At 71.8% G+C, this 56,304-nt stretch carries 51 protein-coding genes, 1 tRNA gene and 1 riboswitch (2 of these 53 cut by a window edge); of the genes, 14 read left to right on the forward strand and 38 right to left on the reverse strand.

The window, feature by feature from the left end; all coding sequences use genetic code 11:
- The 10 genes from E0F75_RS29230 to clpS all read right to left on the reverse strand — a co-directional run.
- Window positions 1–752, reverse strand: the 5' portion of a protein-coding gene (locus tag E0F75_RS29230; protein ID WP_229313953.1) for a PLP-dependent cysteine synthase family protein. 199 nt of this gene lie to the left of the window's left edge; the window shows 752 of its 951 coding nt (coding positions 1–752); its start codon is at window positions 750–752; its stop codon lies off the left edge, out of view.
- 5 nt (window positions 753–757) lie between these two features.
- Window positions 758–1,036: a MoaD/ThiS family protein gene (locus E0F75_RS29235; RefSeq protein ID WP_229313954.1), complete on the reverse strand. Its 279-nt coding sequence runs from the start codon at window positions 1,034–1,036 to the stop codon at window positions 758–760.
- Between the two features lie 92 nt (window positions 1,037–1,128).
- Window positions 1,129–1,245, reverse strand: a complete 117-nt coding sequence (locus tag E0F75_RS40770; RefSeq protein WP_315986240.1) for a putative leader peptide — start codon at window positions 1,243–1,245, stop codon at window positions 1,129–1,131.
- Window positions 1,246–1,289: 44 nt separating this feature from the next.
- Window positions 1,290–2,075, reverse strand: coding sequence for an ABC transporter ATP-binding protein (locus E0F75_RS29240; RefSeq protein WP_229313955.1), 786 nt, complete (start codon window positions 2,073–2,075; stop codon window positions 1,290–1,292).
- Entirely contained in the window at window positions 2,072–3,205 is a 1,134-nt protein-coding gene (locus E0F75_RS29245) for an iron ABC transporter permease (RefSeq protein ID WP_229313956.1), read from the reverse strand. The genes E0F75_RS29240 and E0F75_RS29245 overlap by 4 nt, the downstream gene beginning before the upstream one ends.
- Complete coding sequence (locus tag E0F75_RS29250) at window positions 3,202–4,191, reverse strand: ABC transporter substrate-binding protein (RefSeq protein WP_229313957.1); 990 nt, start codon at window positions 4,189–4,191, stop codon at window positions 3,202–3,204. The genes E0F75_RS29245 and E0F75_RS29250 overlap by 4 nt, the downstream gene beginning before the upstream one ends.
- Window positions 4,192–4,232: 41 nt before the next feature.
- A riboswitch (cobalamin riboswitch) is annotated at window positions 4,233–4,366 on the reverse strand.
- The gene (locus E0F75_RS29255; protein WP_229313958.1) at window positions 4,360–4,788 is read right to left on the reverse strand and encodes a Mov34/MPN/PAD-1 family protein; all 429 of its coding nucleotides are present in this window, start codon (window positions 4,786–4,788) and stop codon (window positions 4,360–4,362) included. (Overlaps the previous riboswitch by 7 nt.)
- A 123-nt stretch (window positions 4,789–4,911) precedes the next feature.
- The gene (locus E0F75_RS29260; protein ID WP_229313959.1) at window positions 4,912–6,339 is read right to left on the reverse strand and encodes an amino acid permease; all 1,428 of its coding nucleotides are present in this window, start codon (window positions 6,337–6,339) and stop codon (window positions 4,912–4,914) included.
- A 336-nt stretch (window positions 6,340–6,675) separates the two neighbouring features.
- Window positions 6,676–7,257, reverse strand: a complete 582-nt coding sequence (locus E0F75_RS29265) for a DUF2017 domain-containing protein (protein ID WP_229313960.1) — start codon at window positions 7,255–7,257, stop codon at window positions 6,676–6,678.
- Window positions 7,257–7,562, reverse strand: a complete 306-nt coding sequence (gene clpS, locus E0F75_RS29270) for an ATP-dependent Clp protease adapter ClpS (protein WP_229313961.1) — start codon at window positions 7,560–7,562, stop codon at window positions 7,257–7,259. Before clpS ends, E0F75_RS29265 begins: the two co-directional genes overlap by 1 nt.
- A 111-nt stretch (window positions 7,563–7,673) precedes the next feature.
- Here clpS and E0F75_RS29275 point away from each other — a divergent pair, with 111 nt between their 5' ends.
- Window positions 7,674–9,002, forward strand: a complete 1,329-nt coding sequence (locus E0F75_RS29275; RefSeq protein WP_229313962.1) for a nicotinate phosphoribosyltransferase — start codon at window positions 7,674–7,676, stop codon at window positions 9,000–9,002.
- A 106-nt stretch (window positions 9,003–9,108) separates the two neighbouring features.
- Window positions 9,109–9,708 carry a nicotinamidase gene (locus E0F75_RS29280; protein ID WP_229313963.1) on the forward strand — a complete coding sequence of 200 codons (600 nt, stop codon included), beginning with the start codon at window positions 9,109–9,111 and terminating at the stop codon, window positions 9,706–9,708.
- 73 nt (window positions 9,709–9,781) lie between these two features.
- Here E0F75_RS29280 and E0F75_RS29285 read toward each other — a convergent pair whose 3' ends face one another.
- Both E0F75_RS29285 and E0F75_RS29290 read right to left on the reverse strand, forming a co-directional pair.
- Complete coding sequence (locus E0F75_RS29285; protein ID WP_229313964.1) at window positions 9,782–10,093, reverse strand: hypothetical protein; 312 nt, start codon at window positions 10,091–10,093, stop codon at window positions 9,782–9,784.
- 133 nt (window positions 10,094–10,226) lie between these two features.
- The gene (locus E0F75_RS29290; RefSeq protein ID WP_229313965.1) at window positions 10,227–12,665 is read right to left on the reverse strand and encodes an immune inhibitor A domain-containing protein; all 2,439 of its coding nucleotides are present in this window, start codon (window positions 12,663–12,665) and stop codon (window positions 10,227–10,229) included.
- 333 nt (window positions 12,666–12,998) lie between these two features.
- Here E0F75_RS29290 and E0F75_RS29295 point away from each other — a divergent pair, with 333 nt between their 5' ends.
- Window positions 12,999–13,277 (forward strand): hypothetical protein, encoded by a 279-nt coding sequence (locus E0F75_RS29295; RefSeq protein ID WP_229313966.1) that lies wholly within the window; start codon window positions 12,999–13,001, stop codon window positions 13,275–13,277.
- Between the two features lie 56 nt (window positions 13,278–13,333).
- Here the strand turns inward: E0F75_RS29295 and E0F75_RS29300 are convergent, their stop codons facing one another.
- Both E0F75_RS29300 and E0F75_RS29305 read right to left on the reverse strand, forming a co-directional pair.
- Window positions 13,334–14,119 carry an RDD family protein gene (locus E0F75_RS29300; protein ID WP_229313967.1) on the reverse strand — a complete coding sequence of 262 codons (786 nt, stop codon included), beginning with the start codon at window positions 14,117–14,119 and terminating at the stop codon, window positions 13,334–13,336.
- Between the two features lie 110 nt (window positions 14,120–14,229).
- Window positions 14,230–15,888 (reverse strand): RDD family protein, encoded by a 1,659-nt coding sequence (locus tag E0F75_RS29305; protein WP_229313968.1) that lies wholly within the window; start codon window positions 15,886–15,888, stop codon window positions 14,230–14,232.
- Window positions 15,889–16,200: 312 nt separating this feature from the next.
- Here E0F75_RS29305 and E0F75_RS29310 point away from each other — a divergent pair, with 312 nt between their 5' ends.
- Window positions 16,201–16,692: an SsgA family sporulation/cell division regulator gene (locus tag E0F75_RS29310; protein ID WP_229313969.1), complete on the forward strand. Its 492-nt coding sequence runs from the start codon at window positions 16,201–16,203 to the stop codon at window positions 16,690–16,692.
- 35 nt (window positions 16,693–16,727) lie between these two features.
- Here the strand turns inward: E0F75_RS29310 and E0F75_RS29315 are convergent, their stop codons facing one another.
- On the reverse strand, window positions 16,728–18,095 hold the full coding sequence (locus E0F75_RS29315; RefSeq protein ID WP_229313970.1) for an FAD-binding oxidoreductase: 1,368 nt from the start codon (window positions 18,093–18,095) through the stop codon (window positions 16,728–16,730).
- Window positions 18,096–18,193: 98 nt separating this feature from the next.
- Here E0F75_RS29315 and E0F75_RS29320 point away from each other — a divergent pair, with 98 nt between their 5' ends.
- The gene (locus E0F75_RS29320; protein ID WP_229313971.1) at window positions 18,194–19,684 is read left to right on the forward strand and encodes a lipopolysaccharide assembly protein LapB; all 1,491 of its coding nucleotides are present in this window, start codon (window positions 18,194–18,196) and stop codon (window positions 19,682–19,684) included.
- 661 nt (window positions 19,685–20,345) lie between these two features.
- On the opposite strand, the gene hppD is transcribed toward E0F75_RS29320, so the two are convergent.
- Complete coding sequence (hppD, locus tag E0F75_RS29325) at window positions 20,346–21,491, reverse strand: 4-hydroxyphenylpyruvate dioxygenase (RefSeq protein WP_229313972.1); 1,146 nt, start codon at window positions 21,489–21,491, stop codon at window positions 20,346–20,348.
- 121 nt (window positions 21,492–21,612) lie between these two features.
- Between hppD and E0F75_RS29330 the strand changes: the two genes are divergently transcribed.
- The 4 genes from E0F75_RS29330 (at window position 21,613) to E0F75_RS29345 (ending at window position 24,366) form a co-directional block, all read left to right on the forward strand.
- Window positions 21,613–22,080, forward strand: coding sequence for an Lrp/AsnC family transcriptional regulator (locus tag E0F75_RS29330; RefSeq protein WP_041662431.1), 468 nt, complete (start codon window positions 21,613–21,615; stop codon window positions 22,078–22,080).
- A gap of 85 nt (window positions 22,081–22,165) precedes the next feature.
- Window positions 22,166–22,747, forward strand: coding sequence for a transcriptional regulator (locus tag E0F75_RS29335; protein WP_229313973.1), 582 nt, complete (start codon window positions 22,166–22,168; stop codon window positions 22,745–22,747).
- Window positions 22,748–22,765: 18 nt separating this feature from the next.
- Complete coding sequence (locus E0F75_RS29340) at window positions 22,766–22,951, forward strand: hypothetical protein (RefSeq protein WP_229313974.1); 186 nt, start codon at window positions 22,766–22,768, stop codon at window positions 22,949–22,951.
- Window positions 22,948–24,366: an MFS transporter gene (locus E0F75_RS29345; protein WP_229313975.1), complete on the forward strand. Its 1,419-nt coding sequence runs from the start codon at window positions 22,948–22,950 to the stop codon at window positions 24,364–24,366. The genes E0F75_RS29340 and E0F75_RS29345 overlap by 4 nt, the downstream gene beginning before the upstream one ends.
- Here E0F75_RS29345 and E0F75_RS29350 read toward each other — a convergent pair.
- Entirely contained in the window at window positions 24,299–25,093 is a 795-nt protein-coding gene (locus E0F75_RS29350; protein WP_229313976.1) for a S16 family serine protease, read from the reverse strand. The two genes, E0F75_RS29345 and E0F75_RS29350, sit on opposite strands and share 68 nt — an antisense overlap.
- A gap of 9 nt (window positions 25,094–25,102) precedes the next feature.
- Complete coding sequence (locus tag E0F75_RS29355; protein WP_229313977.1) at window positions 25,103–26,371, reverse strand: alpha/beta fold hydrolase; 1,269 nt, start codon at window positions 26,369–26,371, stop codon at window positions 25,103–25,105.
- A gap of 85 nt (window positions 26,372–26,456) precedes the next feature.
- On the opposite strand from E0F75_RS29355, the gene E0F75_RS29360 reads away from it, so the two are divergent.
- On the forward strand, window positions 26,457–27,500 hold the full coding sequence (locus E0F75_RS29360) for a helix-turn-helix transcriptional regulator (RefSeq protein WP_229313978.1): 1,044 nt from the start codon (window positions 26,457–26,459) through the stop codon (window positions 27,498–27,500).
- 79 nt (window positions 27,501–27,579) lie between these two features.
- Here E0F75_RS29360 and E0F75_RS29365 read toward each other — a convergent pair whose 3' ends face one another.
- From E0F75_RS29365 to E0F75_RS29385, 5 genes are all read right to left on the reverse strand, one after another.
- Window positions 27,580–28,221 (reverse strand): IclR family transcriptional regulator, encoded by a 642-nt coding sequence (locus E0F75_RS29365; protein WP_015033894.1) that lies wholly within the window; start codon window positions 28,219–28,221, stop codon window positions 27,580–27,582.
- Window positions 28,222–28,662: 441 nt separating this feature from the next.
- Window positions 28,663–30,456 carry a DEAD/DEAH box helicase gene (locus E0F75_RS29370; protein WP_229314037.1) on the reverse strand — a complete coding sequence of 598 codons (1,794 nt, stop codon included), beginning with the start codon at window positions 30,454–30,456 and terminating at the stop codon, window positions 28,663–28,665.
- Between the two features lie 106 nt (window positions 30,457–30,562).
- Entirely contained in the window at window positions 30,563–30,946 is a 384-nt protein-coding gene (locus E0F75_RS29375; protein WP_229313979.1) for a type II toxin-antitoxin system death-on-curing family toxin, read from the reverse strand.
- On the reverse strand, window positions 30,947–31,144 hold the full coding sequence (locus tag E0F75_RS29380; protein ID WP_374115454.1) for an Arc family DNA-binding protein: 198 nt from the start codon (window positions 31,142–31,144) through the stop codon (window positions 30,947–30,949).
- Window positions 31,145–31,195: 51 nt separating this feature from the next.
- Complete coding sequence (locus E0F75_RS29385) at window positions 31,196–32,719, reverse strand: MFS transporter (protein ID WP_229313981.1); 1,524 nt, start codon at window positions 32,717–32,719, stop codon at window positions 31,196–31,198.
- A 259-nt stretch (window positions 32,720–32,978) separates the two neighbouring features.
- On the opposite strand from E0F75_RS29385, the gene E0F75_RS29390 reads away from it, so the two are divergent.
- The 4 genes from E0F75_RS29390 (at window position 32,979) to E0F75_RS29405 (ending at window position 38,803) form a co-directional block, all read left to right on the forward strand.
- Window positions 32,979–33,053 (forward strand) — tRNA-Cys (locus E0F75_RS29390).
- Between the two features lie 438 nt (window positions 33,054–33,491).
- A complete protein-coding gene (locus E0F75_RS29395) occupies window positions 33,492–34,397 on the forward strand; it encodes a serine/threonine protein kinase (RefSeq protein WP_229313982.1) in 906 nt (301 codons plus the stop codon).
- Between the two features lie 59 nt (window positions 34,398–34,456).
- Window positions 34,457–36,658, forward strand: a complete 2,202-nt coding sequence (locus tag E0F75_RS29400; protein WP_229313983.1) for a PQQ-binding-like beta-propeller repeat protein — start codon at window positions 34,457–34,459, stop codon at window positions 36,656–36,658.
- A 48-nt stretch (window positions 36,659–36,706) separates the two neighbouring features.
- The gene (locus E0F75_RS29405; protein ID WP_229313984.1) at window positions 36,707–38,803 is read left to right on the forward strand and encodes a PQQ-binding-like beta-propeller repeat protein; all 2,097 of its coding nucleotides are present in this window, start codon (window positions 36,707–36,709) and stop codon (window positions 38,801–38,803) included.
- Window positions 38,804–38,809: 6 nt separating this feature from the next.
- Here the strand turns inward: E0F75_RS29405 and E0F75_RS29410 are convergent, their stop codons facing one another.
- The 15 genes from E0F75_RS29410 to E0F75_RS29480 all read right to left on the reverse strand — a co-directional run.
- Window positions 38,810–39,460, reverse strand: a complete 651-nt coding sequence (locus tag E0F75_RS29410; protein ID WP_229313985.1) for a hypothetical protein — start codon at window positions 39,458–39,460, stop codon at window positions 38,810–38,812.
- Window positions 39,457–41,799: a DUF6571 family protein gene (locus E0F75_RS29415; protein ID WP_229313986.1), complete on the reverse strand. Its 2,343-nt coding sequence runs from the start codon at window positions 41,797–41,799 to the stop codon at window positions 39,457–39,459. Before E0F75_RS29415 ends, E0F75_RS29410 begins: the two co-directional genes overlap by 4 nt.
- Window positions 41,800–41,840: 41 nt before the next feature.
- A complete protein-coding gene (locus E0F75_RS29420) occupies window positions 41,841–42,257 on the reverse strand; it encodes a hypothetical protein (protein ID WP_229313987.1) in 417 nt (138 codons plus the stop codon).
- Between the two features lie 51 nt (window positions 42,258–42,308).
- Window positions 42,309–43,496, reverse strand: coding sequence for a type VII secretion-associated serine protease mycosin (gene mycP / locus E0F75_RS29425; RefSeq protein WP_374115455.1), 1,188 nt, complete (start codon window positions 43,494–43,496; stop codon window positions 42,309–42,311).
- A 77-nt stretch (window positions 43,497–43,573) separates the two neighbouring features.
- Window positions 43,574–45,109 carry a hypothetical protein gene (locus tag E0F75_RS29430; protein WP_229313989.1) on the reverse strand — a complete coding sequence of 512 codons (1,536 nt, stop codon included), beginning with the start codon at window positions 45,107–45,109 and terminating at the stop codon, window positions 43,574–43,576.
- Between the two features lie 45 nt (window positions 45,110–45,154).
- On the reverse strand, window positions 45,155–45,631 hold the full coding sequence (locus tag E0F75_RS29435) for a hypothetical protein (RefSeq protein ID WP_229313990.1): 477 nt from the start codon (window positions 45,629–45,631) through the stop codon (window positions 45,155–45,157).
- 119 nt (window positions 45,632–45,750) lie between these two features.
- Window positions 45,751–48,075, reverse strand: coding sequence for a xanthine dehydrogenase family protein molybdopterin-binding subunit (locus E0F75_RS29440; protein ID WP_374115452.1), 2,325 nt, complete (start codon window positions 48,073–48,075; stop codon window positions 45,751–45,753).
- Window positions 48,072–49,595, reverse strand: coding sequence for a (2Fe-2S)-binding protein (locus tag E0F75_RS29445; protein ID WP_229313991.1), 1,524 nt, complete (start codon window positions 49,593–49,595; stop codon window positions 48,072–48,074). Before E0F75_RS29445 ends, E0F75_RS29440 begins: the two co-directional genes overlap by 4 nt.
- A complete protein-coding gene (locus E0F75_RS29450; protein WP_030324484.1) occupies window positions 49,592–50,467 on the reverse strand; it encodes a xanthine dehydrogenase family protein subunit M in 876 nt (291 codons plus the stop codon). Before E0F75_RS29450 ends, E0F75_RS29445 begins: the two co-directional genes overlap by 4 nt.
- A 225-nt stretch (window positions 50,468–50,692) precedes the next feature.
- The gene (locus E0F75_RS29455; RefSeq protein WP_229314039.1) at window positions 50,693–52,381 is read right to left on the reverse strand and encodes a beta-N-acetylhexosaminidase; all 1,689 of its coding nucleotides are present in this window, start codon (window positions 52,379–52,381) and stop codon (window positions 50,693–50,695) included.
- Between the two features lie 28 nt (window positions 52,382–52,409).
- On the reverse strand, window positions 52,410–53,258 hold the full coding sequence (locus E0F75_RS29460; protein ID WP_229313992.1) for a carbohydrate ABC transporter permease: 849 nt from the start codon (window positions 53,256–53,258) through the stop codon (window positions 52,410–52,412).
- Complete coding sequence (locus E0F75_RS29465) at window positions 53,255–54,217, reverse strand: carbohydrate ABC transporter permease (protein WP_229313993.1); 963 nt, start codon at window positions 54,215–54,217, stop codon at window positions 53,255–53,257. Before E0F75_RS29465 ends, E0F75_RS29460 begins: the two co-directional genes overlap by 4 nt.
- A 5-nt stretch (window positions 54,218–54,222) precedes the next feature.
- The gene (locus E0F75_RS29470) at window positions 54,223–55,566 is read right to left on the reverse strand and encodes an extracellular solute-binding protein (RefSeq protein WP_229313994.1); all 1,344 of its coding nucleotides are present in this window, start codon (window positions 55,564–55,566) and stop codon (window positions 54,223–54,225) included.
- Window positions 55,567–55,814: 248 nt separating this feature from the next.
- Window positions 55,815–56,102 (reverse strand): DUF3039 domain-containing protein, encoded by a 288-nt coding sequence (locus E0F75_RS29475; protein WP_015033918.1) that lies wholly within the window; start codon window positions 56,100–56,102, stop codon window positions 55,815–55,817.
- 30 nt (window positions 56,103–56,132) lie between these two features.
- Window positions 56,133–56,304 carry the 3' end of a YqgE/AlgH family protein gene (locus tag E0F75_RS29480; RefSeq protein WP_229313995.1) on the reverse strand. Its footprint extends 389 nt past the window's final position, so only the last 172 of its 561 coding nucleotides appear in the window; its start codon lies off the right edge, out of view — the gene reads right to left on this strand; the stop codon is at window positions 56,133–56,135.

Here is a 56,304-nt window from a genome sequence, read left to right on the forward strand (position 1 = left end):
CCCTCCTGCTGAAGGAGTTCGCGGGTGCGGGTGACCGCGTCGGCGGAGCCGACGGAGAAGCGGGTGGTGAGGACGGAGGCGTCGTACAGCTCCGGCACGAAGCCCTCGTCGAGGTTCCGGAGGCCGTAGACGAGGTCGTCGTAGCGCGGCTCGGCGGCGACGATCTTGACGTCGGGCTTCTGCTCGCGCAGGTAGCGGCCGACGCCCATGAGGGTGCCGGTGGTGCCGAGGCCCGCCACGAAGTGGGTGATGGAGGGCAGGTCGGCGAGGATCTCGGGGCCGGTGGTGGCGTAGTGGGCGCCCGCGTTGTGCGGGTTGCCGTACTGGTAGAGCATCACCCAGGTCGGGTTCTCCGCCGCGATCTCCTTGGCGACGCGTACCGCCGTGTTCGATCCGCCCGCCGCGGGGGACGAGACGATCTCGGCGCCCCACATGGAGAGCAGCTGGCGGCGCTCTTCGCTGGTGTTCTCGGGCATGACGCAGACGATGCGGTAGCCCTTGAGCTTGGCCGCCATGGCCAGGGAGATGCCGGTGTTGCCGCTGGTCGGCTCCAGGATGGTGCAGCCGGGGGTGAGGCGGCCGTCCTTCTCCGCCTGCTCGATCATGTGGAGCGCGGGGCGGTCCTTGACCGAGCCGGTCGGGTTGCGGTCCTCCAGCTTCGCCCAGATGCGGACGTCGTCCGAGGGCGAGAGCCGGGGGAGGCGGACGAGCGGCGTGTTGCCGACCGCCGCCAGCGAGGAGTCGTAGCGCATGTGGATCAGACCATGCCACCGGCGACGGCCGGCAGGATCGTGACGCTGTCGCCGTCGGTGAGCTTGGTGTCGATGCCGTCGAGGAAGCGGACGTCCTCGTCGTTGAGGTAGACGTTGACGAAGCGGCGGAGCTTGCCGTCGTCGACGATGCGGGCCTCGATCCCGGTGTGGCGGGACTCCAGGTCGGCGAAGAGCTCGGCGAGGGTGCCGCCGCTGCCCTCGACGGCCTTCTGGCCGTCGGTGTAGGTGCGGAGGATGGTCGGGATGCGGACCTCGATGGCCATGGCGTGGGCTCCTGTCGGAAGTGGCGTGATGGGCGCGCTGCTGGGGCCCCCGCGCGGAGGGGGGTCGTACGTAAGTGCGCTCGGCCGGTCGCTCAGAGCGCAGCGCGGGACGAACAGATCGCGCTGGCGAGGCGGCACAGGTCGACGTGCAGGCGCGCGACGAGCAGGACTGTGCCCGGAGTCTCTTCGCTCACGTCGTGGGAAACCATGGGCTCATCGTATCGATTCCCGGTCCGGGTTTCGGAATGTGATCTCACATGGTGGATGATTCCTGCCCGACTGCCGGACGGTGCTGGAAGAGGACGGTGGGGCTCCCCGTCCTCGGATGCGGGATGACCTCGGCATCCACCCCGTAGACGGCCTCCAGGAGGGCGGGGGTGAGGACCTCGGCGGGTGTACCGCCGGTGACGAGCCTTCCGCGCTCCAGGACGTAGATCCGGTCGCAGTACGCCCCCGCCAGGTTGAGGTCGTGCAGTGCGAGCAGGTTGGTGGTGCCCAGGGTACGGACGAGGGCGAGCACGTCGAGCTGGTGGCGGATGTCCAGGTGGTTGGTGGGTTCGTCGAGGACGAGGAGGGCCGGGTCCTGGACGAGGGCGCGGGCGACCAGGGCGCGTTGGCGTTCGCCGCCGGAGAGGGTGGGGTACGGACGGTCGGCGAGGTCCGCGAGGCCGACGCGGGCGAGGGCGTCCTGGGCGCGCTCCCGGTCGGCGCCGGTGTCGCCCTCCCAGAACCGTTTGTGCGGGGAGCGGCCGAGGGCGACGAGTTCGCCGACGGTGAGTTCGAACTCGAGGGCGCTGTCCTGGGGGACGGTGGCGACGCGGCGGGCGCGGGCCTTGGGGCCGAGGGCGTGGAGGTCGTCGCCGTCGAGGAGGGCGCGGCCCGCCGTGGGGGTGAGGGTGCCGTAGACGCAGCGCAGGAGGGTGGTCTTGCCGCTGCCGTTGGGTCCGATGAGGCCGACGGTCTCGCCCGGGCGGACGGTCAGGTCGACGGAGCGGAGCCGGTTCTCGTACGAGAGGCCGTGCAGGGTCAGTTCGGTCACAGCGGTGCTCCTTCCGGGCGGCGGCGCATCAGCCAGAGGAAGAACGGGCCGCCGGTGAGGGCGGTGAGGACGCCGACGGGGATGTCCTGGGGTGCGGCGACGGTCCGGGCGCCGAGGTCGGCGAGGACCAGGGCGAGCGCTCCGCCGAGCGCGGCGACCGGGAGGAGCCGGCGGTGCGGGGCGCCGACGGCCAGCCGGGCGGCGTGCGGGGCCATCAGGCCGACGAAGCCGACGGCTCCGCTGGCGGCGACCATGACGGCGGTGACGAGGGAGGCGAGGACGAAGACGGCGGCGCGGAAGCGGGCGGTGTCCAGGCCGAGGACGGTGGCGCCCTCCTCGCCGACGAGGAGCAGGTCGAGCGGGCGGGCGAGGGTGAGGAGGGCGCCGACGCCGACGGCGAGGACGGCGGCGGGCAGGGCCAGGGTGTCCCAGCGGGCGCTGCCGAGGCCGCCGAGGGACCAGTACATGGCCTCCTGGAACTGCTCGGGGCGTCCGGCGACGACCAGGAGCAGGGTGGCGAGCGCGGACAGGATGTAGGAGACGGCTACTCCGGCGAGGACGAGCCGGGTGCTGGTCAGGGTGGAGCCGCGGCGTGCGAGCCCGTAGACGAGGACGAGGGCGAGCAGGGCGCCCGCGAAGGCGCCGGCGGGCAGGGCGAGCGTGGTGGTCACGCCTCCCACGAGGCCCACTCCCCCGCCGGCGACCAGGACGAGGACGGCTCCGGCGGAGGCGCCGGAGGAGATCCCGAGGAGGAAGGGGTCGGCGAGCCGGTTGCGGACGAGGGCCTGGAGGACGGCGCCGACGACGGCGAGCCCGGCGCCGACGACCGCGCCGAGCAGGACCCGGGGCAGCCGTACGTCGAGGACGATCGTGCGGTACGGGGAGGGGTCGGCGGCACGTCCGGTGAGGACGTCGAGGACTTGGCCGGGCGGGATGCGGACGGAGCCGAGGGCGAGCGAGGCGGTCGCGGCGGCGGCCAGGGCGAGGAGGAGCGCGGCGACGACGACCGCGTACCGCAGCGTCCCGCCACCCGCCCGCAGGGGCGGACCCGATCGCCCGGCACCGGGCCGCGCGGACCGGGCGGACGGCCCGGACCGCACGGCCCCCGCGGCGCGGGTGCCCGGCTTCATCGGGCCGGGTGGAGCTGGGCCGCCAGCTTGTCGACGGCCGCGGGGACGCGGACGCCGAGGACGGTGTCGGAGAGCGGCATCACGGAGAACCGGCGGTTCTTGATCGCGGGGACGTCCTTGAGGGCCGGGTCGTCGAGGAGCCGCTTCTTCTTCTGTTCGACGGTGGTGGAGCCGTAGTCGTAGATGACGACGACCTCGGGCTTGCGGGCGACGACCTGTTCCCAGGTGGCGTCGCCGAAGGCCTTGTCGAGGTCGGCGAAGACGTTCCGGCCGCCGGCGCGGGTGATGAGCTCGTTGCCGATGCCCTTGCCGCCGGCGGTGAAGGCGGTCTTGTCGCCGCTGTCGTAGACGAAGACGGAGACGGGCGCGGTGCCCTTGAGGCGCTTCTCGGTGGCGGCGACGGTGGTCCGCGCCTCCCGGACCCACTTCTCGGCCCGGTCGGGGACGCCGAACGTCCGGCCGATCTCGTCGACTTCGCGGTAGAGGTCGTCGACGGAGGGCGAACCGGACGGGCAGTACTCGGTGTTGAGCCGGGTGTCGATGCCCGCGCGCTTCAGGTCGTCGCGGCTCCGGCCGTCCTTGCTCGTGAAGGCGGAGGAGTAGCCGCCGTACACGAAGTCGGGGGCGGCGGCGAGCAGGGCCTCCTTGGAGGGGTACTCCTTCGCGAGGACGGGGACGGAGTCGTACGCCTTCTTGTAGGCGGGGAGGATCGCGTCGTCGAGGTAGGCGGTGCCGACGAGGGACTTCTCCAGGCCGAGGGCGAGCATGACCTCGGTGACGTGCTGGTTCATGGTGACGGCGCGCTTCGGCGGGGCCTTGAAGGTGTTCTTCACACCGCAGTTGGAGACGGTGTACGGGAATCCCGGGGCGGCCTTGGCCGCGGGGGTCTCCGTCGCGGGGGCCGAGCAGGCGGCGAGCAGCGGGAGCAGAGCGGCGGCGGACAGCAGGGGTGCCAGGGGCAGCCGGGCGCGGCGGGGCCGGGACATGACGGAACGTGCCTCCTCCGGGGATTTCCACGTCCCCGATCGGTGGTGGGAAGGCGGCAGGTCAGTTCCTGGCTTCCGTCTCCCTCGGGAGGCGGTCACAGTGGCGGGACCGTGCCGGATTCACACCGGCTTCCTGGCTCCTGCCGCCCGTAGGTCCCGGTCAGTGTCTCAGGCGTCGTACTCCTCGACGACCTTGACCTCTTCCTCGGTCACGACGCCCTCGACGATGGCGAAGGAGCGGAACTGGAAGGGGCCGGCGCCGTCGCTGTCCGCGGTGGAGACGAGGACGTAGTGGGCCTGCGGCTCGTTGGCGTACGAGATGTCCGTGCGGGACGGGTAGGCCTCGGTCGCGGTGTGCGAGTGGTAGACGATGACGGGCTCCTCGTCCCGGTCGTCCATCTCGCGGTAGAGCTTGAGCAGGTCCGCGGAGTCGAACTCGTAGAACGTGGGCGAGCGGGCGGCGTTGAGCATCGGGATGAACCGCTCGGGGCGGCCGGTGCCGACCGGGCCCGCGACCACGCCGCAGGCCTCGTCGGGGTGGTCCGCGCGGGAGTGTTCCACGATCTGGTCGTACAGGGCCCGGGTGATGGTCAGCATGCCGACAGGATAAGCCGACGGGCCGTTCCGTACCGGGGAGTGGTACGAAACGGCCCGCATGCCGAGACGATCGAGGTCAGAGCCGTTTGGGGACGGTCCGGGGCGATCGCCCGTGGGGTCCGGTCAGGACCGCTTGGCGAAGGCGGCGCCCTCGGGGTTGCGGGCCTTCAGGACCAGGTAGGAGACGCCGAGGATGAGACCCCAGACCGGGGCGGCGTACAGCGAGACCCGGGCGCCCTCGTCGATGCCCATCATCACGATGACCATGCCGATGAAGAGGAGCGCGAACCAGCTGGTGTACGGGGCTCCCGGGGCCTTGAAGGTGGACTCGGGGAGCTCGCCGCGGTTGGCCTTGGCCCGGTAGCGGATCTGGCAGACCAGGATCATGATCCAGGCCCACATGCCGGAGATGGTGGCGAAGGAGACGACGTACTCGAAGGCCTTGCCCGGGGCGACGTAGTTGATCCAGACGCCGACCAGCATCAGCGAGGCCGAGAAGGTCAGGCCGAGCAGCGGGGTGCCGCTCTTGGTGAGCTTCGTGAAGGCCTTCGGGCCCTGGCCGTTGAGCGCGAGGTCGCGCAGCATGCGGCCGGTGGAGTACATGCCCGAGTTGCAGGAGGACAGGGCGGCGGTCAGCACCACGAAGTTGACGACGGCGGCGCCGACGCCGAGGCCCATCTTCTCGAAGGCGGCGACGAACGGCGAGACGCCCGGCTGGAACTCGGTCCACGGGACGACCGACAGGATCATGATCAGCGCGCCGACGTAGAAGACGGCGATGCGCCACGGCACGGTGTTGATGGCCTTGGGCAGGACGGTCTTCGGGTCCTTGGACTCGCCGGCGGTGACGCCGACCAGCTCGACCGCGAGGAAGGCGAACATGACGATCTGCAGGGTCATCAGCGTGTTGCCGATGCCGGTGGGGAAGAAGCCGCCCTGGTCCCACAGGTGGGTCACGGAGGCGGTGTCGCCGGCGTCGGAGAAGCCGATGGTGAGGATGCCGGCGCAGATCAGGATCATGCCGATGATGGCGGTGACCTTGACCATGGAGAACCAGAACTCCAGCTCACCGAAGAGCTTCACGGAGATCAGGTTGGCGCCGTAGAGGACGAACGTGAAGACCAGCGCGGAGATCCACTGCGGGATATCCCACCAGTACGTCATATAGGTGGCCGCGGCGGTGACTTCGGTGATGCCGGTGACGACCCAGAAGAGCCAGTACGTCCAGCCGGTCACGAAGCCCCAGAACGGGCCGACGAACTCCCGTGCGTACTCCGCGAAGGAGCCGGACACGGGGCGGTACATGAGGAGCTCGCCGAGGGCGCGCATGATGAAGAAGATGACCAGGCCCGCGATGGCGTACGCGAGGATCAGACTGGGCCCCGCCTTGGCGATGGCCTTGCCGGCGCCGAGGAAGAGGCCGGTGCCGATGGCACCGCCGATCGCGATCATCTGGATCTGCCGGGCGCCGAGGCCACGCTGGTAGCCCTCGCCGCCGTCCACGGCCCCGTCGGTGCCGTCGTGCTGCTTGTCGACCTGCACAGAGGTCATGGTGATGCGCCTTTCTCCATGCTGATCCGCGCGACTGCGAGTGCGTCTGCCGCGGATCAGATCCTGATCCCCCCGGATGTGGATGGAGTGCTACCGGCGGTCAGCCGGTCAAAGCGCCCTCGGGGACAGGGGTGGCGTCCCCGAGCGGTCGTGAAGATTTATCACGGGCTGACGCGTGATCGAGGGAGTTGCGTGTGGCGCACGCCACAGAGATCGGCGGGCGAAAGGGGCCCAAGACGCCAAAGCGGACGCTCTGATAACGCATTCGTTATCCGGATTTGAGCGTCCGCTGAGCGAACATCCCGTCACGGAGGGGTGTCCGGAGGGGGGTTGCCGTCAGGACATCAAGGTCTCGACGAGGGACTCCTGGAGCGCCCCCAGCCAGAGGTACGCCATCACCATCGGCTTGCGCGGGTCGGAGTCCGGCAGCCGGTACAGCTGCTCGCCCTCCTCGTCGGTGACCTCCAGGCGGGTGCCGATGGTCAGCCGGAGGTCGTTGAGCGCGCCGAGCCAGGCACGGGACTCGTCCGGGGTCAGCTTCAGGACGGCGCCGCCCTCGCCCGCCGCGTCGGCGGAGAGCGCGTCGAGGGCGCGGACGACGAGGAGGGCGTCCTCGCGCTTGCGGGCCCGCAGGTCGTTCTCGGTGAAGCGGCGGAAGTCGGAGGCGGCCGCCCGCAGCTCCTCGCTGTCGTCCCCGTACGCGTCGGGGAAGAGGCGCTTGAGGGCCGGGTCGGACGGCGGCTTGCTGGGGCCCTCGGCGAAGAGCGCGGCCAGCGGGTCGGCGTCCTTGGCGGGCTCGTCGCCCGGCCCGATCAGCTCCATGAGCTGGACGGCGAGGGAGCGGAGGATGGAGATCTCGACGTCGTCGAGGGCGACGGCCGCGCCGCCGCCGGGCAGGGTCTCGAAGTGGCCGGCCATCAGCCGCGGTCCTGGGTGAGGGTCGCCCAGAGGCCGTAGCCGTGCATCGCCTGCACGTCGCGCTCCATCTCCTCGCGGGTGCCGCTGGAGACCACCGCGCGGCCCTTGTAGTGCACGTCGAGCATCAGCTTGTGCGCCTTGTCCTTGGAATAGCCGAAGTACGCCTGGAAGACGTAGGTCACGTAGCTCATCAGGTTGACCGGATCGTTGTGCACGAGGGTCACCCAGGGCACGTCGGGTTCGACGACCGCGGAGACCTCCTCGGCCGATTCCGTACGTTCGATCTCAATAGGCGCGACGCTCACTCACCCCATGCTGCCACCCCGGAGGGCCCGTCGCACAAACGGGTCACCCGCCCGTCACCCGCTCGCCCCACTATTCGTCACTCTGACGATTTCTGCGCTAGCATCGCTGACATGAACGCTGCGGACCTTGGGCTGCCGGTGGACGTGCCGTCGACCGCGCTCTTCACCGATCAGTACGAGCTGACCATGCTCCAGGCAGCCCTCCGGGGCGGCACCGCCGACCGACGCTCGGTCTTCGAGGTCTTCACCCGGCGACTGCCCGAGGGCCGGCGCTACGGCGTCCTCGCGGGCGTCGGCCGGGTCCTCGACGCCGTCGAGAACTTCCGTTTCGACCCCGCCGTCCTGGGCTTCCTGCGCGAGCACGGCATCGTCGACGAGCCGACCCTGGAATGGCTCGCCCGCTACCGCTTCACCGGCGACATCTGGGGCTACCCCGAGGGCGAGGTGTACTTCCCCGGCTCGCCCGTCCTGCGCGTCGAGGGCTCCTTCGCCGAGTGCGTGCTCCTGGAGACGGTGATCCTCTCCATCCTCAACCACGACTCGGCCATCGCCGCCGCCGCCTCCCGCATGTCGGCCGCGGCCGGCGGGCGCCGGCTGATCGAGATGGGCGCCCGGCGCACCCACGAGCTGGCGGCCGTCGCCGCCTCCCGCGCCGCGTACGTCGGCGGCTTCGACTCCACCTCGGACCTCGCGGCCGGCTTCCGCTACGGCATCCCGACCGTCGGCACCTCCGCCCACGCCTTCACGCTCCTCCACGACAGCGAGCGGGACGCCTTCCGCGCCCAGGTCGAGACCCTCGGCCGCGGTACGACCCTGCTCGTCGACACCTACGACGTGACCGAGGCCGTGCGTACCGCCGTCGAGGTGGCGGGGCCCGAGCTCGGGGCCGTCCGGATCGACTCCGGCGACCTGCTGCTCGTCGCCCACCGGGTCCGGCAGCAGCTCGACGAGCTGGGTGCGCGGGACACGAAGATCGTCGTCACCTCTGACCTCGACGAGTACGCCATCGCCTCCCTCGCGGCGGCCCCGGTCGACGCGTACGGGGTGGGCACCCAGCTGGTCACCGGCAGCGGCCACCCGACCTGCTCCATGGTCTACAAGCTGGTCGCCCGCGCCTCCTCGGCCGACCTCAAGGCCCCCCTCACCCCGGTCGCCAAGAAGTCCCTCGGCGGCAAGGCCTCGGTCGGCGGGCGCAAGTGGGCGGCGCGCCGGCCCGACGCGTACGGCGTGGCCGAGGCGGAGGTCGTGGGCACCGGCCCGGTGCCGCCGGAGCTCGCCGACCACCAGCTCCTGGTCGAGCTGGTCAAGGGCGGCGACGTGGTGGCCCGGGAGCCCCTGGAGGCCGCGCGGTCCCGGCACATCGCGGCCCGCGCCGGGCTGCCGATGTCGGCGATCCAGCTCTCCCGGGGCGAGCCGGTGCTGCCGACGGAGTACCTCTAGAGGTACCTCCAGTGCCCCACGGAGACCGGACCCGCCCCCTCCCGGTGGGCGGGCCGAGTCTCTAGGCTCGGTCCCACCCCTCCCCGACGCGCTAAGGACACCCGCCATGCACCGCGCATTGATCGTTGTGGACGTTCAGAACGACTTCTGCGAGGGCGGCAGCCTCGCGGTGACCGGCGGCGCGGACGTCGCCGCCGCCATCACCGACCTGGTCGGCCAGACGGCGGGCAGCGCGTACCGGCATGTGGTCGCCACCCGCGACCACCATGTCGACCCGGGCGCGCACTTCGCGCCGGCCGGTGAGGAGCCGGACTACGTCACCTCCTGGCCGGTGCACTGCGTGGCCGGTACGGAGGGGGTCGGCTTCCACCCGAACTTCGCGCCGGCCGTCGCCAGCGGGGCGATCGACGCCGTCTTCGACAAGGGCGCGTACGACGCGGCGTACAGCGGCTTCGAGGGGCACGACGAGAACGGGCGGACGCTCACGGAGTGGCTCCGCGAGCGGGACGTCACCGAGGTCGACGTGGTGGGCATCGCCACCGACCACTGCGTGCGGGCGACGGCGCTGGACGCGGCCCGTGAGGGCTTCCGCACCCATGTGCTGCTCGACCTGACGGCCGGCGTCGCGAAGGAGACGACGGACCGGGCCCTGGAGGAGCTGCGGACGGCGGGCGTGGAGCTGACCGGCAAGCCCGTGGTGGCCTGAGCGGTCCCGCGGGGGCCCGGACGGCAGTCGCGCGGGGCCCTGCGGGCGTCTCCGCGGGGGACGGGCAGGGCCCTCAGGCCGCGGGTTCCCTGGGGAGGGACCGTACGGGGTGCCAGAGCTCCTGGGCGGCGCCGGGCGCGGATCTCCACAGCAGGCCGTCGGGGTGGTGGAGGACGGCCGTGATCTCGTCGGGGGTGGGCGGTTCGGAGTTGCCCCGGAGGTAGACCGCCCGCAGCCCGAGGTTCCGCAGCCGGGTGAGGGCGCGGGCACGGTTCGCGGCGTGGACCAGGAAGCGGACGCTGGCCCCGTCGCGGGCCGGGCTGGGCAGCCCTATCGCGACGACCACGCTGCCTCCCGGCAACTTGCAGAACCCTCCGTTGGGCATGCGGAACCACTCCCCCGTGGATCGACTGTCAATAAGAACATCGGTCTGATGCGTCAGACGCACCTAAACACGATCGGCCGCCGCCCGCTAGAGGGGCGACGGCCGATCACGCTTTGACCTGCTGTTTTACCGATTACTTCGTGGACGGACCCACGCGAACCGTGATCGTCTGGCCGTTCTTCGGCTCCTTGACGACCTGGATCTTGGTGTTGGTGTCAGTTACCTGGACACCGGCGCGCGCCGTCTCCTGGAGCCAGTACGTGCCCTTGCGGTCGTCGAAGACCGGGTTGCCCGGCAGCGACGGGACGAACGCAGCGACGTCGGCCTTGTGGAGCAGGAGGCTGTCGGTCTTGTAGGTGCCGAAGGTGGAGTCGTAGGCCTGGACGCGGTTGCGCATCAGGCTGCCGTCCTTGAACTTCAGCGGGGTCGGGTGGGAGTCGACCGGAAGGATCAGACCCTGGCCCGGGTGGACCGCGGTGTTGTTGTCCTTCTGGGAGAGGTCCCACTTCCAGATGAGCAGGCCGTTCTGGTACGGGTAGTGCTCGACCCAGCTCGCCTTGTCACCGGTGAACCCGAAGTTGTACGGGCCGACCTTGAGGGTGGCGTCGTACGAGACGTACTGGCGGTTCTCCGCGATGTAGTACTGCTCGTACTCCTTCGTGAAGCCCTTGCCGACCCGCGAGAAGCCCTTGGCCGCCCAGCCGTTGTCACCGTTCTCGGCGTTGTCCGAGAAGACGGTGGCACCGTCGGCGGTCAGCGTGATGGCGTCGGCCGTGAAGCCCTTGCCGCCGGCGCCGCCGTCCGTCTGGTAGCGGAAGCGGAGGTCGAACTTCTTGCCCGCGTAGGCGTCGAGGCCGTAGACGAGCTCCTTGTGCGTGCCCGAGACGTCGGTCAGCGCCGGGGCGCCGCTGGCGTCGCGCGGGAGCGCCTTGCCGTCGGCGGTGCCGTCCAGGGCCGTCCAGTTGGCGCCGCCGTCGGTCGACACCTCGGTGTAGAGGTAGTCGTAGTCGAGCTCGATGTCGTACCAGCCCTTGAGCTTCAGGGAGGCGGACGTCTTGCCCGTCAGGTCGACGGAGCGGGTCAGGGTGTTCTTGAGGTCGTCACCCATGTTGCTCCACCACTGCGTGGCACCCTCGGCGGGCACGACGACATCGGTGGTGACGGGCTTCTTCGGCAGCTCGACGACGAGCGCCTGGGGGTTCTCGGTGTTGTACTCGGCCACGCCCAGCTTGTGGGTGGAGTTCCACTTGCGGGCCTCGTTGGCGACCTTGGTGTAGTTCAGCCAGCCGAGCTGCAGCTTGTCCCAGGCGTTCATGTCGCCGGGCAGGTCGCCGATGGCGTCCTTGCCGCGGCCGAGCCAGGAGCCGGAGGACATGAGCGACCAGAAGCCGGTCGAGTTCTCGGCGCCGGGACGGCCGGAGGTGTCGTACAGGTCCGGCAGACCGAGGTCGTGGCCGTACTCGTGCGCGAAGACGCCGAGGCCGCCGTTCTCCGGCTGCATCGTGTAGTCGCCGACCCAGATGCCGGAGTCACCGATCTGCGTGCCGCCGGCCTTGTTGTTCGCCGGGCCGGTCTTGCCCGCGTTGGTGCCGTAGGCGTACCAGCGGTGGGCCCACAGGGCGTCGCCGGCCTGGGCGCCGCCGCCCGCCGACTCGTCCTCGCCCGCGTGGACGATCTGGAAGTGGTCGATGTACCCGTCGGGCTCGTTGAAGTTGCCGTCGCCGTCGAAGTCGTACCGGTCCCACAGGTCGTACTGCGCCAGGTCGGCCTTGATCTGGGCGTCGGTACGGCCCTTGGCCTTCTGGTCCGCGGTCCACGCCGTGACACCGTCGCGGACGGCGTCCCAGACGTTGGAGCAGTTGCTGTTGCCGCAGTAGTTCGAGCCGTAACGGGCCTCGTTGTACTCGACCTTGACCCAGTCGGAGACGCCGCCGGCGACCGAGTAACGGCCGGACGAGGTCTTCTCGTAGTAGGTCTTCAGCGACTGCTTGGGCTGTCCCTTGGCGTCCTTGCCGGTGCCGAAGTACAGGTCCTGGAAGTGCTTCTGGTTGTAATCCGCCTGCCATTCCGTGGAGTTGTCGTGCGCACGGTCAGGCTTGGCTATCTGGTTGTGCAGGGGGCCGGGCGTGCCGCCGAACTTCGGCTTCAGCTCGGTCGTCTCGTCGTCCGCGCGGTCGACGAGGGTGGTGGTGTCCACCTTGTCGCCGAACTCGACGAGGATCGTGAAGATCTTGTCGGTCTTCTCACGGCCGAGCTCGACGTACTTCTTGTCGTCGAGCTTGACGACCTGGGAGCCGTTGCGCCGCTCCACCTTCGACTCGCCGCTCAGCACCTGCTCCAGGGCAGCCTTGCGCTGCTGCTCCTGCTGCTCGCTGAAGGGACCCTCGAGGTCGTGGTCGACCGCCGTCTTGTCGATCCCGGCGCCGGGCGCCGGGTCGTGACGGACATCGGCCGGCGTCACGCTTCCGTGATTGTCGGCCCATGCGGTGGTGAAGGTCGAGGCGGTAGCGGCGGTGGCCGCGAGCGCCACAACAACTGCGGACGTTCTGATCGCCCGTCGTCTGTTGGTCACTTGATATGTCCTCCCCGGCGCCCGCGCTTCGGACCGAAGGTGGGGTGTCCGTCCGGCGGGTCGCGCGTCACAAGTGACGACATTCGACCGGAGGGAAGCAAGAAAAGACAGATCTTGACTTGCACATACCAACTGCACTATGCGGGAGGTGAATTCCGATTATCGGACGATCAACGGGCACCTTACGGGGAAAAATCACACGTCCCATGACTCCGTGCGCCCCCCGTGCACCCCGTGCCCCCGCATCGTGGGTGAGGTCACGCTTACTTCGGTTCCGCCCGGGCATCCACGGTCTTAGAGTCGAACCGTTGTCCTGAGAGGGCGGTACGTGTCATGCAGCGTCCGAACGCCGCGCAACTCACCTACGGTTCGGCCACCGTCGTTCTCGCGACTGTCGCCCTGCTGCTGCTCTCCGGTACGACGACGACGCTCGGGATCACGGTGATCAGCCTCGCCGGCCTGCTGCTCGGACTGCTCGTGGCGGTGACGATGCCCCCGCGGACGACGGGCGTCAAGACCACCGCACCGACTCCGGCACCCGCCGCACACGAAGAGGTCCGGGTACCGACCGCGCGCGTGGGCGCGGGAGTCGATACCCGGACCGGTTCGTGACACCTCGTCCGTAATGCGTCGCCTCCGCCAGGCCCGCGCGGACGACGTCGGCTCGGCTACTGCGGGACGGAGACCACCACCGTCTTCGCCGCCTTGTCGTGCAGACCCTGCTTGTAGGGCTTGTCGACCAGGATCAGGATCAGCAGGAGCAGCGGCCACAGGCAGGCGCAGCAGACCAGGGCGGGCAGCCACAGGACGATCGCGCGCAGCAGCGACTGGCTCATCGGCGGCGTCGAGCCGTCGTTGAGCATCGCGACGCGCAGCTTCATCCACTTCTTGCCGAGCGTCTGGCCGTTCTTGGCCACCATCACCGTGTCGTACGCGACGAACGCGACGATCGTGATCAGCTGGAAGACCAGCTGGCTACCGCCGTTGAGGCTGTTGACCGTGTCGCCGAAGTCGTTGCCGTCCTCGGTCGCCCGCGAGTAGATCTTGAACGGGATGCCGATGATCGCCAGCGGGATCGCGATGATCAGCCAGTCGATGATCCGGGCGATGATGCGCTTGCCGGACTCGGCGAGCGGCGGCATCCCGGAGAGCGGATCGGTCCCTCCGTACCCGGCGCCGTAGCCGCCGTACGGGGGCGGGGGCGGCGGCGCGCTGTCGTACGGGGAGCCGCCCGAGGGACCGTACGGCGAACCGCCCGTGGGTCCGTACGGACTCCCGGGCGGCGGCCCTCCCGGCGGCGGCCCTTCCGGCGGCGGACCTCCGGGCGGAGGCCCTTCCGGCGGCGGTCCGGACGGGGGCGGCTGGCCGGCGGAGGGCGGCGGAGGCTCCTGCGGCCTCTTGAGGAACGGGTCCTCCTCGGGCGGCTGGCCGGGCGGCGGCTGGTCGGTGCTCATGGGGGCAGTGCATCCCGGGCCGGGCGCCCCCGCAAGGAATCACCGCCCGTTCGGGGGACCCCCGGCCGCCGGGGGTCGCCCGGTCCGGCCGGGGCCCGGCGGCCTTCGGATCAGCGCGCCACGAAGGTACGGGCCGCCTTGTCGTGCCAGCACTGCCGCCAGGGGCGGTCGAAGAGGCACCACAGGACGTTGAGGACGCCGACGGCCAGAAGCCCCAGGACGCTGTAGACGAGCCAGCGGCGCAGGGCCGCCCCGAACCGCGGCGGCTGGTGCGACTCGATGTCCCGCACCTCGATCCCGCACAGCTTCTTGCCGAGCGTGCGGCCCCACTTGGCGGTGGGCAGCGCCTCGTACAGGACGCCGATGACGAAGAACGCGGCCAGCGCGATGCCGAACTGCACGGAGGTCGTGCCGTCGACCAGCCACACCTGGACGGTGACGCCGGACTGCTTGGCCGCCTCGATCTTGCCGTTGATGTGGTCGAGGGCGGCGGTCACGGACGGGAAGGCGGCGGCGCCGACGAGCGCGCCCAGGACGAGGGTGTCGATCAGCCGGGCGATCAGCCTCCGGCCGAGCCCGGCGGGGCGCGCGGACGCCTGCGCGCGGGCCGCCTGGACGAACAGGTCGTCGACGGGCGGCTTCCAGGGGACGACGGGCTGCTGCGGGTCCTGGGACTGGGGCTGCGGCTGTTGTGCCTGCGGCTGGGGCTGGGCCTGCTGGGCCCAGGAGGGGGTGGCGGGAGCCGGGGCCGGGGCGGGCGCCTGGTGTACGGGGGCGGGCGCGGGCGCCGGGGCGGCCGCCGCGGCCGGCTGGGGCCGGGGGGCCTGTGGGGCCGGCTGGGGCTGCTGAGGGGCCGTCGCGGGCGTGGGGGTGGGGGTGGGGATCGGCGTGACCGGCATCCCGCCGAGGCGCGCCGCTCCCCCGGTGGCCCGGGGGTCCGTCGCGGGGGCGGCGGACCGCGCCGCGTTCTCGGGCTCAGGTTCACCCGCACCGGCGACCGGCCAGTCCGCCGGGGTGCGCGGGTCGGGGGTCCGGGGCGCGCCCCAGGAGACCTTCTGGTCGAGGTCGCCGCCGAAGCCGGTCTGGCGGGACGTGTCCGCCTGCCAGGCCGAGGCCGGTTCCGCCGGGGCCTGCTCCTCGTCGAAGAAGACGGGTCCGGTCTCCTCCACGGTGGGCACGGGGGCCAGGGCCGGTGCCCGGTCCTGCGCGGGGAGCTGCGCGGGTGCCCGGTCCTGTGCCGGTACGGATGCGGCGGGGCGCACGGGCTCCAGCTGGGGAGCGGACTGCGGCTGGTACGACTGCTCGGGGAGCTGGTGCTGGGGCTGGTACGGCTGCGGCTGGTACTGCTGCTGCTCCTGGAGCTGCTGCGGCTGCGACCGGTGCTGCTGCTCGGGGAGCTGCTGCGGCTCGTACGGCTGCTCGTGGAGCTGGTGCTGCTGCTCGGGGAGCTGGTGCTGCTGCTCGTGGAGCTGGTGCTGCTGCTCCTGGAGCTGGTGCTGCGCGGGCTGATGCGGTTGGACCGGCTCCGGTTCGGGCCGGGCCGGCTGTGCCGCGGCCGGTGCGGGAGCCGGGCCGGAGGCCAGGATCGGGCCGGCCGGGATCGCCGAGGCCGGCGGACCCGGCGGAACCTCACCGTCCGTGGGCGCGGGCCTGCTCGTACCGGGAACCCAGGCGCCCCCGTTCCAAAACCGGATGTATCCGGGAATGGACGGGTCCGGGTAGTACCCCGCCTGCGGTACCTCTCCGCCGCCTCCAGGAGGAGTAGCCACTGCCCCGACTCCGTTCAGTCACAACGCCCTTGATCCGCGCGGCCGCGTGCCGGGCGTGCCGCGCCCAAGGAGGACAGTAACGAAGAACGTCCCCGAGGGAACAAAGAGCCTGTGAGAAAGCCCGCCTTCGAGGGGGACACGTACCGGAATCGATCACTCCCGGTGATGTTCGGGCCGGTACATGCGCCCTGCTCCCCGGCCCGGAGAAACTTCCCGGGAAAAACTTCCCGAAGTCGCGTAATGAGCCGCGGGTACCCCGCTCTCTCCTGGTGAAGGCCCGCACGGGGCCGGTCCGCGAGAGGGAGTACGACCATGCAGAACACCGACAACACCACCGTCGAGCGCGAGCTGGAGCTGAAGCTGGTGCTCTCGCCCGAGCGCGCCGTCCCCGTCCCCGCCCGGCTCGCCTACCGCACGGACGACCCGTACGCCGTCCACATCACGTTCCACATCGGCACCGACCACCCGGTCAACTGGACGTTCGCGCGCGAACTCCTGGTCGAGGGCGTGTTCCGCGCCTGCGGGCACGGTGACGTGCGGATCTGGCCCACGAAGGTCGACGGCCGCAGCGTCATCCTGATGGCGCTCTCCTCCCCCGACGGCGACGCCCTCCTCGAAGCCCCCTCCGCGCAGGTGTCCGCCTGGCTTGAGCGGACCCTGCGCGCGGTGCCGCCGGGCACCGAGTCCGAGCGGCTCGGCATCGACGACGGACTCGCCGAACTCCTGGCCACCACCGTGATCGCCGACGAGCTGTGGCTGCGCGACCCGTGGCCGTCGGACGAGTCGCAGGACGGCGAGCAGTGAGCCCCGTACCCGTGCGACCCCACGGGTCCCCCGTGTCAGAAGAGCTTTCCGGGGTTGAGCAGCCCCAACGGGTCGAAGGTGGCCTTGATCCCGCGCTGGAGCTCGAGTCCGACCGGCCCCAGCTCCCGTGCCAGCCACTCCTTCTTGAGGACGCCCACGCCGTGCTCGCCGGTGATCGTGCCGCCGAGCGCGAGCCCGAGCGCCATGATCTCGTCGAACGACTCCCGCGCGCGCCGCGACTCGTCCTCGTCGGTGTGGTCGAAGCAGACGACGGGATGGGTGTTGCCGTCGCCGGCGTGCGCACAGACCCCGATGGTCAGGTCGTACTTCTCCGCGACCGCCGCCGTGCCGGCGAGCATCTCGGCGAGCCGCGTCCGCGGCACGCACACGTCGTCGATCATCGTCGCCGACTTGATCGTCTCCAGGGCCGTGAGGGAGAGCCGGCGTGCCTGGAGGAGGAGTTCGGACTCGGCGGTGTCGGCGGCCGGGACGACCTCGGTGGCGCCCGCCGCCACGCACAGCTCCCCCACGGCGGCCAGATCGGCGGCCGGGTCGGGGGTGTCGAAGGCACACAGGAGCAGCGCCTCGGTGGTGTCCGGCAGACCCATGCGCGCCATCTTGTTGACGGCCTGGACGGTGGTGCGGTCCATGAGTTCGAGCAGCGACGGGGTGTGGCCGCGCTCCATGATCGTGCAGACGGCCGCGCAGGCGGCGGCCGCGGAGGGGAACTCGGCGGCCAGCGCGAGCTGCGCCGGGGGCTGCGGCCTGAGCTGGAGCACGGCCCGGACGACGATGCCGAGGCTGCCCTCCGAGCCGACGAAGAGCCTGGTCAGGTCATAGCCGGCGACGCCCTTGGCGGTGCGGCGGCCGGTGGTCAGGAGCCGGCCGTCGGCGAGGACGACGTCGAGGCCGAGGACGTACTCGGCCGTCACCCCGTACTTCACACAGCACAGACCCCCGGAGGCCGTGCCGATGTTCCCGCCGATGGTGCACGTCTCCCAGCTGGACGGGTCCGGCGGGTAGTACAGGCCGTGTTCGGCGACGGCCCGTGACAGCACCGCGTTGACGACACCCGGTTCGACGACGGCGATCCGGTCAACCGGGTTGATCTCCAGGATGCGGTCCATCTTGACCAGGGAGAGCACGATGCAGCCCTCGGAGGCGTTGGCGCCTCCGGAGAGGCCCGTGCGGGCTCCCTGCGGGACGACGGGGACGCGGAGTTCGGTCGCGGTGCGCATGACGTGCTGCACCTGCTCGACGGTGCGCGGGAGCACCACGACCGCCGGGGTGCCGGCCTCGCAGAAGCTCGCCATGTCGTTCGCGTACGAGGCGGTCACGTCCGGATCGGTGAGCAGCGCCTCGGCGGGCAGCCCGGCGCGCAGCCGCGTCAGAAGATCGTCCATGACTCCAGCGTGGCACCCGGGGCCATCGGTGTGAACCCGCCGGGGCGGGCGCTTCGTGTGCTCTTCGTACAGGCGCGGGCGGGCGCACAGTGAGCGCCATGAAGACGCAGAACGTGTCGAGGGCGGTCCTCGCGGCCGGAGTGGGCGCGGTGCTCGCGGCGACGGCACTCCTTTACGTCCCCGAGCTCCTCGACCAGGGGCCGCCGCCCCCGCCGGGTCCGGCGGAGCGGGCGACGATCGCGGCCCACGCGGGCGCGCAGGCCGCGCTCCCCGACCTGGCCGCGCTGATCACCGACCGGGAGAGGTGGCTGCGCGCCCACCCGGACGACGACGCGTCCTGGGCGGAGCTCGGCGCGGCGTACACGGAGCGGGGCGCGCGCCTCGGCGACGTACGGGACCTTCCGCGCGCCGAGCAGGCGCTGCGGCGCTCGCTGGCCGAACGGCCCGCCGCGCGCGGCAACACGGCCGCCCAGCTGGGTCTGGGGGCGCTCGCGGGGGCGCGCGGCGACTGGAAGTCGGCCAAGGAGTGGGGCGAGAAGGTCCGGAAGGCGGATCCGCGCGGCTGGCCCGCGTACCCGGTCCTGATGGACGCGTACAACGGTCTCGGGGACTACAAGGCGGCCCAGAAGGCGATGGAGACCCTGGAGGGGCTCCACGCGGGCGCGATGGTGCGGACACGGGCCGCGCAGACCTTCCGCGACCGGGGCTGGCGCGAGGACGCCGACGCGGCGGCCCTCGACGCGGTGGCGCTCGCGGCGACCGCCCCGGACAAGGCGGCCGCGCTGGCACGGCTCGGGGACCTGGCGTGGGAGCGGGGCGAACCGGACGAGGCGCTCGCGCTGTTCGGGGCGGCGCTGACGCGGGTACGGGACCACGGGCCCTCGCTCGCGGGCCGGGCGCGGGCGCTGGCGGCGCTGGGCCGCACCGACGAGGCGCTCCGGGACTGGCGGGCGGCGCTGGCCGTGCTGCCGCTGCCGGAGTACGTCCTGGAGGCGGGCGAGCTGTCCGAGTCACTGGGCCTGAACGGGGACGCGCGGGCGCTGTACGAGCGGCTGCGGACCGGGACCTGGGCGGGCGGGGAGGTGGCCCTGGCGCTGCTCGACGCGGACCACGGGCGCCCGGCGGCGGCGGTCACCCGGATGCGGGCGGAGTGGGCGCGCGGGCACCGCTCGGTGCGGGTGGCGGACGCGCTGGGGTGGGCGCTGTACCGGGCGGGTGAGCCCAAGGAGGCGCTGGTGTACGCGACACGGGCCACGGAGGAGGGCCTGCGGAGCGCGCTCTTCTCGTACCACCGGGGCGAGATCGAGCGGGCCCTGGAGGAACACGGGCCGGCCCGGCGGCACGTGGCGGAGGCGCTGCGGATCAACCCGCGCTTCTCGCCGCTGCTCGCGCCGAGGGCGGAGCAGGCGCTGGCGGCGCTCGGCGAGCCCTCGGCCGAACTCCCGAAGGAACTCCGCCCTGACCCGGAGCCGGAACCGGAGAAGGGGCGAGGGGCGGGGACGCCGGCGACGCCGAAGAAGGTGGCGGCGCAGGCGGCGGAACCAAGCGCGCCCGGGGAGCAACACGCGCCCTCGACCGACACGGGGTGAGGCGACACGCGCCGTTGGCCGGCGTCGTGTGGAGCAGCGCGCCTTTGGACGGCGCCCCGGCCCACCCCCCGCGTGGGCCGGAGCCCGCCGGATCGGGTGGCCCACGCCGTGTGGGCCTGGGCCCGCGGGCCCATGCGCCCACCCCCGTGCGGGCACGCACGCCGCGCCCTCGCCGCCCACCTCCGTGTGGGCAATCGTCCCGCTGGGGCGGGACGGGTGGGCACACGGGACGGCGCCCTTTGCGGGCGCCTCCGCCCCTTGTGCCTGGACCCGCACCCCCTGTGCGCCGCACCTGTGGTGCGGGTTCAGGCCCGGAAGCCTAGGCCCGGCAAAGGGGCGCCGTTCCGTTGTGCCCACCCGTTCCGCCCCAGCGGAACGACTGCCCACAACGGGGTGAGCGGCGGGCGGGTGGGCACCGCCTCGGCGGGGACGAGTGCCCACAACGGGGGCGGCGGGCGGGGCGCGACCCGGGAGGCACCTCGGCGGAGCGACTGCCCACAACGGGGTGGGCGGGGGGCACCGCCGCCGCGGGGTCGTTGTCCACAACGTGGGGGCGGCGGCGCCGGCCCGGGTAGGTGGCCCCCCGGCGGGACACGTGGCCCGCCGGGCGCACCGTGGGGGCCCGGGGCATGGCCCCGGGCCCTGGGCGTGCGGACGGCGACTAGAGGTTGCCGCGCTTCTCCTGCTCGCGCTCGATCGCCTCGAACAGCGCCTTGAAGTTGCCCTTCCCGAAGCCCATGGAGCCATGCCGCTCGATCATCTCGAAGAAGACGGTCGGGCGGTCCTGGACCGGCTTGGTGAAGATCTGCAGCAGGTAGCCGTCCTCGTCGCGGTCGACGAGGATCTTCAGCTCGCGCAGGGTCTCGACGGGCACGCGCGTCTCGCCGGCCCACTCGCCGAGGGTGTCGTAGTACGAGTCGGGGGTGTCGAGGAAGGAGACACCCGCGGCCCGCATCGCGCGCACGGTGGCGACGATGTCGTTGGTGGCGAGGGCGATGTGCTGGACGCCGGCGCCGCCGTAGAACTCCAGGTACTCGTCGATCTGCGACTTCTTCTTCGCGATCGCGGGCTCGTTGATCGGGAACTTCACCTTGAGGGTGCCGTCCGCGACGACCTTCGACATGAGGGCGGAGTACTCGGTGGCGATGTCGTCGCCCACGAACTCCTTCATGTTCGTGAAGCCCATGACCTTGTTGTAGAAGCCGACCCAGTCGTTCATCCTGCCGAGCTCGACGTTGCCGACGCAGTGGTCGATGGCCTGGAAGGTGCGCTTGGCCGGCGGCTCGACGATCGGGTTGGCGGCGACGAAGCCCGGCAGGTAGGGGCCGTCGTAGCCGGAGCGCTCGACGAGGGTGTGGCGGGTCTTGCCGTACGTGGCGATGGCCGCGAGGACGACGGTGCCGTGCTCGTCCTTCACCTCGTGCGGCTCGGTGAGGCCGGTGGCGCCGTGCTCGACGGCGTAGGCGTACGCGGCACGGGCGTCCGGCACCTCGATGGCCAGGTCGACGACGCCGTCGCCGTGCTCGGCGACGTGGTCGGCGAGGAAGCGGCCCCGGTCGGTGGCGACCTTGATGACGGAGGTGAACACGAACCGGGCGGCGCCGTTGGTGAGGACGTAGCTTGCGGTCTCGCGGGTGCCGTTCTCCGGTCCGGAGTAGGCGACGAGCTTCATGCCGAAGGCCGTGGAGTAGTAGTGCGCGGCCTGCTTGGCGTTGCCGACGGCGAAGACGACCGCGTCCATTCCCTTCACGGGGAAGGGATCGGCCTGCCGCGCCGTGGAGGGGGTGTGATCGATGGTCTCAGTCATGGCAGCAATGTCCCGCCGTTCTGCAAGGTGCGCAAGAGTTCGCTGATCCACTGGTCATGTTGCACAGCAACGGGCGAGTATGGCCGTGCGACTTGTACATCCTGACCATGGGGAGACCGCTGTGGCGATCGATCATTTGGACGGCCGGCTCATCACACTCCTCGCGCGCGAGCCGCGCATCGGGGTCCTGGAGGCCTCCCGGCGGCTCGGAGTGGCGCGGGGGACGGTGCAGGCGCGGCTCGACCGGCTCCAGGCGAGCGGGGTGATCAGGGGTTTCGGGCCGCAGGTGGACCCGGCGGCGCTCGGCTATCCGGTGACGGCGTTCGCGACCCTGGAGATCAAGCAGGGGCAGGGAGCGGACGTACGGGGGCATCTGGCGACGGTGCCGGAGGTGCTGGAGCTGCACACGACGACGGGCCACGGCGACATGCTCTGCCGCCTCGTCGCGCGCTCGAACGCGGACCTTCAGCGGGTGATCGACAAGGTGGTGGCGTTCGAGGGGATCGTGCGGGCGTCGACGGCGATCGTGATGGAGAACCCGGTGCCGCTGCGGATCATCCCGTTGGTGGAGCAGGCGGCGCAGGAGTAAGGCGGCCGGCACGAAAGGATGGTTGCAAAGGACCAGTTGCAAAGAATCCCTTGCAACTGGTCCTTTGCAACTCTACGCTCGGACCATGCCCGAGCCCGAAGGTTTCCCGACTCGCCCCCTGGACCCGCGCACCCTGCGCGGGCTGGCCCACCCCCTCCGCATCCAGCTGCTGCGCGCCCTGCGTGCCCACGGACCCGCCACCGCCTCCCGACTCGCGGAGCGACTGGGCGAGTCCAGCGGAGCGACCAGCTACCACCTGCGTCAGCTCGCGGCCCACGGCTTCGTCGAGGACGACCCGACGCGCGGCAAGGGGCGGGAGCGGTGGTGGAAGGCCGCCCAGCAGGGCGTGACCGTCGACGAGACGCTCTCCCGGAACCCGGACCCGGAGGTCCGCGGCGCCCTCGACCTCTACGTCCACGAGATCGCGACCATCCACACCCAGGAGCTGAGCACCTACCTCGGCACCCGGCACGACTGGGGCGACGCCTGGCTCGGCGTGTCCGACATGAGCGACTTCACCCTGCGCCTGCCCCCCGAGAAGCTCCGCGAGCTCGATCAGAGGATGCACGCGCTCATCGAGACGTACCGGGGCATCGAGGAGGCCGACGCGCCGGACGCCGAGCGCGTGCGGATCCATCTGCACGCGTTCCCGCAGCACGAGAACTGACGGAAGGAACCACGGGTCATGCACGCCGACATCCACCTCCAGCTCCACCAGCTGCACGCCGCCGAACTCCACCGCGAGGCCGCCACCACCGCCCCGCGCATCCCCGGCCCTGCCCTTCGCGTCCAACTCGGCTGGCGACTGGTCGAGTGGGGCCTGCGCCTGGCCACGCCCGCAGACCGCCGACCGGTCACCCTGGCCGCATGACCGCTCCGGGGGGAAACGACGCGGCCATGATGGAACCGAGCACGACGAAGCGGGACCGGGCCCCCCTCGCGACCGTCCTCACCGCCAACGCCGTATCCATCACAGGCAATTCACTCACCTTCATCGCCGTCCCGTGGTTCGCCCTCGACACCACGGGAAGCCCCGGCAAGGCCGGCATCGTCGCCTTCTGCGCGGCCCTGCCCGTCCTCGTCTCCGCGATCGCCGGCGGCCCGGTCATCGACCGGATCGGCCGCCGCCGGGTCGGCATCGCCTCCGACCTGGTCTGCGGGCTCGCGCTCGCCGCGATCCCGCTGCTGCACCGCGCCGGCGTCCTGGAGTTCTGGATGCTGTGCGCCCTGATGGCCGTCACCGGCCTCTTCCACGCACCCGGGGAGATGGCCCGGCACGTCCTGGTCCCCGATCTCGCCCGGCGCGCCGGTACCTCGCTCCCCCGGGCCGCCAGCCTGTACGACGCCGTGGCGCGCGGGGCCCGGATGACGGGCGCCGCGATCGCCGGACTCCTCGTGGCGTTCATGGGCGCCGACACGGTCCTGGTCCTCGACGCGGCGACCTTCGGCGTCTCCGCGCTGCTCGTCGCCGCGGGCCTGCGCGGGGTCCCCTCGGCGGAGCCGGTGCGGGACGGCCCCCGGCTCTCCCCGGCCCGCTACCGGTCCGATCTGCGCGAGGGGTACGCCTTCCTGTTCCGCGCGCGGCTGCTGCTCGGCATCACGGTCATGGTGATGGTCACCAACGGCCTGAACCAGAGCTGGAGTTCGGTGCTGCTTCCGGTCCACGCGCGCCAGGAGCTGGGCGGCCCGGCCACCCAGGGCCTGCTCGTGTCGGTCTTCGGCGGCTGCGCCCTGGCCGGTGCGCTGCTCTACGGGGCGGTCGGGCAGCGCTTCCCGCGCCGGGCCGTCTTCGCGGCGGGCTTCCTGCTCGGCGGCGCCCCGCCGTACGTGGTGGCCGCGCTCACCGACACCACCGCACCCCTGCTCGTGACGCTCGCGGCGGCCGGATTCGGTGTCGGCGTCCTCAACCCGATCCTGACCACGGTGATGTACGAGCAGGTCCCCGACGCCCTGCGCAGCCGCGTCATGGGCGCGAGCACCGCGGGGGTGCTGCTGACGACCCCGCTGGGCGGCCTGACGGCGGGCTTCCTCGTCGAGCGCGCCGGCCTGACGGCGACGCTGCTGGGAATCGGCGGGCTCTACTTCCTCGCCACGCTCTCCCCGCTGCTCTTCCCGGCCTGGCGGGACATGAACGCCCCGCCGCCGGAGCGCACGCCCGAGGAGCGCACACCCGAGGACGGCTCACCCGAGGACGGCTCACCTTCCGGTGGAGAACCGGTCAGCAGGACGGAACCTTCGACTCCTGCCCCTGTTCCAGGGCCTTCAGGGACGCCACCGCGTCGCTGAGCGCGGTGACCGGGATGAGCCGCAGACCCTTCGGCAGCTCGGCCTGGGCGTCGGAGCACTCGGCCTTCGGTACGAGGAAGACGGTGGCTCCGTCACGCGCGGCGGCCTGGGTCTTCAGCGAGACCCCGCCGACGGCGCCGACCGCGCCGGCCGCGTCGATCGTCCCCGTACCGGCGATGATCCGGCCACCGGTGAGGTCACCGCCGGCGCCGTCGCCGTCGAGCTTCTCGACGATGCCGAGGGAGAAGAGCAGCCCGGCGCTGGGGCCGCCGATGTCGGCGAGGTGCAGGTTCACCTTCACCTTCTCGGGGTCCTCGTCGAGGTAGTCGAGGGCGGCGAGCGTGGCGGCGTCCTGCGACTGCTTCATCTGACCGAGGTTGTGCTTCTCGACCTCGGCGTCGGACTTCCCCGGGGGGTAGACGGAGTCGCGCGGCAGGACGGCCCGGTCCGTACGGAACCAGGCGTCGGCCACGTCCCCGAGGTCCACGTCCGTGGACGGCCCGGTCGCGACGATCGTCGTCATCCGCAGCTGCCCCTCGGAGGGCCGGACCGGGGCGCCGGTGATCGTGATGACCTCCTGCCCCTTGTCCTTGCCGAGCACGTCGGCGGTCGTACCGGGCTGCGCGACGGCATAGGGCAACGGCGCGAGCCCGACGACGGCGAAGAGCGCGACGACGGGCAGGGCGCAGACCGCGAGCACCTTGGGACGGGAGAGGCTGGAGAGCACGTCCCCAATCTACTGGGGCGAGCGCCCCCACCGGGCCGGGGGCGCGAAGCCGGGCGCGTGCCCGGGACCGGACCCCGGCACGGACCCGGCCCCGGCCCCCAACCCGGACGCGGACCCGGCCCCGGCCCCGGGCACCGGCAGGTGGCGGGCGAAGAAGGACCGTACGAGCTTCCGTACCGCGGGCACCGAGACCCGGGGGTCGACGGTGCCGACCATCGCGGCGCGCCCGGCGGCGGTCGTCAGACCGGCGGCCCGGAGCTGTGGCACCAGGGCCGCGTAGTCGGTGAAGACCCAGTGGTGGCTGTCGGCGAGCTGCCGGCGGGCGACGGGTCCGCCGTGGCCGAGCAGGGCCGACCAGGAGCGGTCGAGGCGCGCGTCGCGGAAGCCGTCGGTGCCGGCGAGGAGCAGCGGCCGGTCCGTCCCCTCACGGGCGACGGGGAGGAGGACGCCGTCCATCCGGTCCAGGTACCCCTCCAGGTTCACGGCGGCGACGACTCTCGGGTCCTCGTGGAGCGCCTGGGCGACGGCGGTGCCGCCCGCGGAGTGCCCGTAGAGCCCGACCCGGTCAAGGCGGAGGGCGTCGAGGACGAAGCGGAGGTCGGCGACCCTGGTGTCGATCATGGTGCGGAAGGTCGCGGCGTCGAGGTCGGGGCGGAGGACGGTGGTCCGGATCCGCTCGCGCCCCGGCCGCTCGTCGGGGAACTCCACCTCGGAGGCGTCACCGGGGTGGTCGACGGTGACGACGGTCCAGCCGTGCGAGGCGAGGTCGATCGCGAGGGAGCTGCCCAGGGCCCTGGAGTCCCCGCCGCCGGGGCTGTACACCAGCACCGGACGCCGGCCGGGCAGCGGCGCGGCGCCGGTCCGGGCATGGGTGAGGGTGGCCGCCCAGTCGACCCCGGCCGGAGGCAGGGCCGGGCGGACCAGCGGGGCGAGGACGGTGAACACGTCGGCGGCATCGGGGGTGAGCTGCGGCAGTCGCGGGAGACCCCGGCCGGAGGCGGCCGGCCGGAACACGGTGACCATCAGCTCCCGCACACCGATGGCGGGCGCCCACGGGTCGTTGCGGGAGGTGTCGACGAGATGCCGGACGGTGGCGCCGACGGCGTGGGGGCCGGTGGGGGCGGGCAGCCGGAGGACGAGGGGGCGGGAGGGGGCGGCCGAGGCGGTGCCGGCGCCGAGGCCGGTGCCGAGCAGCAGGGCGGCGGCCGAGGCGAGGGCGCCCTTGGCGACGGTACGACGGGCGGGTGCGAGGTCACCGAGTACGTGATCAGGTGTCATGGGCGTCATCCTGGGAGCGGGCCCGACGCCGGCGCGAAGGTTACGGCCCTGACCGAAAGGCTGGCGGCGAACGGGGGTCGGTGCGGTGCTCCACATCCATTTCACGGCGGAGGACATGACCCGGGTACGGTTCACGCCCCGCCCCTCCCCCGTGCCCGAGCTGCACGCGGCCCTGCTGATGCTGGGCGCCCCGCACGAGGGGCTGCTCTTCGGCCGCTGGCGGGGCAGGCTGCTGCGGACCCTGCCGGGCGCGGCCGAACCGCTCGCGGAGCTGGTGCCGGGCGGCGCGGCCCCGCACTTCCTCGACGTCCTCGGCGGGACGCGGGAGGAGGGCTTCGCGCTGATCCGTTCGGCGCGGCCGGAGTTCGTACGGTCCGAGCTGGAACGGGTGTACGCGGGGCAGGGCCCCGTCCCGCCCTGGATCCGGGCTCTGCACCACGGGGACGCGGCGGCCTGGGGCACGCTCGACCGGGCCCAGCGGGCGGCGTACGAGACGGTCCTCGCGCCGGTGTGGCCGCTGCTCCAGGACCTGCACCGGGCGGAGTTCACCCGCTACGCGCTGACGGCGGCGGAGCAGGGCCTGGCCGCCGCCCTGGTGGCGGTCGCCCCGGGCTCACGGCTGCGGGACGGCGTCTGGGAGTGGCCGACGGCCCCGGCGGCCCGTGAGGTCCCTGAGGTCGGTGAGGCCTTGGCCGCCGGTGAGGCCCGTGAGGTCCCTGAGATCCGTGAGATCCGCCTCGACGGCCGGGGACTGGTCCTGCTGCCGACCTTCCACTGGAGGGGAGGCCCGCTGGTCCAGGACCTGCCGGACCGCCCGGTGGTCCTCACGTACCCGGCGGGCGGGGGCATTCCGCCCACCCCGGAATCCCGGGAATCCCGGGGAGCGCGCGGCGAGGCCGGGGGCCTTTCGACGGCCCTTGGCCGCACGAGAACCGAAGTCCTCCGGGCCCTGACGGAACCCCGCACGACAACCGGCCTCGCCCGGCACACGGGCATCAGCAACGCAACGGCCTCGGGTCACGCAGCAGCCCTGAGAGCAGCGGGCCTGATCGCCACGACGAGAACAGGCAGATCGGTCCACCACGAGCAGACCCCCTTGGGGGCACTGCTGCTGGCAGGCGCCGGCTGAGGGCCGCCCCCAGGGCCGTAGACCCTGGAGGCCCGACGGAGCGGCGCCCGGCCCCGGCCGCCGCGCGCCCAAGACCCGCCTAGCGCAACGCGTCGGCGACCTCTCGCGCCGCGTCCACCACCCGCGGGCCGACCCGCTCCGGCACCGCGTCCGCGAGCATCACGACGCCGACGCTGCCCTCGACACCCGTCACGCCGACGAGCGGGGCGGCCGCGCCGCTCGCACCCGCCTCCAGCTCGCCGTGGGTGAGTGTGAAGCCCGGTTCGATCAGCCCGCCCTGCCGGGCGGCGAGGATGGCGCGGCCGGCCGCGCCCCGGTCGAGCGGGTGGCGGAAGCCGGCCCGGTAGGCCACGTGGTAGTCGGTCCAGGTCGGTTCGACGACCGCGACCGCGAGTGCCTCCGCGCCGTCGACCAGCGTGAGATGGGCCGTCGCCCCGATGTCCTCGGCGAGCGAGCGCAGCGCGGGGAGCGCGGCCTCCCGCACGAGAGGGTGGACCTGGCGGCCGAGCCGGAGCACGCCGAGGCCGACGCGGGCGCGTCCACCGAGGTCGCGGCGGACGAGGGCGTGCTGCTCGAGGGTGGCGAGCAGACGGTAGACGACGGTCCGGTTGACACCGAGTTTGTTGGACAACTCGGTGACGGTCAGGCCGTGGTCGGTGTCGGCGAGCAGTTTGAGGACTCTGAGTCCCCGGTCGAGCGTCTGGGAGGTCTCCGCGGTCACGACGCCCTCTCCTTCGGAGTGAGTGGCGGCGGGCTCTCACGGGGGTCGCGTCACCGGTCCCGTCGGCGACGCACGTCAGAGGCCGCCGGCAGGAAGGGGTACACCGGCTGCGCTCCGCGGCGGCGCTGCCACGGGGCGATTGCTTTTGAGCCGGGACAGTAGCGACCCGCTCCGCTCAGCGGAAGACCTCGTCCAGAATCCGGGCGCCGACGAGCGAATAGAGACGGTTCGGGACCTTCGTCGGTCGCATGCGGGACTTTGGCGGACAAGATCGGCTTTGTCGTGCACGTAGCGTGGAAGGGCTCGGAGGCCGACCGTGGGGGCCGGTCTCCGACGCCGGTCCCGCCGCGGCTCCTTCACCGGTTCCGCCGCGGGACGAGTGAGGCCCGTACGAACGCCGTCGTACGGGCCTCAGCCACGTTCAGGGGGCATGGCGCGGGGTCACCGCATCCGGGTGGCCCACTCCTGCACCTTCTTGATCCGTTCCCGGATCTGGCCGGCGGTGGCCTCCGCGCTCGGCGGTCCGCCGCAGACCCGGCGGAGCTCCGTGTGGATCACGCCGTGGGGCTTGCCGGTCTGGTGGACGTACGCGCCGACCATGGTGTTGAGCTGCTTGCGCAGCTCCAGAAGCTCCTTGTGGGAAACGACAGGACGTCGCTCGGCGGGGAGTTCGAGCAGATCCGCCTCGTCGTCCGGCTTCTTGCGGCTGTGCGCGATCTGCCGGGCCTGGCGCTTCTGGAGGAGCAGCTGGACCTGGTCCGGTTCGAGGAGGCCCGGGATGCCGAGGTAGTCCTGCTCCTCGGCGCTGCCGGGGTGGGCCTGCATGCCGAACTCGGCGCTGTTGTAGAGGACGCGGTCGAAGACGGCATCGGACTCCAGCGCCTCGAAGGGCAGCATGTCCTGCTCGCCGGTGTCCTCGTCCTGCTGCCGCTCCGCCTCGGCGAGTTCCTTCTCGGACTCGGCGTACGGGTCCTCCTCGCCCTGCTTCTTGGGCTTGTCGAGGACGTGGTCGCGCTCGACCTCCATCTCGTTGGCGAAACCGAGGAGGCTGGGGATCGTGGGAAGGAACACGGAGGCGGTCTCGCCGCGCCTGCGCGAACGCACGAAACGGCCGACGGCCTGGGCGAAGAAGAGCGGGGTCGAGATCGTCGTCGCGTAGACGCCGACGGAGAGGCGGGGTACGTCGACGCCCTCGGACACCATGCGAACGGCGACCATCCAGCGGTCGTTGTTCTCGCTGAACTCGTCGATGCGGTTCGAGGCGCCGGTGTCGTCGGACAGCACGACGGTGGCCTTGGTGCCGGTGATCTCGCGGATCAGCTTGGCGTACGAGCGGGCCGAGTCCTGGTCGGAGGCGATGACGAGGCCGCCCGCGTCCGGGATGGACTTGCGGACCTCGGTGAGCCGCTGATCGGCGGCGCGCAGGACGTTCGGCATCCAGTCGCCCTTCGCGTCCAGGGCGGTCCGCCAGGCCTGCGAGACGGCGTCCTTCGTCATCGGCTCGCCGAGACGGGCGGCGATCTCGTCGCCGGCCTTGGTGCGCCAGCGCATGTTGCCGCTGTAGGAGAGGAAGATGACGGGCCGGACGACGCCGTCGCCGAGGGCGTTGCCGTAGCCGTAGGTGTAGTCGGCGGAGGACCGCCGGATGCCGTCGTTCCCCTCCTCGTACGTGACGAAGGGGATGGGGTTGGTGTCGGAACGGAACGGGGTGCCGGTCAGCGCGAGGCGCCGCGTGGCGGGCTCGAAGGCCTCCAGGCAGGCCTCGCCCCAGGACTTGGAGTCTCCGGCGTGGTGGATCTCGTCGAGGATGACGAGGGTCTTGCGCTGCTCGGACCGGTTGCGGTGCAGCATCGGGCGGACACCGACACCGGCGTAGGTGATGGCGACCCCGTCGTACTCCTTGCTGAGCGGCCCGGCGCTGTAGTCCGGGTCCAGCTTGATCCCTATCCGCGCGGCGGCGGCGGCCCACTGCTTCTTCAGGTGCTCGGTGGGCGCGACGACGGTGATCTGCTGCACGACGTGGTGGTGCAGCAGCCACGACGCGAGGGTCAGGGCGAAGGTGGTCTTGCCGGCGCCAGGTGTGGCGACCGCGAGGAAGTCACGGGGTTGCTCCTGGAGGTATCTCTCCATCGCGCCCTGCTGCCAGGCACGCAGCTTGCCGGCGGTACCCCACGGGGCCCGTCCTGGGAAGGCGGGAGAAAGGTGATGGGAGGAGGTGGTGGTAGTAGTCACGATCTCCGGGTTCGACGCTCGTCCAGATATGACAACCGGGCCACCTTACCGGCGGCCCGGCCGGAACGTCGTACGAAACGGGGCGGGTACGCCCCGGTTGCGATTCAGCTCACGTCTCCTCGTGGAGGCCGCGCAGCCGCCGCGCGATGAGGGTCACATCCTCCAGCTCGCCGGAGGCCACCTCGATGACCAGCTTGTAGGCCTCTTCCTGGTCGACGTCGACCATCTCTCGACCGTTGAGGTCGAGGAAGACGACCGTGCACATCCACGCCATGCGCTTGTTGCCGTCCACCAAGGGATGGTTCACGGCAAGTGACTGGAGCAGCGAGGCGGCCTTCTCGAAGAGGTCGGCGTACGCCTCGATCCGGTACATCTGCGACTGGGGACGGTGTACCGCCGACTTGAGCAGACCGAGGTCGCGCACCGCGATCTGCTGTCCGGCGCAGGCGAGGTCGGCCAGTTCGAGGACCTCTTCGGCTGTCAGGTACTTCATCTACTCCCCCAAGCGCTTCAGCAGCTCCGCGTGGCGCAGCGCGTATGTGGCGCCGAGCTTGCGCACAGCCTCCCGATCGACCTCCTGTTCCAGGTAGCGGTCGATCGCCTGAAGCACTACGGCGTGCATGCTGCGGCCCTCCTCCTCAGCACGGAGCTTGAGGGCCTCTTGCTGGTCGTCGCGGAGACGCAGGTTCATTGCCATACCGTAACGGTACCAATAATGGGGCCAGAATGGTACCGAATCACGTCAGGCCCGCACCGCCGCCGCGTGCAGGCGCGTAGCGACCCACGCCCCCACCGCCGCGACCCCCGCCATCGGCAGGAAGACCGCCGCGAAGGCCACCGGATGGGAGCCCGTGGACGTGGACGACGAGACGGCGTGGCCGACCGCGCCGCCGCCCAGCGCCGCGAAGGCCGCGCCGCCCGCGGCGAGGAGCAGGACGTTCGAGAGGCCGTCGGAGATCTGGAGGGCGGCGGAGTTCGCGCCGACCTCCTCGGGCGCGGAGAGCTTCATGAGCAGCACGCTCGTCGAGGCGATCACGGCCCCCATCCCGAGGCAGCCGAGCCCCCAGGCCGCCGCGACCACCCACACCGGCACGGCCGTGATCAGCACGCTCGGCGCCGTCGCGATGGCGATCGCGACCAGGACCATGCCGAGGACGACGAGCCGTTCCCGGTACGGCTCCGTCCACGGCCGGGCCTGGATCCAGGAGCCGAGGGCCCAGGTGAGGCCGCCCGCGGCGAGGGAGAGCCCGGCCAGGGTGGGGCTCAGGCCCCGCTGGGTGACCAGCATCAGCGGCACGAAGGACTCGGCGGCGATGAAGGCGCCCGCGGCGATGCCGCGGAGCAGGACGACGGACGGCAGACCGCGGGCAGCCCGGTAGGTGCCGTGCGGAAGGAGCCCGCGGACCGCGGGCACGAGGAACGCGATGCCGGCCGCCGCCGGCAGCAGGGAGAGCCAGCGCAGCTCCTGGCCGGCGTACTGGAGGAGCGCCGCACCCGCCGAGATGCCGAGCGCGAGCCGGATCCGGCGCCGGTCCCAGGGCGCGACGGGCGCGGTCGGGTCGGCGGGTCCCGAGGCGGTGCGGCGGATCGCGGGGAGGGCGAGGGCCAGCGGGAAGACGACGAGGACGGGGATGCCGACGAAGACCCAGCGCCAGCCGAGGTGCTCGGTGATCGTTCCGGCGGCGAGCGGTCCGACGACGGAGGGGACGACCCAGCTCGCGGCGAACGCGGCCATGATCGCGGGTCTGAGGTGCTCGGCGTAGGCCCGGCCGACGACCACGTACAACGCGACGATGACGAGCCCCCCGCCGAGGCCCTGGACGGCCCGCCCGAGGATGAACAGCCACATGGCGCCGGCGGTCCCGGAGAGCAGCAGTCCGGCGGCGAAGGCGCTGATGCCGGCGGTGAGCGGCGCGAGCGGCCCGAGGCGGTCGGACCACTGCCCGGCCAGGACCATGGCGAAGAGGCTGGTGGTGAAGTAGGCCGAGAAGGCGAAGGCGTAGAGGGGGATGCCGTTCAGCTCGCGGGCGGCCACGGGCATGGCCGTGCCGACGGCGGTCGCCTCGAAGGCGATGAGCAGGACGACGGAGACCATGCCGATACTGAGCGCCCGGTGGGCCGGACCGAGGACGGACCCCTTGGTGACGACGGTGTCGGCGCTGTCGACGGTGCTGACGTCGTGCGGGGCAGGGGGTCCGGGTCTCCCGGCGACGTCGGCGGCTATGCCTGCGTCCGCCTCGGCGTCGCGGGGTTCGAGGGCGCTCATTCCCCCAGAGTAAGAGGTGAAGATGTAAATGACCCCTGTCAGGAGTCCCGGAACGGCTCAGCCCTTGGACGTACGACGGACGTACCGCGGACGGCGCCACGAACAGCGCCACGGACCCACCGCGGACACACCGCGGCCCCACCGCGAACGCCCGACTGTGAACGCGATGTGGCAGCGCCATTGCAGTCCCGTGGCACGACCCCGGAACCTCTTGAGCCCCTCCCGGCCCCCGCCTACGGTCGTACTCGTTGCACCACACGACCGTGTGCCCGAGTGGTTGAGGGGCCGGCCTGCAAAGCCGGTTACGTCGGTTCGAATCCGATCACGGTCTCCAATGATCTTCTTTATGGGATCTTCACAAGCCCCACCCGCTCGGCTGCTGTCCTGACCGGGCCCGAAGATCGGATGCCTCCGGATCGGACTGAGCGGCCGCGCCGCCGCCTCGCGATCGTTCCGGATTCGCCCCAGCAAGTTCCACGCCCGCGGAAACACGCCGATCGCCGCCCTCCGGTTCCGCATCAGAGCACGGCTCACCGGGAATCACCCGCACTCGCGGGATCCTCACGATGCCCGCAGGCCCGCTTCACGTTCGCAACCGGGACAGCCCGGACTTCCCGGACCCCCGCCCTCCGCAGCCCACCCCGGCCGCACCTCCCGCGCGCGCCCCTTCGCCCCATCCTTGCCTCCCCCTCGCCTCGGACCCGCCTCCGCGCCTCGATAGGCTCGTCCCCGTCCGTCACCACGGGCGCACGGACGACGGGGGGCACGAACGGTGGAACAGTCGCGCGCACAGCACGAATCGGCGCGGCAGGAATCCGCGCGGCGGATCGGCCCGCACCGGCTGATCACCCGCCTCGATCCGCCCCGGACCGTCCTGCCCTGCCGCCGGTTCGTGGGCCGCACCGAGGACGGCGAGCACACCGTGCTGCTCAGCACCCCGCTGCCCGGCACCGATCCCGCCCGGTTCGCCGCGGAGGCCGACGCCGCCCGCCACCTCATCGGCCCGTGGGTCGCCCCGGTGACGAGCGTGGCCGGCCCCGGCGAGGCCCCCTGGTACGCGAGCCCGTACGTGCCGGCGCTCCCGCTGCCCGTGGCACTCGCCGTCCACGGCGGCCCGCTGCCCGAGAGCACCGTCCGCGCCGTCGGCGCCGCCCTCGCCGAGGCGCTGGCCGCCGCGCACGGCCAGGGCCTCACCCACGCCGGGGTGTCCCCCGCCGCCGTCCTGCTCACCGCGGACGGGCCCCGGCTGACCTGCTTCGGCGCGGTACGGGCAGCCTCGGCCGACGGCGAGCCGCGCACCGGCCTGCCCGGCCTCGACCCGGGGGCACTCGCCCCCGAACAGGCCGCGGGGGGCCGCCCGCGGCCGCCGGGCGACGTCTTCGCGCTCGGCGCGGTCCTCGCGTACGCCGCCACCGGTCACACCGTGCCCGAACGGGACGAACTCCCGCCCGCCCTACGCCCGGTGATCGCGTCCTGCCTGGCCCGCGACCCGGCCGACCGGCCGACGGCGGCCGCCCTGATGACCGCGCTCGCCCCGCCGACGACGCACGGGACGGTCCTGAACTCGGCCGGCTCGCTCCTCGCCCCGGGCTGGCTGCCGGGCCGGGTGGTGGCGGCGCTCGCCCGCCAGTCCTCGGAACTCCTCGCCGCCGAACTCCCGGAGCCGGCAAGGGCCTGAAGCCCGAGCGCCCCTCTTTCCCTCTTCCCGCCCTCCCCCGGACCTGACGGACCTCATCCATGCTGTCGCCCCTGACCCACGACGACCCGGCCGCGGTCGCCACGTACCGACTCATCGCCCGCCTCGGTTCCGGCGGCATGGGCACGGTCTATCTGGCGCGCACCCCCGGCGGTCGTACCGTCGCCCTGAAGACCGTGCACGCGCGGCTCGCCACCGACCCGGCGTTCCGGGCCCGTTTCCGGCTGGAGGCGGACGCGGCGCGGATCATCGGCGCCCGCCACGGCGCGGCCGTCGTCGACGCGGACCCGCTGGCCGAGACGCCGTGGCTGGCCACCGAGTACGTCCTCGGCCCGCCGCTCGACGACGCGGTGGCGCTCGGCGGCCCGCTCCCCGAGCCGACGGTCCGCGCCCTCGGCGCGGCGCTCGCCGGGGCGCTGGCGCAGCTGCACTCCTCGGACGTGGTGCACCGGGACCTCAAGCCCTCGAACGTCCTCGTCACCGCGTACGGACCGAAGATCATCGACTTCGGCATCGCGCGGGCGGCCGGTGACGACCATCTGACCCGCACGGGAGCGGCGGCCGGCACGCCCGCGTTCATGTCGCCGGAACAGGCGAGCGGGCAGGAACACCCGCCCGCGGGCGATGTGTTCGCGCTCGCCGGCGTCCTGGTCTTCGCCGCGACCGGCCACGGCCCCTTCGGTACGGGCTCCGCCGCCGACCTCCTGTACCGCGTCCGCTACGCGGAGCCCGACCTCACCGGCGTACCGGAGGCACTGCTCCCGCTCCTGACGGCCTGCCTGTCGAAGGACCCGTCGGCCCGCCCCACCACCAGCACGCTGATCGACCGGCTCCACGACGGCCACGGCGAGTTCGCCGACCATCTGCCGCCCCTGCTGCTCACCGACATCGCCCGCCGAGCCACGGACGTCTGGCTCCACGCCCCCCACCGCCTGCCGGCCCCGGCGGGTTCGGTGGGCTCGGCTGTGGCGGAGACGGTGGCGAGCGCGCCGCTCTCGCGGCGGCGGCTGTTCTCGGTGGGCGGCGCGGCACTGTTCGGGGCGGCGGGAGCCGGGGGCGGGGTGTGGGCCTGGCTGGGTTCGGACAACGACGCCGACGGTACGGCGGGCAAGAGCGGCGTCACCGCAGGCCCCACAGCCATCCCCGCCACCACCGCCTCTGACGGCGCGCCCGCCGCTCTGTGGCGGGGCGAGTCCCTGGACCGCGAGGAGAGCGTCACGCCGCTGCTCGCCGGGGGTGTCGTGGGGTTCGCGGAGACGGCGTCGTTCCGGGCATTCGATCCGCAGAGCGGGGCGGTGCTGTGGGAGGACACGATGGCCTCCGACCCCAAGCAGATCACCACGGACGGCACGAACTTCTACACGTCCACCTACCCGGTCGACGGACCGTCCGCCCTGCAGATCGGTACGCTCGCCGCCCGCACCGGCAAGGCGGCCGCCGGGACGATCACGCTCAAGGGCTTCGAGGGCTCCCAGTTCGGTACGGAACTCCTCACCGCCGCGGGCGGCGTGCTCTACGCCTCGTCCCGGGTGGGCAGCAGGAACGACGAGGACGACAAGACCGGCTGGCATCTGATCGCCGTCAACCTGCGTACGGGCAAGGAGGCATGGCGACAGCCCCACACGGACACCAATGCCCGCCCCTGGCTCGCCCAGGTGGCCGGCGGCCGGCTGATCCTGGGCAAGAACAGCAGTGACCGGGAATCCTTCCTCGTCCAGGCTCGCGATACGCAGACCGGACGCCAACTGTGGCAGCGTCGCCTGCCGCTGAAGGACTCCGAGTCCTTCAAGCCCGGCCAGCTCGCGATCGACGAGCAGCACGCGTACTTCGGCGGGGACCGTCTCCGGGCGCTGCGTCTCACCGACGGCAAGATCGCCTGGGAGTACGGCTCCGGCTCCGCCACCACCTCCTACGGCGTGCCGGCCGTCTCGGGCGGGGTCGTCTACGCACAGGAGAACAGGGACGCCCCGGGGCTTCTGGCCGTCACGGCCGACTTCGGCATCAGGCGCTGGACGGAGTCACCCTCCGGCCGCTCGCTGACACCCGACTTCTTCGCCACTCCCGTGGTCGGCGAGAGGTACGTGTACGCGCCCGTACGGGGCGGGCTGAGCGCGGTCGACCCGGACACCGGCCGCTCGGTCTGGGTGTTCCCGACGGACGCCACCCGGTTCGTCACCGACAAGGAACGGACACGCATCATCGGCGCGGGCGAGACGTCCGTCGTGGCCATCCCCCTCGCCTGATCACTCCCCGCCCCGCTCCTCGATCCTCCCCGACCGGAAAGAAGCCCCGTGACCACGCAACCCCTCGCCACCGGCGACCCGCTCCGGCTCGGCCCGTACCGGCTGCTCGGCGTCCTCGGCGAAGGCGGCATGGGCAAGGTGTACGTCGGCCGGGACGGCGACGGTGCCCCCGCGGCCGTCAAGGTCCTGCGGCCCGAACTCGCCCACGACCAGCACCTCGCCCAGCGCTTCGTCCGCGAGGCCGACATGGCGCGGGCCGTCACCAGCAAGGGCGTGGCCCGGGTCCTCGGGGCGCAGACCGAGGGCGGACGGCCGTGGATCGCCGCCGAGTTCCTGGCCGGGCCGACGCTCGACGAGGCGGTCCGGGCGTACGGACCGATGGACGTGCCGGCGGTCCGCGCGCTCGCGGCCCAGCTCGCCCACACGCTCCACGACATCCACGCGGCCGGTCTGATCCACCGCGACCTCAAGCCCGCGAACATCGTGCTCACCTCCACCGGTCCGCGGATCATCGACTTCGGCATCGCCCGCCCCGAGCACGGCCTCACGCTCACGACGACGGGCCAGATCCCGGTCACCCCGGGGTACGGGGCTCCCGAGCAGGTCCTCGGACAGCGGGTCGGACCGGCCTCGGACGTCTTCTCGCTCGGCGCGGTCCTCGCGTACGCGGCGAGCGGCCGGCGCACCTTCGACGGCGCCCACGTGCCGGCCGTCCAGTACGAGGTCGTCCACGGCACCCCGGACCTGAGCCTGGTCCCGCCGGAGCTTCAGGACCTGATCGGGCCGTGCCTGGCGAAGGACCCGGCGTACCGCCCGCAGCCTCCGCAGGTCGCGCAGGCCTTCGCCCCGCCGAAGGGCGCGGACCGGGCCTGGCGCAAGGGTCCGCTCGCCGATGACATCAAGCGGCGCGAGACGGCCACGAAGCGCCTAACCGCGCCCGCGGACACCGTCGTACCGTCCGGCTCGCCGTCCCGGCGCCGCTTCCTCACCGGCGCCGCCGTGGGCGTGGCGGTCCTGGGCGCAGGTGGCGGGGCGGGCGCCTGGTGGCTGAACCGCGGCGAGGAGAAGTCGCCCACGGCCGATGTGCCACCCGCCGCGGCAACCCCCGAGGCCGCGTTCGTCTCGGCCATCGACATGAAGCCGGGCGAGTCCCCGAAGGCACTGTGGGGACCGCTCGACGTGGCGGCGGCCGAGGGCGAACTGCCGCTGCCCGTACGGGATGTGGTGATCGTGCAGGCGAAGACGGGCGGCCTCCTCGCCCTGTCCGTCACGAACGGCAGGGAACGCTGGCGTGCCAAGGACATCGACGCGGACGCCGGTTTCGTCTCCGTCGCCGACCGGCTCGTCGTCGGTGTCGACAGGAACGGCGTCCTGAGCGCGTTCGTCGCCTCCACCGGCGCCCCCGTCTGGCAGACGCAGTCCGACGTCGACGACGTCCTCGCCGCGGACGACACGCACGTCTACCTGGTGACGAAGGACAACGAACTACGGGCCGTCGACGCCTGGACCCTGGCCACCACCTGGACGCGCCCGATGACGTCCCCGCGCTCCCAGAACGGCCCCGCGCGGGCGGCCGTGGGAAGGAAGCGGCTGGTGATCCACGGCAGGGACGGCCACTGCGCCGCCCTGTACACGGCGACGGGCGAGACGGACTGGGAGATCAAGGACCAGGGCACCGACGGCCAGGCCCCGGCACTCGGCGCCAACAACGCCGCCTACTTCGGCGGCCGCAAACTGACGGCCCGCCGACTCGACCGCGGCGACTTCCTGTGGGAGGAGGAGGCCAGCACCACGGGCGTCTGGGGCACGCCGACCGCCACCGGCGACCTCGTCTTCGCGATGAACAGGTACAACGCCTACCGGTACTCCACCATGCGCGACGTGCGCTTCCCCGTCTCCGACTGGTACGAGGTCATGGACGGAACGGGCCCCGGCACCGTCAACCCGCCGGCCGTCGAGGGCGCGACGGTCTGGCTCCACTCCCCGGACAACAGCCACATACAGGTCGTCCACAAGGCCACCCACGCACGCCTCTTCGTCATCGAGATGAAGCGCCAGGGCACCTACCAGCTGGCGAGCGGCGGCAACCGGGTCTTCATCGCCCGGGGCGGCCGGATCGGGGCGCTTCCGGTGCTCGGGGTGTAGGTCGCCTCACGGCCGCGCCGTCGCCGGTACGCCCTCGACCAGCTCCGTGCCCGCACATCCCAGCTCGGCGGCCACATGCCGGGCCGCCGCGTTGGTGAGGGTGATCTGCTCGTCCCTGATCGCCGGGTGATCGGCCTCGTTCTCGTCCGCCCGGTCCAACTCGGCGACGAGAACGATCTCGTGGGCCGGCGCGGGCATCCGGCAGGTGAAGTAGATGGAGGCGTGGAGGAGGGCGGACGTGGCCCGTCGGCCGGTGGAATAGAACGTCGCGAATTCCTTCACAGCATCGCCCTTGGGGACCGCGAGGGCCTCCCGGAGGGTGATGCCCAGGACGTTCTTCTCGTCCCCGGCCGTCTCCAGCTTGCAGAACGGAATGTCCCGCATCCGCTCCTTGCCGCTCTGCGGCGTCCGGGCCGCCTTCCTCAGGTCCGTGAGGACCCTCTCCGGCTCGGATCCGTCACTCGTCAGCGACGCGCCCTTGCCCGCGATGGCGTCCAGCGCGGAGGTCACAGCGGGATCACCGGCGAATCCACCGCACACCTCCGAAGCCGACTGCCCCTTGGCCGTCGCGTCGTCGCCCCCGGAGGAACAGGCCGTCGCGGACAGGGTGAGCAACACCAGCCCTGCCCAGACGCCCCGTGCGCGGATCGCTGTCATCTGACCTTTCCGTCCTTCTTCTCGTTGTACGGGTCGGGCAGGGAGTCGTCCCTGACATGGCCCCTGCTGTCCTTCACGTACTTGGTCAGCTCCTCCTCGAGGATGTTGCTGTCGTCCTCGCTCCAGCCGGGAGCCCTCGCGTACGCCTGGCCCGGCATGAGCGCGTTACTCTTGCCCGATGCCAGTGCCTCGTCCTTGAGGTCGTCGGACTTCTTCTTCAGAAGCTCGTCCTCCGAGTACTTCTCCGCGATGTCGTCGGCCTCCATGCCGATCAGGGTCGTGACGGCGCCGCCGACGGTCTCCGCGGCCAGCGGAACCAGTACACCGGCAGCGCCACCTGTCAGAGCGACGACGCCTCCCGCCGCTGCCGCGCCGACTCCGAACTTGACCCATTCCGTCGTACGCTCGACGGCCTTCTTGTGCTCCTCGGAATCGATCGTGTACTGCTGATCGATCTGCCCCATCCTCGACTGGTCGAAGATCGCGTGGGTCTCCGCGCCGATCCGCAGGGTCGTCTTGGCGTCGGTGAGGTCCAGTTCACGCGCCGGCCCTGAGCCGGGCTTGGGGGCGACCTCGTCCATGACGCTCGTCGTGTAGACCGTCTGGGCGGCCGACAGCGTTGCGTGACCGGTCTCGCTCTGGCTGACCGTGCCGAGGAAGCTGACCGCGTCGCCCCGGTTGAACAGCAGGCTGTCCTCGAACTCCGCGCCGAACCGGGGCTCGCCCTTCTCGTTGGGCCGCGCGCCGAACGGCGAGTTCGGCATGGGATCCGTCGACGTCTCGTTCTCCTGCTCCAGGGAGCGGTTGAACTCGTCGATGTAGGCGGCGCCCATCTTGCCCAGGCTGTCGTCGATGCCCGGCTGCTGGTGCATGAACTTCGGGTCGCTGCCGTACCGCTCGACGACCTTCTGCATGACCTCCGCGTTGTCCTTGTTCCGTACGTCCTTGAGACCCTCGGTCTCGGCGTCGTACGGGTGGCCGGTGGTCGCGGACTCCAGGGCGTGGCCGAGCGCGTTGTAGCCGGGCTCCTTGACCCTGTCACCCTTGTCGTTGAGCTCCTCGGGCCACTCGCGGTCCTTGGTGAAGTAGTCGAACGGGTCGAGCTTCTTGTTGTCCTTGGTGTTCTCGGGCGTCAGGTCGATGCTGCTGTTGAAGAAGTCCGTCGACGCCTTGGGGTTGTGCCCGAGCCCCTCCATGAAACCGATCATGGGGTCGTTGCCGAGGTCGCCGCCCTGCCAGTTCAGGTGGCTCGGCATGCCGCCCATGGCGTGCCAGGCCCGGTCGGCCGGCAGGCGTCCGTCGTGCGTCATCTTCCGCTCGGTGACGACGAGTCCGTTGCCGTAGTCCTTCAGGAACTTGTCGTCGTAGTCGCCGACCCGCATCAGGTTGCTCATGACCTGGAAGCCGTACGGGCTGGTGCCGCGCGTCTGGATGGGCTCGCCGCCGGCCTTGATGACGTCGGCCTTCCACTGCTCCATCTCGGGGCTGGTGGAGTGGGTCGCGGTGGCGAGCGTCAGACTCCAGTTCGTCTGGAGTTCCTTCAGCTTGTCCCGGTGGTCGACGCCGAGCCGGGAGCCGTCGCTCGGGTCGCCCATGTCGGCCCAGTACTCCATGCTGCCCTTCGGCCCGACCTCCAGGGCGAACTTCTCGGCGAAGTACGGGTCCTTCTGGTTGGCCTTGAAGAGGGCGTTGAGCCTGTCGATCTCCGCCGGGGTGGCCTCGTCGCCCTTCTTGTACAGCTCGTAGGCGGCGTGCGCGTCCTCGGCGTCCTGCGCCTTGGAGGCGGCGGCGAGCGAGTCGTAACCCGTCCCGGAGAAGTTGTTCTTGTCCGTGCCGACGAGTCCGCGCAGCGCGCGCGATGCCACGTCGTCGGCGTTGTTCGCCCGGTCGATCGCGGCCTTGATCGCCGCATTCATCGCCTCGAAGTCGGCCACCTCGGGCTTGGGCCCGTCGTAGTTCTTGGACCGGCTGTCGGGACGGATCAGATGGCTGACGACGCCGCCCTGGTCAATGCGCATGCCCTTTCCGGGGGCCTCCGCGACCAGCTTCTCCAGCTCGCTCTTCGCCGCCTGGAACTCGGTGTGGGCGTCCCGCAGGATGTTGCGGATACTGGTCGCCCCTATGAGGGCGTCGCCGAACTCCTTGGCGGTCTTCTTGACGAACGCCTGGGTCACCCCGGCGTTCTCACCCTTCCAATCGGCCTTCTCCGCCTTGCCCTTGAGGCCGGTCTCGGCCTTGTCCTTGCTCTTCTCCAGCTTGGACACCGCCTCCGACCAGACCGAGGAAGCCTCCTGGAGGCTTCCGAGCCGAGCGTGGAGAACCTGTTCGAACTTCAGCATCTAACGTCCCTCGTCAGCCGTTTCCGCGCCGTGCCGTCGACTTACTTGAAGTGCTGGTCGATCGTGGACATGGAGAAGTTCGTGATCAGCACTTCCTCATGGTTGGCGTGGCTGGTGACCGTGTCCTCAAGGTGGTTGTGGATGTGCGCACACGCACTGATGAGAGTCTCGGCCTGGTCCCGCCACATGTCCCACATGGTCCACATCGCCGATCCGGTCTGGAACCCGTCGCCATCAAGGCTCTTGGCCGCCGCGTCCGTCTGGGCGCCCGCGTGGAAGGCGTCCCGCTCGAACCAGTGGAACAGCTCCTGGGCCTCGTTTCCGATGGCCTTGAGATCGGCGGACGTCACCTTGTAGTCACTGGGACCACCCCCGCCGCCGCCTTCGGCGGGCACGCCGTTGAGCCTCATCGCCGCGGTCTCGCCGCGGACTTGGCTCCACTCCTCGTCGAACGACATCAGGTTCCCCCATGTAAGTCACGGATGGTGAGCGGCAGTGCAGGGATGAACTCAGCTCCGCCGCGACCGGAGTACGTATACGGCGACGGCGGCACCGATCAGCACGGCCGCGCCGATGCCGAGGCCGATCCAGAGGCCGGTGTTGCCGCCGTCTTCGCTCGACGCCTGCGGCGCCTGAGCAGGGGCGGCGCTGGTCTCCACCGGACCGGGGTCGGCCGCGGGCGGGGTCCCGGAACCGGAAGGCGTGGCGGTCGCGGTCTCGGGCGCGGCCTCGGCGAGGTCGTCGATGGGGCGCACGTCGGCCGGACCGGGGTCACCCGGCGTCTTCAGCGCACGGAGCGGGCGGACGGCGCCGAAACCGACGTAGTCGCTGCGCTTGGGGCCCTCGGTCGGCGGCGAGATGGTGTTGAGCATGACCTTGAGGACCTGGTTGTTGGTCCAGTCGGGGTGCTTCGACCACACGAGCGCGGCGGCGGCCGAGGCGAGGGCCGTCGCGTCACTGGTGCCGGTGGAGGTGCAGACACCGGAGCCGCAAGCGGTGACCACGTCCTTACCCGGTGCCACGACGTCGACCTGGGGGCCGTACTGGGACTCGGGAATGCGCTTCAGTTTCTGGTCGACGGCACCGACACCGACGACACCGGGGGTCGCTCCCGGGTACTCCACCCTGTTGTTCTTGTGACCGGTGTTGCCGACCGAGGCGAAGACCAACGCCCCCTTGTCCAGGGCGTACTTCACGGCGTCGCTGAGCTGCTGCGAGCCCGACGGGGCGCCCTGCGAGATGTTGATGACCTTGGCGCCGGCGTCGGCGGCGAAGCGGATCGCCTCGGGCATGAACCTGTTGAACCGCCTGTCGGACTCCGCCTGGCTGATCGCGCCCTTGTCTCCTCCAGGCACGCGAATCGGAAGGATCTTCGCGTCCGGCGCCAGCCCGAAGGCCCCCTTACCGCCGTCGGCTTCGCCCGTGCCCGCGATGAGGCCGGCCATGCCCGTGCCGTGTCCGAGGTAGTCGGTGCGCTCGTCACCGGCCTTGTCCGTGGCAAGGTTCTTGCCCTTGAGCACCTGCCCCTGGAGATCCGGGTTGTTCTGGTCCACACCCGTGTCGATGACCGCGACGGTCACGCCCTTGCCGGTGCTGAGCTGCCAGATCTCCTCCGCGCCCATCGCGGTCAGGTGCCACTGCCGGTCACGGACGCCCTCCGCGTGCGCGGGGACGGAAGCGATGCCCACCAGCAGCATCCCCAAGGCGGCCGAGGCGGTGACTCGGGCACGGCTCCGACGAATACTGCTGGTACGCATCTGCTTCCTCGCGCTGATCAGTCGATGACGGGCGGCGCCACGCGGCGCCCCTGCTGCCAGGTCTCTTCGTCCTCGACCAGGTAGTCGGGACGCTCTCCGTTCGTCTCCTCGCGCTCGCCGGGCTGCTGCGTGGAGCCTCCGCGCACGAGGCCGGAGCCGCCGGGCGTGAAGGGTCGCGCGCCGCCGCCGGTGGCACTGGCGCGCTGCGCCTTGCCGCCGACGACTCCGCCGGCCTCGCCGGCGAGACGGCGTCCGCCGGTGATGCCGTGCTGTCCGGCGCCCATGCCGCTACCCATCGGGCCGCCCATGCCGCCGCCCATGGGCGCGCGGCCCATGCCCGAGCCGTTGCGGCCCTGCTCGGTGCCGATGACGGTGCTGCGCGGGAGTCCGGTCTGGGGACGCCCCTGCGCGTTGGGCACGGCCTTGCCGCCGCTGATGCCCTCGCGGGGACCGCCCAGCGGGCCGGGACCCGTCGGAAGGCCGCGCGTGGTGCCCATCGGGTTGCGCGTGCCGCCGGTGACGGGACCGGTGGGAGGCAGTGCCCCGGGTCCGCCCTTCGACGGGAGCGGGGGCATGCCGGGGGTGGTCATGAACGGAGGCGCGCTGCCGTCCGGCTTGGTGATCGGCGGCGGGGTGCCCGGGGTCTGCGTCGTGGGTCCGGGCAGGGTGGTCGGCGGCGTCTTGGTGTCGACGCTGTCGATGCCGAGGTCCACGGGGACGTCGGGCCTGACCTCGGAGGGAAGGACATGCGTCGGCCCGGGCTTGTCCTGAGAGGGCAGGACGATGTGTGTGTCCGGCGTGGTGCGGGTGTCCGGCGTGGTGCGCGTATCCGGCTGCGAAGGCGTGGTGTGCGTCCCGGTCCGCGTATCCGGATTCGTGGAGGACCTCTGGCCCTGCGACGAGGAGCCGGGGGACGTGGAGACCTCCCGAGAACCCGCGTCGGCCGGCACGAAGTCCCCCGGCGGCGGCGGAAACGTCGGCGGCTGGACGCTCGTCATGTGGAAGCCCGACCAGAAGTACGCGGACGAGAGCTTCCGCATCTCGTCCTCCGCCGCCCGCTTGGTCTCGGCCTCCTTGGCCAGAATGGCCTGGAGGTCCTCGCTCGCGGAGATCGACCTCTGCGCGTCACGGGCAACGCCTGCCGCGTCGGGGTCGTTGTGGTACTTCTGCGCGGCAGCCAGGTTCGCCTTGGCGGACTCGTGGGAGGTGTAGCGCGGCATGGCGCTCTTGGCACTGGCGATGGCCGATGCCGTCTTGTGCATCTCCAGGGCCCCGTTGTCGCTGTACTCACTGAGCGACTTGGTCGAGCTCACCACGCCTTCGGCCCATACGTTGAAGGCCTTCTCGGCTTCGCCCTCCCATTCCACACGGGTCGAGCGGTTCTTGAGCTGGTCCGCGATCTCCAGCAGCTTATCGGCCGCCGCCTTCAAGCGGTCGCCCGCGATCCTCACACCGGATTCGCTGGCCTCGTCCAGCCAATCCAGCATCTGCTGGTGCGTCATGGAGGCGAAATCGGTTCCGCCGCCTCCGCCGCCGCCCTCTGCTGGCCTCATCCTTCGCCTCTTCCCCGTGTCCCCGACATTCCGTCCACGCCCGTCCTAGCGGAGGGAGCCGACTCCGTCGCCCGTCTCGTCGTTCCCGGTCTCCGGGACGCGCCCCGCCTCGCGGTCCGCCTTCGTCTTGGCGTCATCGGTCCGCTGGTGAATGTTGATCATCTTCTGCTTGACGTCGTCGTCCATCTGCTCGAAGCCGTCCTTCGACGCGACGACCGCGATGCCAAGGCCCTCCAGGCAGTCCTGCAGCAGGCCGGAGAGCTCCGTCAGCTGCCCGAGGACGGTCTCGTACGAGGTGTAGATGCTGCTCGCCTCGCCCCAGGCCGCACCCCCGCCGCCGAACTTGACGCGCCCCAACGGCTCGGCCTTCATCTTGCCCGTGCCGGCCTCCGAGGAGGTGAGCATCTCGATCAGACCGTCGATGCTCGTCTTGAACTCGGACATGGTCTCCGAGTTGTAGCGCACCGCGTCGGCGCTCATCGGCTGCATCCCGTACCCGCCCCCGTCCACGTAGGCTTGCATGCCCGCGTCCCTCCCCCGTCGAACTACCGTCCGCACCCTGCAGAGTCCAGAAGTCCACTGTAGTCAGGAACGACGACAGTGCGCACCTCCGGGTTGCACAAGCAACGGACATCACAGGGTTACGAATTGGGTACGGCCACCGCTGCCTGAGGGCGGATCGGGAGGCGGTTGACCGGGCGGCCCGTCGCCGCGCGTACCGCTGAGGCCACTGCGGCGGGTGAGGTGACGACCGGGATCGCGCTCGCCGCCTTCGCGCCGAACGGCGCGACGACGTCTCGCTCTTCGACGAGTTTCACGATGCGAATGTCCGGGGCGTCCAGGGATGTCGGGAGTGCGTAGCCGGTGAAGTCGGGGTGCCGGACCAGGCCCCGGGCGGTGCGGAGGTTCTCCGTGAGGGCCGCGCCGACGCCCTGGGTGACGCCCGCCTCGATGCGAGTGGCGAGCTGGGCCGGGTTGAGGACGCGGCCGACGTCCTGGGCGACGGCCATCTCCACGACGCGTACGGCACCGAGTTCGATGTCCACGTCGACCACCGCGCGGATCGCGCAGAACGCGAGGCCGACGAACGCGTCGCCCTGGCCCGCCTCGTCCAGCGGCTCCGTCGGGTGCGGGCGGCACTGGGCGGTGGCCCAGAGCTCCTTGCCGTCCATCGCCTCCGTGACGGTCGTCGAGAGCACCCCGTCGTACGAGGTGATCTTGCCGTCGGTGATCTGGAGGAGCTCCGTCGACATGCCGAACTGGTGGGCCAGCGGCTGGAGAAGCTGCGTACGGACCATCTTCGCGGCCCGCTCCACCGCCCCGCCGGAGACCCAGGTGTGGCGGCCGTGGGCCGCGGGTCCCGCCGGCGGCTGGTCGGTGTCGACCGGAGCCACGTGGACCTCGTCGATGCCGAGCGTGTCCTGCACGATCTGGCGGGCGAGCGTCGAGAAGCCCGAACCGGTGTCCACGGCCGAGCAGATGACCGTCGCCACGCCGTCCTGGACCCGCACGGTGGCCGTCGAGACCTCGTCCGTGCCCTCGGCGCCCAGCATGTGCACCATGCCCAGCGCGTAGCCCACGCCCCGCCGCACCGCGCCCGGTTCGCCCGCGCCCTCGGGGCCGCCGGGCAGCAGCCACTCGCCCTCCGGGGTGTCCTTGGGGAGCGGAGGGAGCGGGAAGTCGCGTACCGCGGCGAGGAGTTCGGCCACCGGGGCCGGGCAGGTCACCGTCTGGCCCGTCGGCAGGATGTCGCCGGTCGACATCACGTTCCGCATGCGCAGCTCCGCCGGGTCCACGCCCAGTTTCGCCGCGAGTTTGTCCATCTGCGCCTCGTACGCCGCGCACACCTGCATCGCGCCCTCGCCCCGCACATGGCCGGACGGCGGGTTGTTCGTACGGACCGCCCAGCCCTCGACGAAGGCGTGCGGGACGACGTACGGGCCGCAGGCGAAGGCCACGGCCGCCGCGAGCGACTCCGACGAGGAGTCGGCGTACGCGCCCGCGTCGAGCAGGATCTGCGCCTCCACCTTCACCAGGCGTCCCTCCGCGTCCGCGTGGTGCCGGTAGCGCAGCAGGGCGGGGTGCCGGTGGGCGTGGCCGAGGAAGGACTCCTCGCGCGTGGCGGTGAGCTTGACCGGGCAGCCGGTGCGCAGCGCCAGCAGGCCCAGCGGGATCTGGAACCCCGGGTCCTCGCGGTCGCCCGTGGCGCCGGGTACGCCGGTCACCACCAGCTTGACCTGCTCCGGCGGAAGGCCGAAGCAGGCGGCGGCCAGGTCCCGGTCGGTGTGCGGGTCGGTCGAGGCGGTGTAGAGCTCCACCCCGCCGTCCGGGCGCGGTACGGCCAGGCCCGCCTCGGCGCCGATCGGCGCCGGGTCCTGGCGCCCGATCCGGTACAGGCCCTCGACGACGATCTCGCCCGTCACGTCCGGGTCGCCGAAGCGCAGCGGGATGTGCCGGATCAGGTTCCCGTCGGGGTGCAGCGCCTCGGCCGCGAACGCCTTCTCCGGGTCCGTCACCGGGTCGAGCACCTCGTACTCGACGGCGATCGCGGCGGCCGCGAGCCGGGCCGTGTCGGGGTGGTCGGCGGCGACTGCGGCGATCGCCTCGCCGTGGTGCCGGACCAGGTCGGCGGCGAACACCGGCCGGTCGGCGACCCGTCGGCCGTACGTCGCCGCGCCCGGCACGTCCGCGGCCGTCACCACGGCCCGTACGCCCGCCATGGCGGTGGCGGCGCTCGTGTCGACGGAGACGATGCGCGCGTGCGGGTGCGGGGAGCGCAGGATCGCGGCCCAGAGCAGCCCCTCGGCCCACAGGTCGGAGGCGTACGGGAAGGTGCCCTCGGTCTTCGCCCTCGCCTCGGCCTGCGGGAGCGAGGTGCCGAGGCCGTGCGCGGCCGGCTCCTGACCCAGGGCCCCGGGGGTGTCGAGGACCGGGATCGTGGGAACGGCGGTGATCGCGTCGCTCACGCCATGCCTCCGTCGTGCGGGTGGGGAATCTGGTGCGGGACCCGGGGCTCTTCGGCGGCCTCGGACGCGGTGGCCGCGGCGCTCGCCTCGCGCTCGGACACGACGTCCCGTACGGCGTCGAGGACGCCCCGGTAGCCGGAACAGCGGCACAGGTTGCCCGCGAGCGCCTGGCGGGTCTCGAGTTCGGTGGGGGCGTGGTTGCCCGCAAGGAGGTCATGCACGGTCATGCACATGCCGGGGATGCAGAAGCCGCACTGGACGGTGCCGCACTTGGCCATGGCCCGCTGTACGTCCGAGGGCTCTCCGTCGACCGCGAGGCCCTCGACCGTCCGCACCTCGCTCCCGGCGGCGGTCGCCGCGGGGACCAGGCAGGAGGCGACGAGCCGGCCGTCGACCTGCACGTTGCACGCACCGCACTCGCCCTGCGAGCAGCCGTCCTTCGCCCCGGCGAGGCCGAGGCGCTCACGCAGGACGTAGAGCAGCGACTCGCCGATCCAGGAGCCGGTGACGGGGCGGTCGGCGCCGTTGACCCGGAGGGTGTACGAGGTGTGGGGGTGCTCGTCGCTGTCGGTGGAGGCGGCGAGGCTCGCGTCGGGCGCGGCAGGCGCGGCGGGGTTCGCCGCAGCGGGCTCGGGGGCGATGTCCGCCTCCGGCGCCCGGCCGGACGCGTCGGAGGGGTCGGACGCGTCGGCCGTGTCCGGCTCACCGTCCGTCTCCCGCGCCTCCGACGGCTCCGCCGTCCCGCTCGCCGGGCTCGCGCCCCGCTCCTCCCCGGCTTCCGCCGCGGCGCCGGTGCCGGCGGTGTCCGCCGCAGCCTCCGCGACCGCTTCCGCGATCCGTTCCACGACCGGTTCGGCGGCCGGCTCCTCCGGCAGTGCCCACGGGGCCGGGGCGCCGCCCGGCAGGGTCGCCGGGGCCTCCGCGTACGGCCGGACGGCCGAGGCGCCGAAGTCGCCCGACTCCTCGGCGGAACCCGCCTCTTCGGCCACCTCGGACATGTCCGGTACGACCGGAATCTCCCACTGGCCCGTGGTGCCAGAGGCGGCGGACGCCGTCGTCTCCGTCATCTCCGTGAAGCGCCACTCGGACGTCGCGTGCGGGTCCTGATCGAAATGCTCGGCGTACTCCGTGCGCCCGGCGTGCCCTGCCTGGCCGGCCGCATACCCGGCCTGCTCAGCGGCGTACCCGCGCTGCCCGGCGTACCCGCCCTGCTCGCCGTAGCCGCCCTGCTCCGCGTACTCCGTCCCGTCGAAGTACTGCGTCTGCTCCGCCTGCGTCGGCAGGTGGACGTTCCAGGCACCCGTCGCCGACGGGTCGGTCACGGCCGGGGTGAGCGGCTGCAGCGGGGTGATCATCGGCGGTACGTAGCCGTGGCCGGGCGCCTCCAGGGGGACGCCGTCGAGCATGAAGTCGGGCGGCAGCTGGACGAACGCGGTGGCGTCGCCGTCGTACCCCTCGCTCTGCGGGATCGGCTCCCAGCCGCCGGAATCCTGCTGCTGACGCTGCTGTTCGTTGCTCACGACAGTGCCCTCCCCAGTGCCCGTCGGGCGAGTGCGGCGACGGTGCGCCGCAGGTGCAGTACGGCCGGGGGCAACACTTCGTCGCCCGGCGGGTCCGGGATGCAGGCGGCGGCGACGTACTCGCCGAAGGCCGCGAGCGCCTCGGGGGCGAGCCCCCGGTCGTTGTCCCAGTCCACCAGCGAGGCGATCCAGCGCTCGGCCTCCAGCGGGCGCAGCGGCATCGGCGCGACGGCGCCGACCGCGCAGCGCACCCCGCGCCTGGCCGGGTCGAGGACGACGGCGACGGAGGCGGTGGCACGGGCCGGTCCGGTCCGGCCGGTGGCCTTGACGAAGACCTGCGGGGCGTGGAGCAGGGGGACGCGGACGAAGGCGACGAGTTCGCCGGGGGCCAGCAGGTCGCGGCCGGCGAGCAGGTGGGAGACGGGGATCTCGCGGCTGCCGAGCGGTCCGAGGACGACCAGGTCGGCCTCCAGGGCGGCGAGGACGGGCAGCGAGTCGCCGGTGGGCGCGGCGGTGACGACGTTGCCGCCGAGGGTGCCCGCGTTGCGGATCTGGGGCGGTCCGGCGGCGCGGGAGGCGGCGGCGAGGGCGGGGATGAGGGCGGCGAAGTCGGGGCGGCCCATGCGCGCGTGGGTGAGGCCCGCGCCGAGCAGTGCGTGGCCGTCCTGGTACTGCCAGCCGCGGATCTCGTTGATGCGGCTCAGACCGACCAGTCCGGCGGGGCGGAGCTGCCCCTTGTTGACGGCTGCCATCAGGTCGGTGCCACCGGCGACGGGGACGGCGGCCGGCATGGCCGTGAGCGCTGCCACGGCCTCGTCGAGCGAGGCGGGCAGCGTCACGGACTGCGCCGTCTGTGGTGCGTGCGTGGTCAACCCGCTGCCCCTTCCCGGTGTCCCGGTGGTCCCCGAATGTGCCCGGCGGTCGCGCCTGCGTGTGGGCGTACCGTACGTGCTCACAGGCCGGACGTGGCAACTCTGGCACATCTTCCGAGCGGTCCGGCGCGAGGGCCCGTGAAGGACTGTTCCGTCCCGGACGCCCCCACGAGTGACGGTAACTTCCGTTTCGCCGCTCTTGGGTGAAGGGAGATGTCGGGTCCCTCACACGATCGGGGGCGTGCCTTCCCGAGGTCGTCCCACGACTCCGGGGCGCTGCTGTCGGGGGTGGGGTCCGGCGGGCGGGCGGTAGTCCACGCCGAGGGCGTCCAGGCGCGTGTAGTGGGTGTGCATCCGGCGTGCGAAGGCCGGGTAGTCGCGCGCCTCCGGCGCGGGCAGGGCGGACCAGGCGACCTCGGCGAAGGCGGCGAGGCGCGGGAAGACCTGGTAGTCGACGCGGGACCGGTTCTCCATCACCTCGGTCCAGACGTTGGCCTGGGTTCCCAGGATGTGGGCGGCGGCCTCCGGCGAGAGGCCCGGCGGGACGGGCTCGAAGCGGTAGACGTCCTCCAGGGTGCGGACGTACCCGATGGGCATCGGTTCCTCCTCGCCCGGCGCCTGACGGTGGTCCAGGTACACCTGCTGCTCGGGGCACATGACGACGTCGTGGCCGGCCTCGGCGGCGGCGATCCCGCCCCCGTATCCCCGCCAGGACGACACGGCCGCGCCGTCGGCGAGGCCGCCCTCCAGGATCTCGTCCCAGCCGATGAGCCGTCGGCCGCGGGCGGCGAGCCAGCGGTCGAAGTGGCGGATGAACCAGGACTGGAGCTCGTCCTCGTCGGCGAGCCCGAGTTCCCTGATGCGGGCCTGGGCGGCCGGGGAGGCCTTCCACTGGTCCTTGGGGCACTCGTCGCCGCCGACGTGGACGAAGGGTGACGTGGCCGCCGGGAAGAGGTCGAGGACCTCCTCGAAGACGCCCTCGTAGAAGCGCAGGACGGCTTCGGTGGGGGCGAGGACGTTGGGGTTGACGCCCCAGGTGTCCCAGACGGTGAGGGCGGCGGTGTCGACGACGTCGGTGTTGCCGAGTTCGGGGTACGCGGCGATGGCGGCCTGCGAGTGTCCGGGGAGGTCGATCTCGGGGACGACGGTGATGTGCCGCTCGGCGGCGTACGCGACGATCTCGCGGATGTCGTCCTGGGTGTAGAACCCGCCGTGCGGGGTGTCGTCCCAGAGGGGCGAGGCGCGGTGGCCCCACTTGCTGCGGGCCCGCCAGGAGCCGACCCCGGTGAGCCGGGGGTGGCGCTTGATCTCGATGCGCCAGCCCTGGTCGTCGGTGAGGTGGAAGTGGAAGACGTTGAGCTTGTGGGCGGCGAGCAGGTCGAGGTAGCGCAGGACGTCGTCCTTGGGCATGAAGTGCCGGGAGACGTCGAGCATGAGGCCGCGCCAGCCGAAGCGGGGCCGGTCCTCGACCGTCACGTACGGGAGGTCCCCGGCCCCGCCGGCCACGGGCGCCCTGCGGTACGCCTCCGGGCCGAGCAGCTGACGGAGGGTCTGGGCGCCCCAGAACACCCCGGCGGGGCCGCCGCCCTCGACGACGACGGCGGCGTCGGGGTTCTCCGTGGTGAGGCGGTAGCCCTCGGGGCCGTGCTCCCGCTCCACGTCCTCGCTGACGCGCAGCCGGATCGCGTGCGGGCCGGTGCCGTCGGCGAACGGCAGGCCGGTGGCGGCGCCGAGGACGGTGCGCAGCCAGCGGGCCGTGGACCCGGTGCCGGGTCCGGCGTCGAGGGTGGTCCGCTCGTCGAGCGAGAAGTGGCCCGGGGAGTCCCCGCGCACCTCTTGGAGGAGCGGCGCCGGGATCAGGTCCGTGCCGGGGTACGGGTCGGTGGTCGTCGCGTCAGAGCGATCGGTGGTCATCGCGTCGGTCCGGTCGGCGGTCATCGCGTCAGTCCTTCACCGCCCCGCCCAGTCCCGAGACCAGGCGGCGCTGTACGAGTACGAAGAAGACGAGCACCGGAACGGTCATCACGGTCGAGCCGGCCATGATGCCTCCCCAGTCGTTCTCGTCGGGCTTGAAGAAGACGAGCAGGGCCATGGGCAGCGTCGACTGCGAGGTGTCGCTGATGATGAACGACTTGGCGAAGAGGAAGTCGTTCCAGGTGGAGATGAACGAGAAGACGCTGGTGGCGACGAGGCCGGGGAAGACCAGCGGGAAGAGGATCTGCCACAGGAACCGGGTCCGGCTCGCCCCGTCGATCTGGGCCTGCTCCTCCAGGGCCTCCGGTACCGCCTTGACGAAGCCGCGCAGCATCCAGATCGCGAACGGCAGCGAGAAGGCGATGTGCGGCAGGATCAGCGAGCCGAGGGTGTTGAGCTGGCCGGCGTCCCGCATGAGGAAGAAGAGCGGGATGGTGAGGGCCTCCACCGGCACCATCTGGGCGACCAGGAACATGATCAGGAGCGTCGTCCGGAACCTGAAGCGGAACCGGGTGACGGCCGTCGCCGCGAGGAAGGCGATCAGCGCGGAGGCGAGGACGACCGTGCCCGCCACGATCAGCGAGTTCAGGAAGTAGCGGCCGAACTCCTGCTGTTCGAAGACGCGCCGGAACGAGTCGAGCGACGGGGAGAGCGTCCACGGCCTCGGCTCGGTGGACTGGATCTCACCGGCCGGCTTGAAGGCCGACAGGACCATCCAGTACAGCGGGAAGGCGACGGCGGCCGCGACGAGCAGGGTGACGGCCTCGGCGGCGAGGCGTCCGGGGCGGCGGACGCGGAGAACGGACGTGGCGCTCACAGTTCTTCTCCCTGACGTCGCAGCAGGCGCAGGTAGACGAGCGTCACGGCCAGCAGGATCAGCAGCATGACGACGCCGATCGCCGAGCCCAGGCTGTACTGGGACGAGGCGAAGGCCTTCTGGTAGGCGTACACGTTGAGGACGAGGTTCTGGCCGGCGATGCCGCCGCCGTTCGTCATCACGTAGATCTGGGTGAAGACCTTGAAGTCCCAGATGATCGACTGGATCGTGACGACGACCAGGATCGGCCGGAGCACCGGCGCCATGACCGAGCGCCAGATCCGCCACTGCGAGGCGCCGTCGAGGGCGGCGGCCTCCAGGACCTCGGACGGGATGGCCTTGATGCCGGCGTAGACGGTGACCATCACGAACGGGAAGGAACACCAGACGACTTCGAGGAGGACGAGGGCGAAGGCGCTGTACCGCCCGTACGTCCAGGAGAAGTCGCCAAGCCCGAGCAGCTTGTTGACGGGGCCGAAGTCGGGGTCGAAGAGGAAGACCCAGACCGTGGAGCCGGTGATCGCGGGCGTGGCCCAGGCGCCGAGCGCGGCCATCATCAGGACGAACCGCGGCAGGGCACGCACGCGCGTGAGGAGTACGGCGAGGGCGCAGCCGACGGCGAGCGTGGTGACGACGCAGGCGGCGGCGAAGAGGACGGTGGCGAGGAGGACCTGCCGGAACCGGGGGTCGGCGAAGAGGGTCGTGTAGTTGCCGAAGCCCTTGAACGAGGTGGGTTCGCCGCCGCTGACCTGGGCCTGGGTGTACTCCAGGAAGGAGATCAGGCCGAGCTGGTAGACGGGGTAGACGAGGAGTCCGCCGAGGACGGCGAGGGCGGGCAGCAGGTACAGCCAGGGGGTCCAGGGGCGGTGGCCCCTGGGGCCGCCGCGCCGGGCCGGCCGGGGGGCCGGGGGCCTGGTCGCACCCGGCCGCTTCTCGGTGACGGTGAGCTGGGTCGTCATGCGGCTCAGCCCGCCGGCGCGAAGGCCGCGTCCATCTTCTTCGCCGCGTCGTCGGCCGCCGCCTTGACGTCCTTACGGCCGCTGACGACCTCCTGGAACATCGTGGGCAGGACGAGGGAGGCGTCGATCTGACCCCAGCCGGGGGACGCCGGGACGAACCTGGTGCCGGCGCCGAGGGTGTCGATGAACGGCTTCACGAAGGGCTGCCGCTGGGCGGCGGCGGTCCGGACGTCGGTGTACGTGGGGAGGAAGCCCATCGCGTCGAAGAGCCTGCCCTGGGTCTCCTTGCCGGTGAGGGACTTGAGGAGGTCGACGGCGAGGCTGCGGTGGGAGGTGCTCTTGAGGACGCCGATGTTGTTGCCGCCCGCGAAGGCCGGGGCGATGGAGCCGGGGGTGGTGCCGGGCAGCGGGACGACGGCGTACTTGCCCTTCACGGTGCCGGCCTCGACGGCGGCGTGGCTGAAGTCGCCGCCGATGGCCATGGCGGCCTTGCCCGAGGCGAAGGCGGTGACGGTGGCGTTGCCGCCCATCTGGGCGCACTTGGCGGCGGGGCAGTTGTCGTCGCCGAAGAGCGAGGTGTAGGTGCTGATGCCCTTGACGGCGGCCTCGCTGTTGACGGCGGCCTTGTACGCGTCGCCGTTCGCGGTGGCGAGTTCGCCGCCGGCCGCCCAGACGAAGGGCATGGCCCCGTAGGTGTACGCGCCTCCGACGGCGATGCCGTACAGCTCGGGCTTGGCCTTGCGGATCTTCTTGGCGGTGGAGACGAGTTCGGCCTGGCTCTTGGGGGCGGTGAGGCCGAGTTCCCCGAACACGTCGGTGCGGTAGTACAGGGCGCGGACGCCGACGAACAGCGGGGCGCCGTAGACCTTTCCGCCGACGGTGACGGACTGCTTGGCGGTGGGGTCGGTGTCCTTGGCCTCGTCCCAGGCGCCGAACTCGGTGCTGATGTCGGCGAGTCCGCCGTCCTTGACGTATCCGGCGGTGTCGGTGTTGCCGTACTCGATGAGGTCGGGGGCCGACTCGGGGTCGTTGAAGGCGGCCTTGACGCGCTGGGCGCGGGTCTCGACGGGTATGTACTCGACCTCGACCTTCGCGCCCTGGTGCTGCTTCTCGAAGGCGGCGACGGCCTGTGCGACGACCTGCTCCTTGGGCTTGTTGCTCACCTCCTGGAAGAGCCAGACCCGCAGGGTGCCGGTCTTCTCGTCCGTCGTGGCCTTGCCGTCGGACGTCTGGGGCGCGCAGGCCGTGGCGGTCAGGCCGGCCAGCAGAACTGCGGCCGCCGTGGCGGCGATGGGGGTCCCCCCTGCTCGAGCGAAGCCGAGAGTTCGGGGGAGGGCAGAAAGCTTCATGACGGATCCCCTCCGGATGCGTGCGTTGCAACATGCGCAATGCGCGTTTCGTTCTGCACAACACGCGTGAGGTTAGGCGCGCCTCCGGTGGCCCGACAAGAGGTCTCGACCACCTCAACCACTCCGTGACCGGCGGACGCACCCTGCGCAACGGCTCCGCGCACCGGAGAACGAAACGGCCCCCGTCACCCGTACCGAAGTACGCGTGACGGGGGCCGTCCCCGACATTCCGGGACGTCAGGACACCTCTACTTGTCCTTGCCGCCCTTGTCCTTGTCGCCACCGCCGGCGCCCATGGAGTCGTAGATCTCCTTGCACATCGGACAGACCGGGTACTTCTTGGGGTCGCGCCCCGGCACCCAGACCTTTCCGCACAGCGCCACGACGGGCGTGCCGTCGAGGGCGCTCGCCATGATCTTGTCCTTCTGGACGTAATGGGCGTAGCGCTCGTGGTCGCCGTCACCGTGGGACACCTGCGGCGTCGGCTCGACGAGGGTTCCCGTACCTGCCCCGCGCTCGGGCTCGAGAGTGCTCATAAGGGCCAAGGGTACTGAAAGTCGGGGCCCTCAGTTGAGGGAGGGATCGTCCGGGTACGTCGCGATCATCGCGAGCTCGCCGCGCTGCCGCCGGAGCACCTGCCGCCAGAGCGTCTCGGGCCGGGGCGAGGAGACGTCGCCGGGCTCCGACTCGACCACGTACCAGGCCCCGTCGCCGAGCTCGGTCTCCAGCTGGCCGGGG

The organism is Streptomyces sp. CB02980, from assembly GCF_014451325.2.
Taxonomy (GTDB): Bacteria; Actinomycetota; Actinomycetes; order Streptomycetales; family Streptomycetaceae; genus Streptomyces.

Excerpts from the sequence above, each read along its gene's own strand:
- E0F75_RS29245 (WP_229313956.1), bottom strand. The coding sequence starts at position 3,205 with ATGAAGCCGGGCACCCGCGCCGCGGGGGCCGTGCGGTCCGGGCCGTCC.
- E0F75_RS29235 (WP_229313954.1), bottom strand. The coding sequence starts at position 1,036 with ATGGCCATCGAGGTCCGCATCCCGACCATCCTCCGCACCTACACCGAC.
- E0F75_RS29355 (WP_229313977.1), bottom strand. The coding sequence starts at position 26,371 with ATGACACCTGATCACGTACTCGGTGACCTCGCACCCGCCCGTCGTACC.
- E0F75_RS40770 (WP_315986240.1), bottom strand. The coding sequence starts at position 1,245 with ATGGTTTCCCACGACGTGAGCGAAGAGACTCCGGGCACAGTCCTGCTC.
- E0F75_RS29400 (WP_229313983.1), top strand. The coding sequence starts at position 34,457 with ATGCTGTCGCCCCTGACCCACGACGACCCGGCCGCGGTCGCCACGTAC.
- E0F75_RS29275 (WP_229313962.1), top strand. The coding sequence starts at position 7,674 with ATGAACGCTGCGGACCTTGGGCTGCCGGTGGACGTGCCGTCGACCGCG.
- E0F75_RS29310 (WP_229313969.1), top strand. The coding sequence starts at position 16,201 with ATGCAGAACACCGACAACACCACCGTCGAGCGCGAGCTGGAGCTGAAG.
- hppD (WP_229313972.1), bottom strand. The coding sequence starts at position 21,491 with ATGACTGAGACCATCGATCACACCCCCTCCACGGCGCGGCAGGCCGAT.
- E0F75_RS29430 (WP_229313989.1), bottom strand. The coding sequence starts at position 45,109 with ATGAGGCCAGCAGAGGGCGGCGGCGGAGGCGGCGGAACCGATTTCGCC.
- E0F75_RS29295 (WP_229313966.1), top strand. The coding sequence starts at position 12,999 with ATGCAGCGTCCGAACGCCGCGCAACTCACCTACGGTTCGGCCACCGTC.
- E0F75_RS29465 (WP_229313993.1), bottom strand. The coding sequence starts at position 54,217 with ATGACGACCCAGCTCACCGTCACCGAGAAGCGGCCGGGTGCGACCAGG.
- E0F75_RS29280 (WP_229313963.1), top strand. The coding sequence starts at position 9,109 with ATGCACCGCGCATTGATCGTTGTGGACGTTCAGAACGACTTCTGCGAG.
- E0F75_RS29285 (WP_229313964.1), bottom strand. The coding sequence starts at position 10,093 with ATGCCCAACGGAGGGTTCTGCAAGTTGCCGGGAGGCAGCGTGGTCGTC.
- E0F75_RS29320 (WP_229313971.1), top strand. The coding sequence starts at position 18,194 with ATGAAGACGCAGAACGTGTCGAGGGCGGTCCTCGCGGCCGGAGTGGGC.
- E0F75_RS29265 (WP_229313960.1), bottom strand. The coding sequence starts at position 7,257 with ATGGCCGGCCACTTCGAGACCCTGCCCGGCGGCGGCGCGGCCGTCGCC.
- E0F75_RS29300 (WP_229313967.1), bottom strand. The coding sequence starts at position 14,119 with ATGAGCACCGACCAGCCGCCGCCCGGCCAGCCGCCCGAGGAGGACCCG.
- E0F75_RS29315 (WP_229313970.1), bottom strand. The coding sequence starts at position 18,095 with ATGGACGATCTTCTGACGCGGCTGCGCGCCGGGCTGCCCGCCGAGGCG.
- E0F75_RS29385 (WP_229313981.1), bottom strand. The coding sequence starts at position 32,719 with ATGAGCGCCCTCGAACCCCGCGACGCCGAGGCGGACGCAGGCATAGCC.
- E0F75_RS29340 (WP_229313974.1), top strand. The coding sequence starts at position 22,766 with ATGCACGCCGACATCCACCTCCAGCTCCACCAGCTGCACGCCGCCGAA.
- E0F75_RS29455 (WP_229314039.1), bottom strand. The coding sequence starts at position 52,381 with ATGACCACCGATCGCTCTGACGCGACGACCACCGACCCGTACCCCGGC.
- E0F75_RS29410 (WP_229313985.1), bottom strand. The coding sequence starts at position 39,460 with ATGACAGCGATCCGCGCACGGGGCGTCTGGGCAGGGCTGGTGTTGCTC.
- E0F75_RS29260 (WP_229313959.1), bottom strand. The coding sequence starts at position 6,339 with ATGACCTCTGTGCAGGTCGACAAGCAGCACGACGGCACCGACGGGGCC.
- E0F75_RS29250 (WP_229313957.1), bottom strand. The coding sequence starts at position 4,191 with ATGTCCCGGCCCCGCCGCGCCCGGCTGCCCCTGGCACCCCTGCTGTCC.
- E0F75_RS29375 (WP_229313979.1), bottom strand. The coding sequence starts at position 30,946 with ATGAAGTACCTGACAGCCGAAGAGGTCCTCGAACTGGCCGACCTCGCC.
- E0F75_RS29475 (WP_015033918.1), bottom strand. The coding sequence starts at position 56,102 with ATGAGCACTCTCGAGCCCGAGCGCGGGGCAGGTACGGGAACCCTCGTC.
- mycP (WP_374115455.1), bottom strand. The coding sequence starts at position 43,496 with ATGCTGCTGGTGGGCATCGCTTCCGTCCCCGCGCACGCGGAGGGCGTC.
- E0F75_RS29380 (WP_374115454.1), bottom strand. The coding sequence starts at position 31,144 with ATGAACCTGCGTCTCCGCGACGACCAGCAAGAGGCCCTCAAGCTCCGT.
- E0F75_RS29255 (WP_229313958.1), bottom strand. The coding sequence starts at position 4,788 with ATGCTGACCATCACCCGGGCCCTGTACGACCAGATCGTGGAACACTCC.
- E0F75_RS29345 (WP_229313975.1), top strand. The coding sequence starts at position 22,948 with ATGACCGCTCCGGGGGGAAACGACGCGGCCATGATGGAACCGAGCACG.
- E0F75_RS29335 (WP_229313973.1), top strand. The coding sequence starts at position 22,166 with ATGCCCGAGCCCGAAGGTTTCCCGACTCGCCCCCTGGACCCGCGCACC.
- E0F75_RS29415 (WP_229313986.1), bottom strand. The coding sequence starts at position 41,799 with ATGCTGAAGTTCGAACAGGTTCTCCACGCTCGGCTCGGAAGCCTCCAG.
- E0F75_RS29470 (WP_229313994.1), bottom strand. The coding sequence starts at position 55,566 with ATGAAGCTTTCTGCCCTCCCCCGAACTCTCGGCTTCGCTCGAGCAGGG.
- E0F75_RS29435 (WP_229313990.1), bottom strand. The coding sequence starts at position 45,631 with ATGCAAGCCTACGTGGACGGGGGCGGGTACGGGATGCAGCCGATGAGC.
- E0F75_RS29420 (WP_229313987.1), bottom strand. The coding sequence starts at position 42,257 with ATGTCGTTCGACGAGGAGTGGAGCCAAGTCCGCGGCGAGACCGCGGCG.